Origin of the sequence: Gordonia sp. 852002-50816_SCH5313054-c, assembly GCF_001665925.1 — a bacterium.
Classification (GTDB): Bacteria; Actinomycetota; Actinomycetes; order Mycobacteriales; family Mycobacteriaceae; genus Gordonia; species Gordonia jacobaea.
Window position 1 is genome coordinate 172545 of the sequence record NZ_LZTE01000034.1, and the last position, 57502, is coordinate 230046.

Here is a 57502-nt window from a genome sequence, read left to right on the forward strand (position 1 = left end):
GCGAAGACGAACGCGACAGCGGCGAGCGCCCACCCGTTCACTCCGACGCCGCCGACGACGATCATCAGCGCAGCGCCGACGGCGGCACCCGACGACACTCCGACGACGCCGGGTTCGGCGAGGGGATTGGCCAGGACGCCCTGCATGAGACACCCGCCCGCACCGAGCGCGGCGCCGACGATGAGGCCCATGACAATCCGGGGGAAGCGAACGTTCCACAGTGTGTACTCACCGATGTCGGCCGGAAGCGGTCCGATCGACAGGTGGAGGTGGTGTGCGAGGCTGCCGAGGACTTCGACAGGCGACACGCTGACCTGCCCGACGGCCGCCGAGGTGATCACCACCAGAACGGTCAACACCAGGAGTGCCACGATCACGACGACGCCGGATACGCGGCCGCCGTGGGTGGTGAGGTGTCGCGATCGCGACGGTGAGGTCTGCAGGGTCATACGTAGATGGCCCGGGCGAGTGCGCCGAGCACCTTCCCTGTGTCGGGTCCGAACGAGAGCATCTCGGTCTCGTCCATCTGGACCACACGACGCGCTTTGCCCGCACTGGTCTGCGAGACACCGGGGAGCGCGAGGACGCCGTCGAGCCCGCCGACCGAGTCGGCGCCCTGGGTCATCACGAGGATCACATCGGGATTCGCGCTGAGCAGGGCTTCCGTGGTGACCTGGGTGAACCCGGGCTTGAGCCCCGACGCGGTTCCGGCGTCGGTGCCGCCGAGCGCTGCGATGAGATCATCGGCCCCCGATTGCGGTCCGGACATGAGCACCAGTCGTGGGCCGCGGATGTAGAGAAACGCCATGCGCGGATTGCCCGACGGATTGGGCACCGCTGCTCGGGCGTCGGTGATCTCCTTCTCGGTCCGTGTCACGAGTTGCTCGCCGGCCTGCCGAACACCGAGGGCTGCGGCAACGTCGCGGATGAGGGCCGGAGTGGTGGCAATCGTTCGAGTGGAGGTGAACGCCACCACCGGGATACCGGAGTTACGAATCTGATCGACGGCGCCGGGCGGCGTCGTGTCCTCGTCGACGAGCACCACCGTGGGGTTCAGCGCGAGCACCGCCTCGGCGCTGAGCGTGTGTCCGTTGGTCGTGACGAGGGGGAGCTTCGACGCTGACGGGAAGGTCGTCGACCTATCGCGGCCGACCACCCGAGAACCCAGACCAAGTGAGAACACGGTGTTGGAAAGCGTTCCGTTGCGATCGATCGCGATGATGCGGCTGGTGTCGGTGACCGTCACCGTGCCGTGTCCGACGGAGTCGACCGTCGCGGGCAGCGTGATGGTCGGTGTCGCGGTGACCGGCACGACGTCGGGGTCGGGAAGTGTCGCCGTCGACGGTCCGTTGCGCAGGTGTGCGGTCGCGGAAACCGAACTGCTCGTCGACTGTTGGATGGGTGCGGTGCTACAGCCCGCGACGAGCGCGACCAGCGCTCCCAGCAACACCGCGAGCACCCGTGAAGACCTCAATCGCCCGCGACCTCCCGCTTTCCCCGACATGCCATCTGTGCCACCTGGAGCAATGCGTCGGCTTAGTCTCACCTTAGTCGTCGCATCGGCTGCGACGTCCGAGGGATCTGGCTCTCATCCGGCTCTGGCCGTAGCAGATTGCTACACTGGGTTGAGGTTCGTGGTCAGGAGGAGTCATGACGAACGTTGCCGACAAGGTAACTCGATTCTCGTCGGAGCTTGTCGACGCCGCGGCGTCGGAGGGCCGACGCGAACAGCGCTCTGCGCGACAGCAACTCGAGCACTGGGTGCGGGTCGGTCGTGAGGTGTCCGACCAGCGGCAGGTCGCCCGACGTCGTGTCGAAGCCGCGCTCGCCGGACGGCTCCCGCTCGGTGATCTGTCGATCGAGGAGGGGGCGGTGTTCAACGCAGAGATCGCCGCATCCCTCGAAGAGTCGCTCGCCACAGGCAATCACGTCGCCGATCGTGCGGCTCGTGGTCTCGCGACGGTGGCACTCGACGACCAGGGACGCGTCGTGAAGCATCTGCCTGACGGTACGCAGATCGTTCTGTGAAGCGGCTCGACCTCGTCGTCGGGTCCAACGGTTCTGGTAAGACGACGTTCGTCGAGCAGCGCCTCGCGCCGCTACTGCCCGGCAGCGTATTCGTCAACGCCGACGTGATCGCCCGCGATCGCTGGCCCGAGGCTCCCGAGGCGCACTCCTACGAGGCAGCCCGCATCGCCTCGACGATCCGCGAGACGCTGATCGAGCAGGGCGAGTCCTTCGTCGCCGAGACCGTGTTCTCCCACCCGTCGAAGCTGCACCTGATCACCCGCGCGCGACGATCGGGCTACGTCGTGGTCCTCCACGTCGTGCTCGTACCCGTCGAACTCTCCGTGGCGCGTGTCGCCGAACGGGTCGTCGAAGGCGGGCATTTCGTGCCGGAGGACAAGATCCGCGGCAGGTATGCGCGTCTGTGGGCTCTGGTGTCCGCCGCGATCGGCATGGTCGATCACGCGACCGTGTACGACAACTCGGCTCCCGACGTCACGCGGATCGTCGCACGCTTCGTCGACGGCGACCACGCGGGCACGGCGCAGTGGCCGTCGTGGGCGCCCCACGAACTGATCGAGATCACGGAGCCTAGTCTGGAGGTATGACCGTGCGCACTGCTCTTCGACCAGGAAAGCCGACACCCATCCGTCAGGTGCCCGACTCCATTGAGCGCCCCGAATATGTGTGGAAGCCGACCGTCAACGAGGGCCACGAGCCGTGGGTGCAGAGCCCCGAGGTCATCGAGAAGGTGCGCGTGGCGTCGAAGATCGCCGCCAACGCGCTCGCCGAGGCCGGTAAGGCCGTGGCTCCCGGTGTGACCACCGACGAGCTCGACCGTATTGCACACGAGTACATGACCGACCACGGTGCATACCCATCGACGTTGGGCTACAAAGACTTTCCCAAGTCATGCTGCACGTCGCTCAACGAGGTCATCTGTCACGGAATCCCCGATTCGACGGTCATCGAAGACGGCGACATCGTGAACATCGACGTGACCGCATACATCGACGGCGCGCACGGTGACACCAATGCGACGTTCCTGGCGGGCGATGTCTCGCAGGAGGTGCGGGATCTGGTGGAGCGCACCAGGATCGCCACCGAACGAGCGATCAAGGCGGTCAAGCCAGGTCGCGAGCTCAACGTCATCGGACGGGTGATCGAGGCGTACGCGAACAGGTTCGGCTACACCGTGGTTCGCGATTTCACCGGGCATGGGATCGGCGAGACCTTCCACAACGGGCTCGTCGTGCTGCACTACGACCAGCCCAACGTCGAGACCGTGATCGAACCCGGCATGGTGTTCACGATCGAACCGATGATCAACCTCGGCGGGCTGCCCTGGGAGATGTGGGACGACGGCTGGACCGTTGTCACCGCAGACAAGAAGTGGACCGCGCAGTTCGAGCACACACTCGTCGTCACCGACGACGGCGCCGAGGTTCTGACGATCCCCGACGCGTAGCGATCACGCGCTGCGTGCCCCGCCTTCGACGTGGATGGTCTCCCCGGACACGAATCCCGCGGTGAGCAGCCATTCGGCAGCGTCGACGATGTCGTCGACGGCGCCGACGCGCCCGGAGAGGTTGCCGCCCGCGACACCGTCGAAGAACGCGCTTCGGTCGGCCTCGGGCATGGCGTCCCAGGTTCCGGAGTCGATGATTCCGGGCGAGATCGCGTTCACGCGAATGGGTTTCAGTTCGTTGGCCAGATGGCTGACCGCGAACGAGACCGCCCCGTTCGTGATGCCCATGACCGAGTAGCCCGGCGAAGGCTTCCACGCGGCGACGCCCGAGAACAGGGTGATCGATCCGCTCGGTGGCAGCTTCGGTGCGAAGTGCTTGGCCAGCAGCATCGGCCCGATCACTTTGGCGTCGAACGCCTTGACTGTCGCATCGTGGTCGAGTTCGGCAACGGGCACATTGTGGTGTGCCGCAGCGGTACTCACGATGTGGTCGACGGCCCCGAGTTCGGCAGCGGCCGCGGCGATCGACTGTTCGTCGGTGACGTCTATCGCGATCCCGCGCCCGTCACGGAGTCCGGCAGCCGCCTTCTCCGCGGAATCGATGTCGCGCGCGCCGATGATCACCGACGCTCCCGCGGCGTCGGCTCGGCGTGCGATCGCCAGTCCGAGGTTCTTGGCACCGCCGACGACGAGGACGGTGGTTCCGGACAGGTGTGCGCTCATGGCGTGGTCCCTTCAGATCGGTAAGCTGAACACCGACCACGGTATGGATTTGATACCGGTATCTTCAACGAAATCGTCGACGACCAGCGCAGATCGAGGCGTCTAGCGGTGCCGGGAGCGCGAACTGCGGTGAGAGGAAAGAGATGGCCAAGGCGTACGACGTGATGGCGGCGACGTGTCCGAGTCGGGTTGTGCTGCACCGGATCGGGGCGCGGTGGACGGTGTTCGTCATCACCGCGCTCTCCGACGGCCCGATGCGCTTCAGCGCGCTCAAGGCGCATATCGAGGGCATCACCCCGAAGGTGTTGACGGAGACGCTGCGGGCCCTGCACTATGACGGACTCGTCGACCGCCTCGACCTCGGTGGCCAGCCGCCGCACGTGGAGTACCAACTCACCGATCTCGGTCGGTCATTGTTGGTGCCGCTGGCCGCGGTGCGGGCGTGGGCGGAGGATCATGTACCCGACGTCGAGGACGCGCATCGACGCTTCGACGACGGCGATCTCGCTCCGACGCGTGCCGACGGAGCACCCCGATAGGGTGAGCCGGTGACGGACTTACGCGGAGCGCTCCTCGTCGGGGGTACGAGTTCTGACGCGGGTAAGAGCCTCGTCGTCGCCGGATTGTGTCGGGCACTCGTGCGCGAGGGTGTGCGGGTCGCGCCGTTCAAGGCGCAGAACATGTCCAACAATTCGGTCGTCACGCTCGATGGCGGTGAGATCGGTCGTGCGCAGGCGTTACAGGCCACAGCGTGCGGACTCCCGCCGTCGACACGATTCAACCCGGTGCTGCTGAAACCGGGCAGTGACCGACGTTCGCACGTCGTGGTCCGCGGCAGGCCTGCCGGCGATGTGGGTGCGCGGGACTACCTCACCCGCCGTGCGGAGCTGCGCGAGGTGGTCGCCGACGAACTCGCCTCTCTGCGTGCAGAATTCGACGTCGTCATCTGCGAAGGCGCAGGATCGGTCGCCGAGATCAACCTCCGCGCCTCCGACATCGCCAACATGGGTCTCGCGCGATCGGCAGACCTTCCGGTGATCCTCGTCTCCGATATCGACCGCGGCGGATCGCTCGCGCACCTGTTCGGCACCACCGCGATCCTCGAACCTGCCGACCAGGCGTTGGTCGCCGGGTACGTCATCAACAAGTTCCGTGGCGACCAGACGATCCTCGACCCGGGCCTGCACACCCTCGGCGCGCTGACCGGTCGCCCGACCCTCGGCGTGCTCCCGTATGTCGACGACCTGTGGATCGACGCCGAGGACTCGCTGGCCGCGCCGGTGGGGCGCCGTGTCGGCCCGCCGGAAGCCGCCGGTGCGTTCAGAACAGGCCAGGGCGCGTCCGAGCGGCTGTCGGTGGCAGCCATCCGGTTGCCACGTATCTCGAACTCCACCGACGTCGAGGCACTCGCCTGCGAGCCGGGTGTCGATGTCACCTGGGTCGCCGACCCGGCGTCGGTACGCGCCGCAGACCTGGTCGTCGTGCCGGGAACCCGCGCAACCGTGGCCGATCTCGCGTGGCTTCGTGAACGCGGCCTCGACGTCGCGTTGACCGAACGCGCGGCGCGGCACGGCGCGATCCTCGGTATCTGCGGCGGCTTCCAGATGTTGGGCAGACGGATCGTCGACTCGGTCGAATCCTCTGGTGGGGCCGTTGTCGACGGTCTCGGTCTGCTCGACGTCGACGTGCGATTCGAGCCGGAGAAGGTGCTGCGCACGACGACCGGCGTCGTCGACGGCGTCGAGGTCGCCGGGTACGAGATCCACCACGGTAGGGTCGTCGACTCGTCGGAAGCGTCGTGGATAGACGACGACGAGCAGGGTCCGGAGGGTGCCCGCCGGGACGCGATATGGGGCACGCACTGGCACGGACTGCTGGCGTCGAACGAGTTCAGGCGCCGTTACCTGCGTGAGGTCGCTGCCGTCGCGGGTAAACACTTTGAACCGGCAGGCGACACAGACGTCGCCGCGATCCGGGGCAGGCAACTCGATCTGATGGCAGACCTGGTGACAGCACACCTCGACATGGCCGCGATCTGCGACATCATCGGCAGCGGCGCACCGCGACGGGCGCCGACGATAGCCCACTACCTGGGCGAGAACCGGTGAGTGGTTGCCGACGCATCGGTGAGTAGTGAGATTTGCAACCTGTGACCCGGCTCAACCCGCTGATTCAGCGGCGATCCCGCCGCTAGGGTTGGTGGAGTGGAAACTGAGCGGCGCGAGATCACAGTCGGCGACCTGACCTTCGACGTTCGCGTCGGCGGTCCTGACCGCGGCCCCTGGGTGCTGCTGTTGCACGGGTTCCCGGTGAACAGCTCCTGCTACGACGACGTCGCCAACCGCCTGCACGAGTCCGGCCTGCGCACCATCCAGGTCGACCAGCGCGGCTACAGCCCGGGGGCGCGTCCCGAGGGGGTCGAGGCCTACCGGCTCGAGGCACTCGTCGACGACGCACTCGGCGTACTCGATGCGCTCGACGTGCCGTACGCGATTCTCGTCGGTCACGACTGGGGTGGAATCGTCGCCTGGCACCTCGCAGGTAAGCACCCCGACCGGTTCACCGGCCTGGTTGTGGCGAGCACGGGCCATCCGTCGGCGATGCGTGATGCGATCAAAGACCCGGACGCCGTCGACGATCAGCGCGAGAAGTCGGCGTACATCAAGGATTTCATCGCCGAGGGTGCCGAGGAGATGCTCCTGGCGCGCGACGGGGTGCTGCTGCGTCGCGCAGGTGTGACGGCCGAGGAATTGGCTCCGCTGCGCGAACCGGGGGCGTTGACGGCAGGACTCAACTGGTACCGCGCCAACTTCACCGGCGACGTCGCCGCGACCCTCTCGTGCCCACCGATCGAAATCCCCACCACCCTGGTGTGGAGCGACGGCGACACCGCGCTCGGTCGGGCGCAGGCCGAGGGGAGTGGGCGCTACGTCTACGGCGACTACCGGTTCTGTGAACTGTCCGGCATCGACCACTGGATTCCGCAGAAGGCCGCGAAGGAGTTGGCCAGCGAGATAGCGCTGCGCTCAGCGGTGTTCTGACAAACCTCGCTGCGCTCGGTGGTGTTCTGAGCGGGACGCTGCGCGCCAGGTGCGGGTCAGAACTCCAACCCGAGCAGAGCGTTCTCCAGAACCTCCGGCATGGCCGGGTGAATCCAGTACTGCCCGCGCGCCATCTCTTCGACGCCGAGGCCGAAGCTCATCGCCTGGATTGCAGGCTGAATCAGCGTCGGTGCCTGCGGGCCGATGATGTGGACTCCGAGTAGTCGGTGGGTCTCCCGGTCGGCGATGACCTTGCATGCGCCGGTCGTGTCCTCCATCGCCCAGCCGTAAGCGACGTCGCCGAACTCCTGCACCTTGACCGCGATGTTGTGGCCGCCGTCGCGCGCTTCGAACTCGGTCAAGCCCACCGCAGCGACCTGCGGGTGGGTGAACACCGCAGCGGGCACGACGTCGTGCTGGAAGGTGTCGAGATCTGTTGCGTCCCAACCCTTGAGCAGATTGTCGGCCACCACCCGCTCCTCGTGATTGGCCACGTGCTTGAGCTGGAACGGCGAACTCACGTCGCCGAGTGCCCACACTCCACGCGCACCGGTGCGGCCGTGGGAATCCACCTCGACGCGGCCGTCGTCGGTCAGGTCGAGGCCGATCGTGTCGATGCCGAGGCGGTCTCCGTTGGATACGCGCCCGGTCGCCACGAGAAGGACGTCGGCTTCGACGATCTCGTCGTCGCCGAGGGTGAGTCGGATCCCGCCGTCTGCAAGATTCTCGGCGGAGACCAGGTCGCGCTCGAGCCGAACGTCCCACTTGCCGCTCGCGATGTCGGTGAACCGCGTCGACAACTCGGTGTCGAGCTTGCGGAGCAGCCGCGGACCGCGCGCCAGAATCGTGACCTGTGTGCCGAGTGAGCCGAAGACGTGTGCGAATTCGGCTGCGATGTAACCACTTCCGAGGATGATCATGCGGCGCGGAAGGTCGGGGAGTCGCATCACGTCGTTGTTGGTGTGATAGGTCACGCCCGATTCGGCGATCCCTGCCGGTATCACCGGGCGCGAACCCGCTGCGATAACAACCTCGCGGGCGAGCACCAGAGCGTCGGCGGTGACGAGCCGGTAGAGCCCGTCGTCGTCGCGTCCGTCGAATTCGACGTGGGAGGCGTAGACGGTGATGTTCTCGCATTCGAGTTCGCGGTACTGCAGGCCGCCGGTCGAGATGGGATCGATCCGGCCGAACACCCTGTCGCGAATCGCGGGCCAGTCGACGCCGTCGACCCGGGAATGAACGCCGAAACGGTCACCGTCGGAGGCGATGTCGGCGACCTCGGCCGGATAGACGAACATCTTCGTCGGGATGCAGCCGACATTCAGGCAGGTCCCGCCGTAGATGCCCTCTTCGAAGATGGCGATCTGCTTGTCGGCGAAGCGGTCGTCGGGAATCGAGTTGCCGCTGCCGCTTCCGATGATCGCGAGATCGACTGTCTGCGTAGCGGATCGGGTGTCGGAAGTTGCGGTCATGATGCGCTCCTCGCTGGCGACGGGTCGACGACGGTGTCGAGCCACCGATCGACCTCGGAGTATGCCTGTGTGCGCGCCGACTCGACGGACAGGAATACGTCGTGGCGTGCACCGGCGATGGGCGCGATCGTGACGTGACCGCCAAGACTGCCGCTCCACCGCGCGATCTGCGTGACGTCGAGTACGACATCGGCCGCGTCGACCGCAGGCGAGTAACTCTTGGCGAACTTCGTTGCGTCCGAGCGCAACACGAGTGTCGGTACGCCCACATCGATGCCGTGATGGAGGTGGCGCTGGCCCGAGCGGACCGCGTTGAGGAATCCGAACGTGACCGGAAAGCCGCCGAGTGGCTTCTTCGTGAGGTCGTAGGCCCACTCTCCGTGGGAGTCGACATGCAGGCTCTCGCCGTAGGCCGCGGAGAGTTCGCGGGTGAGCGTCTCGAAGGGGCGCACGGCCGCAAGGCCTTTGACGACCATCGTCACCGGATACGAGCGCAGCACGGGCTTGCCCTGCAGGTCGAGCCACGGGCTGTTGAGCAGCAGCCCCGACACGCGCGCGTGGCGCTCCGGCGATGCGGTGCGTAGACGATCGAGCCACAGCGGGGTGATCAATCCACCCGTCGAGTGGGCGGCGATCAGTACCGGTGTGTCGGCGGTGAAGTCGTCGGCGATGGCATCGAGTGCGAGCCCGAGCTCGAGATCGTAGGCAGCCAGGTCGCGGACGAAGTGGGGCGTCTGCCCGTCGAGCAGCGAACGTCCACATTTGCGTAGATCCAGCGCGTAGAACGCGTACCCGCGGTCGTGGAAGTGATCGGCGAGGGGCTCGTGAAAGAAGTAGTCGGTGAATCCGTGGACGTAGAGCACCGCGCCATTGGTTGCGGCCGCCGGTGCGGTGGGTTTGCGAACCAGGGTTGCGGTGATCGGGTCCTCGCCATCCGGGTCGGGGCCGAGGTCGAAGGTCCGTACCTCGTAGTGGTCGAGGAAGCCGTCGGGTTGCCAACCGGAATCGCGGTCGGTGGGATCATCTTGCACCGAGGAGGTCGACTGCTGACTAGTCGACTCTGGGGACACAGTCACGATTTCCACTGTAAAGGCGCATCCGAGGTAGGCACGCAAGTGTCATCCGGCCCACACTTGGCGGAGGCGATTCGGGCGGCTACACACTCATGGGGAACAATGGTCGACGTGGACGAAGATTCGTCCTCCGCAACACAAGACAGTGTTGTCGAGTGGAGTCTGAAGTGGGGTCCGAGTTGTCTGAATCGGTGATCAAGACGGACGTTGCGCTCGTGGGTGCAGGCATCATGAGTGCCACCCTTGGTGCGCTGCTGCGGCAGGTGCAGCCTGATTGGACCATCAGCCTCTTCGAACGGCTCGATGCCGCGGCCGCGGAGAGCAGTGACCCGTGGAACAACGCGGGCACCGGCCATTCGGCGTTGTGCGAGCTCAACTACACACCGAAGACTGCGGATGGTGGCGTCGACACCACCAAGGCGATCGCCATCAATGAGCAGTTCCAGGTCTCTCGACAGTTCTGGGCCTACGCGGTCGACAACGACATCATCTCCCGCCCCTCGGAGTTCATCAATCCGATTCCGCACGTCAGCTTCACCCACGGTGACGCGGGCGTCGACTATCTCCGTAAGCGCTACGACGCGCTCTCGAAAGAAGTTCTCTTCGAGGGCATGGAGTACATCACCGATCCGAGCGAATTCAGTGCGCGCCTCCCGCTGATGTCGCAGGGACGTGACTTCTCCGACCCGGTCGCGTTGAACTGGTTCACCGAGGGCACCGACGTCGACTTCGGTTCGCTCACCCAGAAGCTCCTCAATTTCGTGGGCAAGGGTGGCGACATCTACTTCGGTCACTCCGTGACCAACCTGGACAAGCAGTCCGACGGAAGCTGGATCGTCAAGGTGCGCAACGTCCGTACCGGCGAGAAGTGGACCGTCCACGCCAAGTTCGTGTTCGTCGGCGCGGGCGGCGGTGCGCTGCACCTGCTGCAGAAGTCCGGCATCAAGGAAGCCAAGGGCTTCGGCGGATTCCCGGTCTCGGGCGAGTTCTTCCGCTGCAACAACCCCGAGCTCATCGAGGAGCACCACGCCAAGGTGTACGGCCAGGCTGCCGTCGGCGCGCCGCCGATGTCGGTGCCACACCTCGACACCCGTGTCATCAATCATCGCCAGGGCCTGCTGTTCGGTCCGTACGCCGGATGGTCGCCGAAGTTCCTCAAGAGCGGCAAGATGACGGACCTGCTGAGCACGGTCAAGCCCGGAAACGTGCTGCCCATGCTCTCCATCGCACCGCAGGAGTTCGGTCTGCTCAAGTACCTCATCGGCGAACTCGCCGCGAGTCCCGCCGACCGCGTCGACACCCTGCGTGAGTTCGTTCCCCGCGCCTTGGGCGAGGATTGGGAGCTCATCACCGCGGGTCAGCGCGTGCAGGTCATCCGTAAGAACAAAGACGGTGTCGGCGGAAAGCTCGAGTTCGGCACGGCGGTCGTCGCCGCCGGAGACGGCACACTCGCAGGCCTCCTCGGAGCGTCGCCCGGTGCGTCGACGGCAGTTCCGGCGATGCTCTCGGTTCTCGAACAGTGCTTCCCGGCCGACTTCGAGCGCTGGACGCCGAAGCTGACCGAGATGATTCCGTCGTTCGGTAAGAAGCTCTCCGACAACGCCGACCTGTTCCACCAGGTCTGGGATTGGACCAGCAACAGTCTCGAACTGCGTCGCAACACCGTCGACGCTCCGGCCGACGCCGACGTCGAGCCCGCGCCGGCAGGCTGAGTTGTGACGTGCGTGCTGTCGGTGTGATAGTCACGACACCATGACCTCTGGGCAGCTTCATCGCAGCTTCACAGCCGACCTCGACGTCGAGACGCTGTACAACATCCTGCGATTGCGGGTGGATGTGTTCGTCGTCGAGCAGTCCTGTCCGTACCCGGAGCTCGACGGTCGGGATCTCGAACCCGCCACCCGCCAGCTCTGGGTGTCCGACGACGAGGGGCGTGTGGTCGCGACGTTGCGGCTCCTCGAGGATTCCGGGGCGCCTGGTGACGGCGAGATGTATCGGATCGGGCGCGTGTGCACCGACCGGTCTCGCAGAGGCGAGGGCATGACCGCGCGTCTCATCGAGACAGCGCTCGCCGAGGTCGGTGAGCATCCGTGCCGTATCGAGGCGCAGAGCTATCTCATCGACATGTACGCGAAGTTCGGTTTCGTCGTCGACAGCGAGGAGTACCTCGAGGACGGCATCCCGCACGTCTCGATGATCCGACCTGCCAGAAGCACGCGCTCATGAGCGGCAGGCACGCTGTCGCCGCTCCGGCGAGCACCGCCGCCACACCCGCCCGGTATCCGTTCAGCGCGGTTGTCGGGCAGGAGCGGCTGAAGTTGGCGTTGATCCTGTGTGCGGTGTCGCCGGGTATCGGCGGTGTGCTGATCCGCGGCGAGAAGGGGACAGCGAAATCGACCATCGTGCGCGGACTCGGACCACTGATCGCCCATGAGGGCACGGCACACGAGGGTGTCAGCGCGTCGTCGGCGGGCAGAGTCGTCGAACTCCCCATCGGTGCCACCGAGGATCGCGTCGTCGGCTCGTTGGATCTGACGGCCGTACTGCGCGACGGCGAGGCGGTGTTCACGCCTGGCCTGCTTGCCCGTGCCGACGGGGGAGTGCTCTACATCGACGAGGTCAATCTCCTCGCCGACCACCTCGTCGACGTGCTGCTCGACGCCGCGGCCAGTGGGCGGGTGACCATCGAGCGCGACGGCGTCTCACATACCCAGGCCGCCGACTTCGTGCTCGTCGGAACGATGAATCCCGAAGAGGGAGAACTACGTCCGCAGCTGCTCGACCGTTTCGGGCTGGCCGTCGACGTCACCGCGGCGCGCGAGGTCGACGACCGCGTCGAGGTCATTCGACGCCGGATGGACTTCGACGCAGATCCCGATCGCTTCGTCGAACGCTATGCCGACGACGAACGGGCACTCTCGGACCGGATCGCCGCCGCTCGCGCAACCGTGGGAGACGTCGAGATCAGCGAGCGAGAACTACGACGCATCGCAGGCATCTGCGCACACCTCGACGTCGACGGGCTACGCGGCGATATCGTCGTCGCCCGCACCGCGGCCGCACACGCGGCACTGCGCGGAGCCACGTCGGTGACCGAGGAAGATGTGCGCGTCGGCGTCGAACTCGCTCTGCCACACCGTCGACGACGAGATCCCTTCGACGAGTCGGGCATGTCCGAGCAGCAACTCGACGACGCGCTTTCGGCAGGCGACGACGCCGCGGGCCCTCCGGAAGAGCCGGAGCCGGACCCGGACGGGCCCGACGGTGCTCCCGCGCCCGAGCAACGCGACGAGTCTTCCGCTGACTTCAATCCTGCTGACTCCGATCCCACTGTCCCGCAACCGGATTCCAGCGACGAGCCTGTCGAGCAGGACGTCTCCGGACAGTCGCAGCAACCGCCGCGCGGGCAGATGTTCGGAACCGCGGCGTCGAGTTCCGGTGTGCGCATGCGGCGCCTGCGGGCCGACGGGGTCGGTGACGGCGATCCGGGTAAGCGGTCACGCGCACGAAGCCGTCGCGGGCACACCGTGTCCGACACCGACTTCGCGCCGGGAGGTCTGGTCCACCTCTTCGGGACAGTGCTGCGCGCCGCACGGCGTTCGGTGGCCACCACTGAGATATCGACGACGCCCGAGCGGCTATCGGTTGCACCGGTCGATCTGCGTGGGGCACAACGCATCGGGCAGGAGGGCAACCTGGTGGTGTTCGTCGTCGACCTCAGCGGGTCGATGACGGCACGCAGGCGACTGAGCGCCGTGAGCCGCTTATGCGTTGACCTCCTGCGCGATTCGTACACACGGCGCGATCGGGTCGCGGTGATCGTCGCGCGCGGATCGCGTGCAGAACTCGCTGTGCCACCGACGAAATCGGTCGATATCGCCGTGCGGCGACTCGCCGACATCAGAACCGGTGGCCGAACCCCGTTGGCGGAGGGACTGATCGAGGCGCAACGGGTCATCGAGCGCGCCCGACGAGCCGATCCCCGACGTCGACCGCTGCTCGTGGTGCTGACCGACGGTCGGGCTACCGCGGGACCAGACGCCGCCGGGCGCGCATCGGTTGCGGCGCAGCGTATTCGGCGCAATGGCATCGACAGCGTCGTCGTCGACTGCGAGCAGGGCGTGGTTCGACTCGGACTCGCCGCGGATCTTGCCGTGCGCCTCGGGGCGCAGACGATGCGAATGGACGAGCTGTCGGTGGCGGCGTTGTCGGCCCCCGCGACCGACCGGCGTCAGTCGCGCACGTCGGCCGCCTGATCCGAGTCCGCGCGAGAATAGGGAGAGTTACTGTGCCGCAGGGTGTTCCGCAGACGGTCCCCGACGACGGGTTGACCACCCGGCAGCGTCGACAGCAGCCGGTACTGGCCGTGCACACCGGTGACGGCAAAGGAAAGTCGACGGCGGCGTTCGGGATGGCGATGCGCGCATGGAATGCGGGTTTGCGCGTGGCGGTCTTCCAGTTCGTCAAGAGCGCGAAATGGCGTGTGGGAGAAGAGTCGGCGATGGCCGCGCTCGGCGAGATCCACACCGAACAGGGCATCGGCGGGCCCGTCGAGTGGCACAAGATGGGCCAGGGATGGTCGTGGCTGCGCGCCAATGCCGACGTCGCCGACGATCACGCCGCAGCGGCGCGTGCGGGGTGGGCCGAGATCGCCCGTCGTCTCGCCGACGAGCAGCACGACTTCTACGTGCTCGACGAGTTCACCTACCCCCTCGACTGGGGATGGATCGACACCGACGACGTGGTGCGGACACTCGTCGACCGACCCGGCCGCCAACACGTGGTCATTACCGGACGTCGTGCTCCCGAGGCACTCATCGACGCCGCCGACCTGGTGACTGAGATGCGCAAGGTCGCGCATCCGATGGACGCGGGACGCAAGGGCCAGAAGGGAATCGAGTGGTGAGCCGCGTGGCGAGGGCGACATGACGTCGATCCCCACAGTCGTCGTGGCCGCGCCGTCGTCGGGTAGCGGCAAGACCACCGTGAGCACCGGGCTGATCGGTGCGCTACGCCGCGCCGGGCACCGGGTTGCGCCGTTCAAAGTCGGCCCCGACTACATCGATCCCGGCTATCACGCGGTCGCCGCGGGCCGTGTCGGTCGCAACCTCGACCCCAACCTGGTCGGAGCCGACCTGATCGGGCCGCTGTTCGCGGCCGGTAGTCTCGACGCCGACATCGCGGTGGTGGAAGGCGTCATGGGGCTCTTCGACGGCAGGATCACCGCCGACGACGTCGCCGACGCGGACCCGATCGGCACGGGCTCCACCGCGCACGTCGCAGCACTGCTGAACGCGCCGGTCGTTCTTGTCGTCGACGCCGCGGGTCACAGTCAGTCGCTCGCGGCGCTGCTGCACGGCTTCGTCGGCTACGAACCGTCGGTGCGGATCGCGGGTGTCGTGCTCAATCGGGTTGGTTCCCCGCGACACGAGGCGGTGCTGCGACAGGCGTGTGCGCGAGTCGGGATGCCCGTGCTCGGGGTGCTGCGTCGCGACTCGCGCCTTCAGGTGCCCTCTCGCCACCTGGGGCTGATTCCCGCCGCGGAGAGGTCGGTCGAGGCCGTCGAAGCTGTCGACGCGATGTCGGAAATGGTCGGCGCAGCACTGGATCTCGAGGCGATCGTCGCGCTCGCGGAATCGGGGGGCGCCACGCTGTCGGAGCCGTGGTCGGCGGCCGACGCCATCGTAGACGCGGGAATGGGCGCGCAATCCGCACGTCCCCACTCTGCTCGTCCCAACTCTGGTAGCCCTGTCGTCGCGATCGCTGCGGGTGCTGCGTTCACCTTCGGGTACGCCGAGCACGCGGAGCTGTTACGCGCGGCCGGTGCGGAGGTCGTCGAGTTCGATCCGTTGGTCGACCGCCTGCCCGAGCGCGCAGCGGGACTCGTCGTCGGAGGGGGATTCCCCGAGGAACACGCAGACAAGCTGGCGGCCAATCATGAACTGCGAGAAGACATCGCGACGCTGAACCGCGCGGGTGGTCCCATCCACGGGGAGTGCGCAGGCCTGCTGTACCTCACGCGAGAGCTCGACGGGCATCGCATGACCGGGGTGATCGATGCGGTCGGTCGGTTCGGTCCCTCGCTCACCCTCGGATATCGCGATGCCGTGGCGGTCACAGATTCGGTGCTCTATCGGCCGGGCGAACGAGTCACCGGGCACGAGTTCCACCGCAGCGTCGTCGAACTCGATACGGGGGCGCCTGCGTGGGCGTGGCGTGACCATCATGGCGCATCAGGAATGCACGGCGTGGCGACGTCGAATGTCCACGCGTCGTATCTGCACGTGCACCCGGCGGCGGTGCCGACATCGATTGCGCGGTTCGTGCGCGCGTGCGAGCCGAAGGAGACGTGATGGCGGAGAGCAAGGTTGCGCAGGTGCTCGACATCCTGCGTGAGCACGGCGTCGACGATCCGGCGATCCTGCGTGATCTCCTCGAGGCGGTGCTTGTCGTCGGGCAGGGACTCGACCTCGACGAAGCCCTCCAGCGGATCGTCGAAGTCGCTGTCGGAGTCGTCGATGCTCGCTACGGCGCGCTGGGTGTGCGCGGTCCCGACGGTGGGCTGTCGGAGTTCGTGTACACGGGGATCACTCCGGACGAGCGGTCTGCGATGGGGTCGCTGCCGGTCGGCAAGGGAGTGCTGGGGGTCCTGATCAACGACCCCCACATCCTGCGCATTCCGGACCTGGCGAAACACCCTGCGTCGGTGGGCTTTCCGGCGAACCATCCGCCGATGACGACATTCCTCGGTGCTCCGATCATCATCCGTGGCTCCAACTTCGGCCGCATCTACCTGACCGAGAAGCGTGGCGCCGACGAGTTCTCGCCGCTCGACGAAGCGCTGATCGCGGTGCTCGCGGTGGCCGCCGGGATCGCCGTCGACAATGCCCAGTTGTTCGAGAGCTCACGCACGAGGCAGCGGTGGATGCAGGTGCTGGTGCGCCGCGGCTCCGAGCCGCTCTCGGGAATCGCGTTGGAGGACACGCTGTCTCGGATGTGTACCGACGTGGCCGATCTGGTCGGCGCCTCCGACGTCCTCATCTTGAGCGACGAAACCGACAGCGGAGACGACATCGTGCTCAGCGGACACACGGGCGGGCCGATCGAGTTCGATCCCGCGGAGTTCTCGGCGCCGACGGGGACGGGGATGTCGATCGTGCCGATCGCCGATCTCTCGCCCGCCCTCGGCCGGCGGGGCGCTCGCTGGGCGACGGTGCAGCCGCTCGCGCGCGCCTCGGGGGCTTTCGGGTGGATCGTGATCACACATGTCGACGAGCCGGTGTGGGAGGCCGAGGAGGCCTCGGGCCTGGCCGGCGTCTCCGAAGTGGCGTCGTTGGCGATGGTGTACGCGGAGCAGCAGCAGGTCGCCCGCGACCTCGAGGTGCTCTCCGACCGTCACAGAATTGCCCGCGACCTGCACGACCACGTAATTCAGCGACTGTTCGCGATCGGCATGTCGATCCAGACGATGCTCGCGGCCGGCGGGAGCGGTGCGTCGGTACGATTCGACGACGCCGCGCGCGCCGAGCGGCTCGAACAGGTGATGACCGACCTCGACCGCACGATCGCGCAGATCCGCACCTCGATCTTCGACCTGCAGACCGTCCCCGGGCATCACGACACCGCGACGTTGCGGCGCCGCGTCCTCGACATCGTGTCCGAACTCTCGGTCCACGCGCCGATCGCGCCGAGTGTGCAATTCGACGGCCCGGTCGACACCGTTGTCCCCGACGCGCTGGGGCCACACATCGACGCCGTGCTGCGCGAGGGACTGTCGAATGCGCTGCGCCACGCGCACGCCGAGCACATCTCGGTGTCGGTGAGCGCCGACGACGTGCTGTCGGTCGAGATCACCGACGACGGGGTGGGTATCAGTACCGACGTCACCTACCGCGGTCTGGAGAACCTCACTCGCCGCGCAGAGGAATGCGACGGCACCTTCACCGTCGTCACCAATCCTCGTGTGGCGCCCGGCCGTTCGTCGGGGACGACGCTGACCTGGTCGGTGCCGCTCACCTAGCGGCTCAGGCCTTGCCGTCGCGGATCTTGGTGGCCATCACCGCGACCTGGGTGCGTCGCTGCATGTCGAGCTTGGCGAGGATACGTGAGACGTAATTCTTGATCGTCTTCTCCGCCAGGAACATTCGCTGAGCGATCTGGCGGTTCGTCAGCCCGTCGCCGATGAGGTTGAACACCTCGCGTTCCTGATGGGTGAGCTCCGCGAGAGGGTCGGACGGCTTGTTCTTGCCGTCGCGCAGCTTGGCGAGCAGTGCGGCGGTCGAACGGTCGTCGAGCAGCGAGCCGCCCCGTCCGACGGTGCGTACGGCCGCGATGAGGTTATGGCCGAGGATCTGCTTGAGCACGAAGCCGGACGCACCCGCGAGTACCGCGGCGAGGAGTGCGTCGTCGTCGGCGTAACTGGTGAGCATGAGGCATCGGATCTCGGGTTCGGCGGCACGCACGTCGCGGCACAATTCGACGCCGTTGCCGTCGGGGAGCCGGACGTCGAGGACCGCGACGTCGGGCTTGGCGGCGAGGATGCCCACGCGGCCCTCGCCGACCGACGCGGCCTCGCCGACCACCTCGATGTCGTCGGCCGTGCTGAGCAGGTCACGGAGACCTCGACGCACCAACTCGTGGTCGTCGACGAGGAAGACGCGCACCCTCGACTCGTCCGGCGCGGTGTCCGACGCCGTGGGATCTGACGCCGCGGGGGCCGGCTGACCTTCGGAATGCATGTACCGAAATTACCGCAGGTCGAAGTTGAGTTCGCGACGTCGGTCCCCATCCACTCGGGACTTTGGTCTCACTCACGCCCCCTGCGTCACACGCGAGAGTGAATATCTGTCGGTGGAGGTCGGTGGTCGGGCCGAGCGGAACCGGACGACGCACCGCTACGCGCGGCGTCGACGACGAGAGCGAGGAGAGACAGTGACGAGCCTCATCGGGCCAGGAATCAGCGACACCGGAATGACCGGTTCGGATCTCCTGCGGGAGTTGCTTCCCGTGTGCGAGACCGAGGTCGAGCGGCACATGAAGATGACCAAGGACTGGCATCCACACGACTACGTGCCCTGGGACGAGGGGCGTAACTTCGCTGCTCTCGGCGGCGTGGACTGGGATCCGGAGCAGTCGCAGCTCTCCGATGTCGCGAAGGCCGCGATGATCACCAACCTGCTCACCGAGGACAACCTGCCGTCGTATCACCGGGTGATCGCGGAGAACTTCTCCCTCGACGACGCCTGGGGCTTCTGGGTGGGGCGCTGGACCGCCGAGGAGATGCGTCACTCGACGGTGATGCGCGACTACCTCGTCGTGACCCGCGGCGTCGACCCGGTGGAACTCGAAGAGACCCGCATGGCGCACATGACGTCGGGTTTCAATCCGCTGCCCGAGGACGACGGCCAGCGTGACCACAGCTTCGACATGCTCTTCGCGGTCAGCTACGTCAGCTTCCAGGAACTCGCGACGCGCGTGAGCCACCGCAACACCGGCAAGGCATGCGGCGACCCGATCGCCGACCGCATGCTGCAGCGGGTCGCCGCCGACGAGAACCTGCACATGCTCTTCTACCGCAACGTCGTTGCGGGCGCCCTCGACCTGGTTCCCGATCAGGCGATGTGCGCCATCTACAGCATCGTGTCGAACTTCCAGATGCCCGGCGCGACGATGCCCAACTTCCGGCGCAATGCGGTGCTGATCGCCAAGGGCGGCATCTACGATCTGCCGCAACATCTTTCGGAGGTCGTCATGCCGGTCCTGCGCAAGTGGCGGATCTTCGAACGCGACGACTTCGGGCCGCTCGGTGAGATGTACCGGGAGAAACTGGCCGACTACCTCGAAGAGATGAACGTCAAGGTCGAGAAGTTCGAGCGCGCCCGCGAACGCGCACTCGAACGCGAGGCGAAGAAGGCGAGGGCAGGAGCGTGACCGTGATCGACAACAGGCTGGCACTGACGATCTCGCCCGCGGACGACGCCGGGGCACGGGATTGTGACGGGTGTTGCGGCGCGTGCGAGCGTGAGACCCCCGACCAGCGCGATGTCCCCGAAGGCTTCGACGAGGCGATCATGATGGCCGAGGCCGCCACGTTGCACAACCCGACCCGGTGGAATGAGATCCGCACCCACGCACCGGATTCCGCTGCAGGGGAGTACTGCTCGTCGATCCTCCTCGGCGCGTTGTTGCAGTCCGCGGCGCACCGGCTCGGGGTGCCCGCCGCCGACGTGTGGTCTTACGTCCGACGCGTCGGTGAGCTGCCGCTCTGAGTTGGTGAACCCGTGAATCGGTGATCCTCGACGATCGCGAGGGTGCGGTCCGCCTCTTGCGGGCCGACCCGTCGCGATCCGGACGCACGCGCGTCTCGTCGGTAGGATCAGCACCCATGTCAGACGATGCGTCCGCGGTACCCGGTGGCGATAAAGACAGTGGCAATAACGACAAGAGTGGCGACAACGTCCACTATCTCGCCGGGCTCGATCTGCACGGACGAAAGGTGGTTGTCGTCGGTGGTGGGTCGGTTGCGCAGCGTCGACTTCCGAATCTTGTGGCCGCCGGCGCGCGGGTAGAGGTCGTCGCGATTGATCCGACGCCCGCCGTCGAGTCGTTTCCCGGGGTCGTCGTGCACAAGCGTGCGTATGTCGACGGCGATCTCGACGGGGCGTGGTACGCGATGGCGTGTACCGACGATCCCGATGTGAACGCAGCGGTCGTCGCCGAGGCGGAGCGTCGACACACGTTCTGTGTGCGGGCCGACGAAGCGCGGTGGGGCAGTGCTGTCACCCCGGCGTCGGGGCGACACCGCGACGTGCAGTTCGGGGTGCTGGCGAGCGGCGACCACAGGTTGTCGGCGGCCTTGCGCGCCGCGATCTCGCGGGCACTGGCCGACGGCTCACTCGACGTCGACGAGCAGCCGCACCCGCCGGGGGTCGCGCTCGTCGGAGGTGGCCCGGGCGACCCCGACCTCATCACCGTGCGCGGACTCAAACTGCTGATGGCGGCCGACGTCGTCGTCGCGGATCGGTTGGCGCCGCCTGAGCTGTTGGCCTCGCTCGGTCCGCAGGTGGAGATCATCGATGCCGCCAAGGTGCCCTACGGGCGGGCGATGAAGCAGGAGGCCATCAACGACGTCCTCACTTCGAAAGCTAAGGAGGGCAAGTTCGTCGTGCGGTTCAAGGGTGGCGATCCGTATGTCTACGGTCGCGGCTTCGAGGAGCTGCAGGCATGCGTGGCCGCAGGGGTTCCGGTGACCGTGGTCCCCGGCATCACCAGCCCCATCTCCGTGCCGAGTTCTGCCGGCATCCCGGTCACGCATCGAGGCGTCACCCATGAGGTCGTGATCGCCTCGGGGCACGTCCGGCCCGGACACCCCGATTCGCTCATCGACTGGTCGGTGCTCGCACAGCTACGCGGAACGCTGGTGCTGATGATGGCCGTCGAACGTGTCGACGTCTTCGCCGACGCGCTCCTGGCAGGCGGCAAGCCCGGCGACACCCCGGTCGCGATGATCGAGAACGGATCGCTGCCGACCCAACGCCTCATCCGCACCGACCTCGCCCACGCCGGCGAGACCGCCGCGCGCGAAGGACTCAAGCCGCCCGCGATCGTCGTGATCGGCGCCGTCGCGGGATTCGACGATGCCGATGCCGTCGCGGCGTTCGGTGATCTCGACAGAGCTCGATCAGCGGGGGACGAGGCTCGATCAGCGGGGGACGAGGCTCGATCAGCGCGACGGTAGGGTGCCGGGCCGTCGACTGGGCGCTGCGTCGAGCCGAGTGGGCATACAACCTATCCGCCAACGAGAATTGGCACATACGCGCAGGGGCGCGGTAGCGTCGAAGCCTATGTCGTCGTCACCTGGGCAAGCACACCGGCTGGATTTCGCGGCCGGGGCGTCGGACACCAATCAGTACCGGCCGGTGTTCGGACTCGCGATCCTTGTGCTGTCCGGAATGCAGCTGCTGATGGTGCTCGACGGTACCGTCGCTGCGCTGGCGCTTCCGAAGATCCGCGAGTCGCTGCAACTCTCAGAGTCCGGCGCGAACTGGATCATCAGCAGCTACGTCCTGGCTTTCGGCGGGTTGATGCTCCTCGGTGGTCGACTCGGCGACACCTTCGGGCGCAAGCGCATGTTCGTGATCGGCGTCGCGGCCTTCACCGTGACCTCACTGCTGTGTGGCCTGGCCTGGGACGAGACGAGCCTGATCGTCGGACGTGCCCTGCAGGGTGCTTCGGCGGCCGTCGCAGCGCCGACCGCGATGGCCCTGGTAGCCACAACGTTCGCGCCGGGTAAACCGCGCAGTCAGGCGTTCGCGATCTACGCGGCGATGACCGGTATCGGTTCTGTCGCGGGTCTGATCCTCGGTGGTGTGCTGACCCAGGTCTCCTGGCGTCTTGTGTTCCTGATCAACGTTCCGATCGGCCTGCTCGTCGCTGTCGGCGCGTACTTCGTCCTGCGCGAATCCCAGGGTGTGCGATTGTCCCTCGACCTACCGGGAGCCGTGCTCGCGACGCTGGGATGCTCGCTGCTGGTGCTCGCGGTGAACGAGGGTCCGAGCGGTTGGGGCCGTCCGATCGTCATCGGCTCGTTCATTCTCGGCGGTCTTGCTCTTGTTGCGTTCGTCATAGTCGAGCGACGTGCCAGCAACCCGATCTTGCCGTTCGTTCTCTTCGACAACACGAGTCGCGTGGCCGCGCTGGTCGCCATCTTCTTCGCCAGCATGATCATGATGTGTATGGCGGTCTTCATCTCGCTGTACCTCCAGGGAATCCTGAAGTACAGCCCCGTTCAGAGTGGTCTCGCGGTCGTGCCGTTCGCGTTCGGCCTCGGGATCGCCGCTGCGATCGCGTCGAAGCTCGCGCTGCATGTCCAGCCGCGGTGGCTGGTGCTCTGCGGCGGCGCAATCATTCTGGCCGGTTGCCTGTACGCGGCGTCGATCGCGTCGAAGGCCCCCGCGTACTTCCCGAGCATCCTCATCCCTGTCGTGGTGATCGGCGTGGGTGTCGGTTTCGCTGTCATCCCGCTGACGCTCTCGGTTGTCGCGGGCGTCGGGCCGAATGAGATCGGGCCGCTCACAGCGCTCGCGCAGGTCGCCCAGAACCTCGGCGGTGCGATCGGGTTGGTCGCGGTCGGCGCGCTCGTGACGTCCCGCGCGTTGTCGCTCGGCGGCACCACTGCGCCCGTGGAAACGATGAACGCCACGCAACTCGCCGCGCAGGCCAACGGCTACGGATTGGCCTTCGCGTGCTGCGCGGGCATCGCGGTGATTGCCGCGGTCGTCGTGTTGTTCATGCGGTTCACCCCCGAGCAGGTGGCCGAGGGGCAGGCCGCGCAAGAAGCCGCGGACGCCGGACTCGACGCGGACATCGCGCAGAACACCCGCGACCACTGATCAGGTCTCAGGTGGAGTCCCAGAGACGCTGGTAGAAGCTCATTCGCTCCTCGTCGAAGTCGACGCCGTACGCCTCGACGAGCGGTCGTTCCCATCCGGGCCCGTAGTCCCACTCCGTACTCATGGCTGCGACGGCGATGTCGGCCCAGCGATCTGCGACGCCGAGACTGCCCAGATCGACGTACGCCGTCACCTGTCCGGGGTCTGACAGCAGGAAGTTGGGACAGCACGCGTCGCCGTGACACACGACCGCGCGGTCGATCGTGGGGGCATCTGTGGCCTCGAGTTGGACGTCGATGCCGCGCGACCGTGCGTCGGAAATGCGTTCGGCGGGCGACCACGTCCACGGACACGCGTCGGTGGGCAACGTGTCGTGTAGGCGGCGAAGACCTCGACCGACCGCTGGGACGGTGATCTCGGGGTGTTCGAGCCACGGTGTGAACACCGCCGAATCCCCCGGCGCTGCGGCCGTGAGCATCCACTCGGCGCTCTCGTCGTATCCGGCGTCGAGCACGGTGGGACACGCGACGAACCGCGCCGCCCACAAGAGTCGGTGAGCTTCGGCGCTCAGGGAGACCTCGTCTGTCGGTGGCTGCCATTTCAGGTACCGGGCGGACGGGCCTTCGCCGAGCTGATAGGTGACGCCACCGACATCGTTGAGCCAGACCGGCGTGATCGGATCGCCGCCGGAATGCGACAAGACGACGTCGGGAATTTCGTGCGCGGGGACGGCAGAGGTCATGGGGGTCGGTGTCAGTCGGTCAGGACGACGATCTCGTCGGGTCGGGGGATCTCCACGCGCTGCCCGGCGTCTGACAGCACGGCGGCGAGGGTGTTGATGTCACGGGCGTTTCGGCGCGTCCGTACCAGTTCGCGGGCCATCAACCCCTTGTAGTGCTTGTTGAAGTGGCTCACCACTTTTCGGGTGCCGTCGGGCGCCTCTGTCATCACCGTGGCGGTCACCGCGCCAGAGACGGGGCCCAACTGCTGGTAGATCCCGGAGCGCAGGTCGACGACGAAATCGTCCACGGCGTCGAGCGCGTTCGAGAGAGCTGGTTTCCACGCCGAGGTGAGTGTGCCGAAGCCGGGCAGTGTGGATCCGCCCGAGAGGCGGTACGCGGGAATCCGGTCGCCGGCCCGGATGACCCCGAACAGCGCCGACCCGATCGCGAGGCGGTCTGCCGCCTTCGTCTTGCCCGCGCGGGTCAGTGATCGGTGGTCGAGGGCGTCGTAGAGCACGCCGGTGTAGCGCTCGATGGCAGGGCGGGTGGGGGAGAGCCAGAGGTCGGCGTTGCGGTCGACCTCGGCGAGTTGTGTCTTGCCGAGGCCGAGTGCCTTGACGCTCGCGTCGAGATCACCAGCGAGGTCGACGACGGCGTCGGCGATCTGTTTGCGGACCGGATTGAGTTCGGTGAACGAGAGTGCGTCGAGGTCGAGTGGGGCGCCGGAACCCCCGTCGGACTTGGTTTCCGAGGGCGGGAGGATGACGAGCACGTCGAACACTGTATCCGGCCATGCGGACGGGACCGAAAACCGTGTGCGGTGGCCGACTAGACTGATCGACCGTGATCACACGGATGTCGACGCTGTTCCTGCGTACGCTGCGCGATGACCCGGCAGACGCCGAGGTTCCCAGCCACAAGCTGCTTGTTCGCGCTGGATATGTTCGGCGTGTCGCGCCGGGCGTGTACAGCTGGCTCCCCCTGGGACTGCGTGTGCTCAGGGCGGTCGAGAACATCGTGCGCGAGGAGATGAACTCGATTGGTGCGCAGGAGATCCTGCTGCCCGCGCTGCTACCGCGTGAACCGTACGAGACGACTGCCCGCTGGACCGAGTACGGCGACAACCTGTTTCGTGTGAAGGACCGCAAGGGCACCGACATGCTCCTCGGTCCGACGCACGAGGAGATCTTCGCGCAACTGGTCAAGAGTGAGTACTCGTCGTACAAGGATCTGCCGGTCATCCTCTATCAGATCCAGACCAAGTACCGCGACGAGGAACGTCCGCGCGCAGGCATCCTGCGTGGACGCGAATTCGTCATGAAGGACTCGTACTCGTTCGACCTCGACGACGACGGACTCAAGGCCTCCTACATCGCGCACCGTGACGCCTACCAGCGCATCTTCGCGCGGCTCGCGGTGCGATACGTCATCGTCGCCGCGACGTCCGGCGCGATGGGCGGCAGTGCCTCGGAGGAGTTCCTCGCCGAGAGCGAGGTCGGCGAGGACACGTTCGTGCGATGCGTGGAGTCGGGCTACGCGGCCAATGTGGAAGCCGTCGTCACTCCTGCGCCCGAATCGATTCCGTTCGACGGGCTCGCAGCCGCGCAGGTTCACGAGACCCCCGACACCACGACGATCGAGACGCTCGTGGCCTGGGCCAACGAGACCCTCGACGGGACGTTCGACGCCGCGGACACACTCAAGAACGTGATGGTCAAGGTCCGCGAACCCGGAGGCGAGTGGGAGTTGCTCGGCATCGGCGTTCCGGGTAATCGCGAGGTCGACTTCAAGCGGCTCGAGGCGTCGTTGGAGCCTGCCGAAGTCGAGCTGCTCACCGAGGCCGACTTCACGGCCAACGCGTTCCTGGTGAAGGGCTACATCGGGCCAAAAGCGCTGCAGGAGAACGGCGTTCGCTATCTCGTCGATCCGCGCGTCGTCGACGGCACTGCGTGGATCACGGGTGCCGACCAGCCCAACCGGCACGTCGTCGGACTCGTCGCCGGGCGCGACTTCACGCCGGACGGGACGATCGAGGCCGCCGAAATCCTCGACGGCGACCTCTCGCCGGACGGCAAGGGGCCGCTGGTGGCCGCGAAGGGCATCGAGATCGGTCACATCTTCCAGCTGGGGCAGAAGTACACCAACGCCTTCGAGGTGGATGTTCTCGGCGAAAGCGGAAAGCCGGTCCGCCTGACCATGGGGTCCTACGGCGTCGGCGTGTCACGCCTCGTCGCGGTGATTGCCGAGCAGCAGCACGACGACAAGGGATTGCGCTGGCCGGCAGAGGTCGCGCCCTACGACGTGCACCTGGTGATCGCCAACAAGGACGAGGCCGCGATCGGCGGCGCGACGTCGCTGGCCGAGGAACTCGACGCCGAGGGTCTCGACGTACTGCTCGACGACCGCAAGTCGTCGCCCGGCGTCAAGTTCAAGGACGCCGAACTGCTCGGCATGCCCATCGTCGTCGTGGTGGGCCGCGGCTACGCCAACGGCGTCGTCGAGGTCCGCGACCGCTTCACCGGCGAGAGCGCTGAGGTGCCGGTCGACAACGCGGTATCGGCGATCGTCGCTGCGGTGCGCGGGTAGCTTCCCGCGGCGGGCCCCTCGGACCTATTGCGGCTGGGGGTCTATTACGGCCGCTCGGACTACTGCGGCTGGCCCGGGAACGCGACGGTCACCGGCCGTTCGCCGAGCGCGGCACGCCAGGTGGCTGCTCGCTGCGCGCAGTCGGTGAGTTGGTCGACGGCGAGGCGGCGCGCTGATTCGGAGTCGGCTCGCTCGAGCGCGGAGCGATACGCCGTGGCGCAGTCATTTTCGGCAGCCAGCGCGGCGCGGGCGGCACTGGTGGGGTCGGTGACCTGCACCGGCAAGGTGTACCCGGGGGCCATGTCGGGTGGCGTCGCGCCCCCTGCCAAGATGGCGGCGTTCAGGGCGTCTCGCGCGGCGCGGTGGGCGGCGGTGTAGTCGGCGACAGTGGTGCGTCGAGTCGCGGACACGAAGGCCGTCGTGACTCCGTATGTGAAGATCGCGGCATTCTCGGCCTGCGTCGCCGCGGCCAGAGCGTCGGTCGTGGCGGTCATGCGAGCTGCACCTCCACGAGTGTTGCGATCGAAGCGCTGACCGACCCGGCCAGTCCTGCCGAGTAGCCCTTCAGTGAGATCGCGGCGTCGTGTGCTGTGCGGGTCGACGCACGCAGCGCCGAGCGCAGCTCGTCGAGCGTGCCCGCTGTCGACGACGACTCCGGTGTGGACGTCGACGACGCACCCGCACCGGTCGAGCCTGGGGTCGCGGATGCCGACGGTGCGGCAGACAACTGGTTGGCCGTGTCGGAGTCGAGGCGTTGGACTTCCTGCGAGAGTGCGGTCGCGTGGGCGTCGCGCTGCTCGGCGATCACTCCGAGCGCCGCGCTGTAGGTCGGAAGGCGAGGGGCGAGGGAACGTGCTGCCGCAGCGTCGGAGCGGGCGGCCTTGGCCAGGGGGAGCAGGGCGGTTGCGGTGATCTCATTGGGCGTCGGGCCGCTGTCGCATGCGCTCGATGCGCCGATCACGAGTGCTCCGGCACCGAGCGCGAGGCCGCCTCGCAAGACGGTGCGACGATCCACGGCGTCGAGTACATCGGTGGCTGCTGGCTTCACCCGACACATGATGCCAGCCCGACACACGGGCGCCGCATGGGCCGCGAGCGGTCCGGCGGCTTGAAGTAGCCTGCCGAGTCCGAGGCCGGTCGCAAGGTGGTCGGGAGAGGGTCGAATATCGACTAGAATGGGGTGCCGTCGGATGCGGCAGAGCAATCGTCTCAAAAGCCAACCGATGGCTACGGACGCAACTGACGACCGCAACTGAACACGCTGCGCGGCAAGCGAAGACGAGGAGTGAGGGGAGCAATGAGCATCGATACACGACAACTCCGCACACTCGTCGACACCTTTGTCGCCGACCGTGGATTCGACGTCGAAGACGTCTCGGTCACCCAGGGTGCGGACGGCGGCGCTGTCGTCGTGATCGTCGATCGGGACGGGGGAGGTTCTCTCGACGAGCTCGCCGACCTCAGTCGCGAACTGTCGGACGCGCTCGACGCCGATCCCGCCTACTCCGACATCGACACGCTCGAGGTCACCTCACCCGGCGTCGACAGGCCGCTCACGACCGAACGCCAGTGGCGTCGCGCTGCCGGACGCAAGGTGCTCATCGATCTCGTGGACGACGACGGGCCTGCCCGTGTCGCCGGCAGGGTCGGACCGCTACACGACGGCCAGGTCGACATCGTGAGCAACGACCGTGGGCGTTTCCGGGTCCGCGCCGTCGAGCTCGACGCGGTCACACGCGCCGTGGTCGACGTCGACTTCTCGCGGCCGGGAGTCGCCGAACTGCGATTGTGCGGCCTCGACGACGAACAGATCGCGCAACGTCGCGACACCGTCACCTCGTAGCGACTCGACAACGCAGCCGACGACACAACCCGGGGCGACGAAAACTGACTTCAGAACCGAACGACACAGCCGAAAAATTCCATAGCAGCCGACAAGTGAATAGGAGCGCCCAATGAACATCGACATCAATGCACTGCGCATGATCGAGGCCGACAAGGGAATCTCGATCGACACCGTCATCACCGCCATCGAGACCGCGTTGCTCACCGCATACCGCCACACCGACGGGTTCGCGCCGCACGCGCGCATCGACGTCAATCGCAAGAGCGGGGCGGTCCGGGTGATGGCCCAGGAGGTCGACGAGGACGGCACCGTCGTCCACGAGTACGACGACACCCCCGAGGGATTCGGCCGGATCGCGGCCACCACCGCCCGCCAGGTCATCCTCCAGCGTCTGCGTGACGCGGAGAACGAGAAGAACTTCGGCGATTTCGTCACCCACGAGGGCGAGATCGTCGGCGGCGTCGTCCAGCAGGACGCCCGCGCCAACGCACGCGGCATGATCGTCGTGCAGATCGGTAGCGACGCCAACAGTGCGGAGGGAGTCATCCCGCCCGCTGAGCAGGTGCCAGGGGAGAGCTACAAACACGGTGAGCGCATCAAGTGCTACGTCGTCGGGGTCTCGCGGGGCCCGCGTGGGCCGCAGATCACGCTGTCGCGAACGCATCCGAACCTGGTCCGCAAACTGTTCGCCCTCGAGGTCCCCGAGATCGAGGACGGATCGGTCGAGATCGTCGCCGTGGCGCGCGAGGCGGGTCACCGCTCCAAGATCGCCGTGCACACCGGTGTCAGCGGACTCAACGCCAAGGGCGCGTGCATCGGTCCGATGGGGCAGCGCGTGCGCAACGTGATGAGCGAGTTGTCCGGCGAGAAGGTCGACATCATCGACTACGACACCGATCCCGCCGTGTTCGTCGGCAACGCACTGTCGCCTGCGAAGGTCGTCTCGGTGGAGGTCGTCGACGCCGCACAGAAAGCCGCGCGTGTCGTGGTGCCCGACTATCAGCTCTCGCTCGCGATCGGTAAGGAAGGTCAGAACGCTCGCCTGGCCGCTCGACTGACGGGTTGGCGAATCGACATCCGTTCCGACGCCGACGACGCTCCCGGTGCACCCGCCGGACAGGCGGGCGGGCCGGGCACCGGACGCGCGTCATGAGGTCCGGTTGTCCAGTTCGGTGCTCGGCGCGCTAGACTGATCGATGGTCACGCGAATGCGGCCGGCCGCCCCCTGTGGACACGCTTCCGATGGTGGTGACCGGTCCGGTCCGCGGAACGATTCTTCCGAGAGTCATTCTCCGCAAGGTCCGATCCGTATGTGTCTGGGATGTCGGCAACGAGCCGGCATCGCAGATCTGGTCCGTGTCGTCGTCACCGGCGCGAGCGGCCCGAGGATCGCGGTCGACACCGCGAAGACCATGCCTGGGCGAGGTGCTTGGCTGCATCCGATGGCGGACTGCGTGTCCGCCGCGGTTCGACGCCATGCGTTTGCCCGGGCGCTGAGGAGTCCGGGACTGGTCGTAGACCAGTCCGACCTCAAAGAAGTGCTGTACACCCGCTCGGGAGACAGCACGGACGAGAGCGGCCCTAACGGGCCAGAACAGGTAGCAGAAGACATGAGCACACCGTGAAGTCACCACGATGAGCACGTATCGGACGTAATCCGAGGCCGTGGCGGGCAAGCCGCTCGGCCTCCAAGTGAGGAGAGCAGTGGCAGGCAAAGCCCGCGTGCATGAACTGGCCAAGGAACTTGGCGTGACGAGCAAGCAAGTGCTCGAACGTCTCAAAGAACAGGGCGAGTTCGTCAAATCCGCGTCGTCGACCGTCGAGGCCCCCGTGGCCCGCCGACTCCGCGAATCCTTCCCCGCAGCTAACGGGGGAGCAACCAAGAACGACTCCACGAAGTCGGCAGCACCCAAGCCGGGTGCCGCGGCTCGTGACAACTCTGCTGCGCCCAAGCCCGGCGCAGCTCGCCCCGGCCCCAAGCCGGGGGCTCCGAAACCTGCACCAGCACCGACGCCTGCTGCCGCACAGTCGGCACCGGCGCCCGCGCCTGCAGCCACCCCGGCACCTGCCGCCGCGCCCACCCCGGCGCCGGCACAGAAGCCGACGCCCGCGGCAGCTCAGGCTTCCGCGCCGGCGCCGACGAGTCCACGTCCCGGGCCCAAGCCCGGTCCGCGTGCGCCTCGCGTCGGAAACAATCCGTATTCGTCTGCTCCCGCACCAGCTCCGCGCCCGGCGGCACCACGTCCCGGACCCGGCCAGGGCGGACCCCGCCCGGGTGGCGGACGTCCGACACAGGGCCGACCAGGTCAGGGTGCAGGACGCCCCGGTCCCGGCGGCGCCGGAGCACGTCCCGCACCGGGTCAGGGCGGACCTCGCCCGAACCCGGGCAACATGCCCCCTCGCCCGAACCCGGGTGCCATGCCCAGTCGTGCGGCACGTCCCGACGCAGGCCGACCAGGCCGCGGCGGCGGACCAGGCGGTCGCGGTGGCGGCGGTGGCGGAGGCTATCGCGGTGGCGGCGGAGGCGCGCCCGGCGGAGCACCGGGAGGTCCTCCCGGAGGTTTCCGCGGACGCCCCGGTGGCGGCGGTCGCGGTCGTGGTGGCGCAGCCGGTGCGTTCGGACGTCCGGGTGGTGCACCCCGCAAGGGTCGCAAGTCCAAGCGTCAGAAGCGGCAAGAGTACGACTCGATGCAGGCTCCGGCCGTCGGTGGCGTCAGGCTGCCGCGCGGCAACGGTGAGACGATCCGTCTCGCCCGCGGCGCCTCGCTGTCCGACTTCGCCGACAAGATCGACGCCAACCCGGCATCGCTGGTCCAGGCGCTGTTCAACCTCGGCGAGATGGTCACGGCGACCGAGTCGGTCAACGACGAGACGCTGGAGCTGCTCGGCTCCGAGATGAACTACAACGTCCAGGTCGTCAGCCCGGAGGACGAAGACCGCGAGCTCCTCGAGAGCTTCGATCTCTCCTACGGTGAGGACGAGGGCGGCGAAGAGGATCTCGAACAGCGTCCGCCGGTGGTCACCGTCATGGGTCACGTCGACCACGGCAAGACCCGCCTGCTCGACACCATCCGTAAGGAGAACGTGCGCGAGGGCGAGGCCGGTGGCATCACCCAGCACATCGGTGCCTACCAGGTGAATACGCACCTCAACGGCGACGATCGACTGATCACGTTCATCGATACCCCGGGTCACGAGGCGTTCACCGCCATGCGTGCCCGCGGTGCCAAGTCGACCGACATCGCGATCCTCGTGGTCGCCGCCGACGACGGCGTCATGCCGCAGACGGTGGAGGCCGTGAACCACGCGCAGGCAGCAGATGTGCCGATCGTGGTCGCGGTCAACAAGATCGACAAGGAAGGCGCCGATCCGTCGAAGATCCGCGGCCAGCTCACCGAATACGGGCTGATCCCCGAGGAGTACGGCGGCGACACGATGTTCGTCGACATCTCGGCCAAGCAGGGCACCAACATCGAGCAGTTGCTCGAAGCGGTGCTGCTGACTGCCGACGCGTCGCTCGATCTGCGTGCCAACCCCGACATGGACGCTCAGGGTGTCGCCATCGAGGCGCACCTCGACCGCGGTCGCGGACCTGTGGCGACAGTGCTGGTCCAGCGCGGAACGCTGCGAGTCGGCGACTCCGTGGTGGCAGGCGATGCCTACGGTCGTGTGCGACGCATGGTCGACGAGCACGGCGACGACGTCAACGAGGCTCTGCCTTCGCGACCCGTCCAGGTCATCGGCTTCACGTCGGTGCCGGGTGCAGGTGACAACCTGCTCGTCGTCGAAGAAGATCGCACCGCCCGGCAGATCGCCGACCGGCGCAACGCGCGCAAGCGCAATGCGTTGGCCGCACGTAGCCGCAAGCGGATCAGCCTCGAGGACCTCGATTCGGCGCTGAAGGAAACCAGCCAGCTGAACCTGATCCTCAAGGGCGACAACGCAGGTACCGTCGAAGCGCTCGAAGAGGCGCTGCTCGGTATCGACATGGGCGATGAGGTGTCGCTGCGCGTCATCGACCGTGGTGTCGGTGGCGTGACGGAGACCAACGTCAACCTGGCTGCGGCGTCGGATGCGATCATCATCGGCTTCAACGTCCGTGCGGAGGGCAAGGCCACAGAGCTCGCCAACCGCGAGGGCGTCGACATCCGGTACTACTCGGTGATCTACCAGGCCATCGACGAGATCGAGAGCGCGCTCAAGGGCATGCTCAAGCCGATCTACGAAGAGGTGGAACTCGGCCGCGCCGAGATCCGCGCCATCTTCAAGAGCTCGAAGGTCGGCAACATCGCCGGTTGCCTGGTGCAGTCCGGTCTCATCCGCCGCAACGCGAAGGCTCGTCTGCTGCGCGACAACGTGGTGGTCGCCGAGAATCTCACGATCTCGTCGCTGCGACGCGAGAAGGACGACGTCACCGAGGTTCGCGAAGGCTACGAATGTGGTCTCACGCTGACGTACAGCGACATCAAGGTCGACGACGTCATCGAGAGCTACGAGTTGCAGGAGAAGCCGCGCGACTGACGCGCGGATCGTCGAACACGCTCCCCTTCCGGGGCCTGAGGGCACTAGGTGCTCGACGGCCCCGGAAGGGGAGTACGTTCCTCATTCACAGTGCGTGGTTCGATTCTCAGTGGTTCGATTCTCGCTGGTTCGATTCTGGAGGAAGGACATCCCATGGCTGACCCGGCACGGGCACAGCGAATGGCCAAGCGGATCTCGTCGATCGTGGCGTCGTCGATCGCCCACGACATCAAGGACCCGCGGCTGGCCCACGTCACGATCACCGATACCAAGGTGACCAACGACCTGCACGACGCGACGGTCTTCTACACCGTCATGGGCGAATCGATCGACGCCGAACCCGACTACGAGGCCGCTGCCGCGGGACTCGCCAAGGCGACCGGGATTCTCCGCTCGAAGGTCGGCGCCGGAACAGGCGTGCGCTTCACCCCGACATTGAGTTTTGTCCTCGACACCGTTCCCGACGCCGCGCGGCACATGGAAGAACTCGTGGCACGCGCACGTGCCAACGACGAGCTCGTCGCGCGTCAGGCGAAGGAAGCGCAACCCGCCGGTGACGCGGATCCGTATCGAAGCAAGGACGAAGACAGCGAGGACGGTTCACGCGGGTGACCACTGCCTCCACTGCGGCGATCGCAGATGCCCTCGGTGGGGCATCGGCGGTGACGATTCTCTGCCATGTGCGACCCGACGCAGACACCATCGGTAGTGGACTCGCGCTGGGGCTGGCGTTGAAGACACGCGGCCTCGACGTCGAGGTGTCCTATCCCGGTCCCGAGAGCCTGCCCGTTGCCCTGCGCGACCTGCCGGGGGCGCGGGATCTGCTCGTCGAACCCGATGTACTCAAAGGCCACGACGTGACGGTGTCGGTCGACGCCGCCGGACCTGATCGGCTCGGCGAACTGGCCGCAGTCTTCGAGCGTGCGGTCACATCGGTCGTCGTCGATCATCACATGTCCAACGGGGGTTTCGGTGACCTCGACTTCGTCGACCCCGACGCCGACTGCACCGCGGTGCTCGTCCTGCGACTCATCGACGAACTCGACGTTCCGCTGAACGCCGACATCGCGACGTGCCTGTACGCGGGTCTCGCGACAGATACGGGATCGTTCAAATGGGCGCGCCCCGACTCGTTTCGGGTCGCGGCGCGACTGCTCGACAGCGGAGTCGACGGTCGACGGTGGAGTCGGGCGCTGTTCGACACCCACCCCTTCTCGTGGCTGTCCATGGTGGCCGGGGTGTTGGCTTCGGCGACGTTCGTCCCGGAAGCAGCCGACGGTGCGGGACTCGTCTACGCCGTCGTCGATCACGACGCGATGGTCGGCATGAGCTGGGAAGAGTCCGAGAGCATCATCGATATCGTGCGAACCACGGCAGGCGCCGAGATCGCGGCGGTGTTCAAGGAGATCGAACCGACGAGTTGGACGGTCTCGTTGCGGTCGAAGGCCTCGGTCGATCTGGTTCCGATCGCACGCGCGCTCGGCGGCGGCGGACATCGACACGCCTCCGGGTACAGCGATACCGGGAGCGCGTCTGAGGTCGTCGACCGGCTGGTGGGGTTGCTCTGACCGAGCCCGCCCGACAGGCCGACGCCCAGGCGAGCGCCCCGGACACGGGGATACGCCGCATCGCCGTGTTGTCGGTGTCGGCGCTCGCGGTGCTGACCGCGCCGCCGCTGTATCTACTCCTCGACCTCGCCGTCGTGGGACGCCTCGGCGGCGACGAACTGGCCGCGCTCGGCGTCGGCGCTCTGGTGCTCTCCGTGATCAGCACCCAGCTCACCTTTCTCTCGTACGGGACAACCGCGCGGTCGGCTCGGCGCTTCGGCGCGGGCGATCGCGTGGGCGCGGTGGGAGAGGGCGTGCAGGCGACGTGGCTCGCGCTCGGCGTCGGTGCGGTGATCGTCGCCGTGATCTATCCGCTCGCGCCGTGGGTGATGCGACTCATAGTCGGCACGTCGGGTCCGGATTCGAGTCACGTTGCGGCGGAAGCGACGTCGTGGTTGCGAATCGCATGCTTCGGCGTGCCGCTCATTCTTGTGTCGATGGCGGGCAACGGCTGGATGCGTGGCGTCCAGGAGACCCGTCGACCGGTCGTGTACGTCGTGATCGGGTTGTCGATCGGGGCGGTTCTGCTGGTTGGGCTGGTTCACGGGCTGTGGTTCTTCCCGCGGCTCGGCTTGCAGGGAAGTGCAGTTGCCAACGTCGTCGGACAGTCGATCACCGGTCTGCTGTTCGCGGTGCGACTCCTCCGTGAGGTGCTTCCCGACGGCGGGCGGCGCGCGCTACGTCCTCGATGGGCCGTGATCAGAGCGCAACTCGTGATGGCGCGCGACCTCGTTGCGCGCAGCCTCTCGTTCCAGGTGTGCTTCCTCTCGGCGGCTGCCGTTGCCGCACGTTTCGGGGTGGCCGCTGTCGCTGCTCATCAGTTGACACTTCAACTGTGGGAGTTCATGTCGCTGTTCCTCGACTCGGTGGCCATCGCGGCCCAGGCGTTGGTCGGTGCCGCGCTCGGGGCGGGTGCGGTCACGGCGGCGCAGAACGTGGCCCGCCGGGTGACCGTCGTCTCGGTGGTGGCTGCGTCGGCAATGGCAGGCGTCTTTGCCCTCGGCGCCGGTGTGCTGCCGCGGCTGTTCACCAGCGATGCCCGTGTGCTTGACGCCATCGGCACGCCCTGGTGGTTCTTTGTCGCCATGCTGCCGATCGCGGGTGTCGTGTTCGCGCTCGACGGCGTGCTCCTGGGCAGCGGTGACGCTGCCTACCTGAGGACTGCGACGTTGGTGGCAGCGCTCGTCGGATTCTTACCGCTGATCTGGCTGTCGTTGGCGTTCGACTGGGGGTTGGCCGGCATCTGGACCGGCCTCGTGGTGTTCATGGTGATTCGCATGCTGACCGTCGTGTGGCGGATTCGGTCGGGCCGGTGGCAGCGGGTCGGACACGAGCGCGGTTGATCGACGGCACCAATGTCGATGCGTCGCGCGGCGTCCACTCAGTAGCCGGGCTGTGGGTACGCAGGTCGCGGTCTGCTCTGAGTGCGTCCGCGTCGGATGGCGAGGCCGATTCCGTCGCAGGCCCAGACACTGAGGATGCCGAGCACACAAAAGCCTATGAATACGACGCCGTCGAGAAGCGACGCAGTTATGTACGACTTCGGATAGTGGATTGCCTGCTCGATCCATCCCCCCGCCGCGCTGAGCGCGAGCGCCGGGATGATGCCGATCAACGCGAAGGCAGTTCTTCTGCGTGCGAGTGACCACCCCACCACGACGCCAAGAATGACGAGTCCGTTATTGGCGCTGTACCACCATTCGAATTCGGCGTAGGTCCAGCCCGAGTAGAGGCGTGGGCCGGAGATAGCCCACAGTGCGTCGAGTACACGTTGCAATCCCAGGAGCACCAAGGCGGCGCCGGGACCGAGGATTCGTTGCGGAGTGGATCGGGCCCACACGGCGAGGACGCCCATGTATAGCAGGGCTGCCAACGTCCAGACGCTGAATCTCCACCAATCGTGCAACCCGAACTCACTCAGAGCGATTTGGAGCGCGCAGCTCACAACAAAGAAGAATCCGCCGATCGCTGCGCTGACCAGGGCTTGTGCCCACCACGGGCCGCGGTCGCCGAGAGGTGTGCGGGCGGGGCGGCGTGGCGGGTACATCGGGTACGGGGGCTGGTAGGAATGACCAGGTGGTTGTGCAATAGGCGGCTGGGGTTGGCTCGGATACACGTGCGCATCCTGACACAAGGTGGAACGCAACATCGAGTGGGTCACCGGTGATTCATTCGGTTGAAAACAGTGGCGCCGCGGCCATCTGGCACGATGGATCCTCGTGGCTACACTCTGGGCGATCAGCGATCTTCACGTCGCGCACCGCGGCAACGAGAGCATCGTCGACCAGATTCGACCGTCGGCTCCCGACGACTGGCTGATCGTCGCGGGCGACGTGTCCGAACGTACCGACGACATCATCGACACCCTGCGTCGACTCAAGGCTCGATTCGACACGGTGATCTGGGTGCCGGGCAACCACGAGCTCTACACCACCGCCAAGGACCCGCTGCAGATCTTCGGTGTCGCGCGCTACGACTACCTCGTCCAGGCGTGCCGCGACATCGGGGTGGTCACGCCGGAAGACATCTACCCGCTGTTCGACGCGGGCGATGGCAGCGAACCCGTCCGCGTCGTGCCGATGTTTCTGCTCTACGACTACACGTTCCGCCCGGAGGGCACCTCGACGGCGCTGCAGGCGCTCGCTGTCGCACGGGAACGCAACGTGGTGGCGACAGACGAGTTCTTGCTGTCCGCCGAGCCGTACCCGACCCGGGACGCGTGGGGGAGGGCGCGCATCGAGTCGACGCGCAAGCGTCTCGAGGCACTCGACCCGGCAGAGAAGACCATCCTGATCAATCACTGGCCGCTGCGGCGCGAACCGACCGACGCGCTGTTCTACCCCGAATTCGCACTGTGGTGCGGCAGTGAACTCACCGCCGACTGGCACACGCGGTTCAACGCCACATGCAGCGTCTACGGACATCTGCACATCCCGCGCACCACCTGGTACGACGACGTGCGGTTCGAGGAGGTGTCGGTCGGATACCCGCGCGAGTGGAAGCGACGCGGCCTACCCGAACCGCTGCTACGTCAGATCGCACCCGATCCCGGTGTGCGCGAACAGGATCTACCCGATCACGGCGCGCGCTTCAACCTGCCGCCGGATTACGCCGAGCGTGCCCGCGAGTTCGCCGAACGCGTGGCGCAGCGTCGAGCACAGCGAAGCTCGGGTCAGACGAGCTCAGGTCAGGAGGGCGACAAGTGATCGAACGACTCCTCCCACCTGGCGTCGCCTCCGCCGAATCCTTCGGCGACCCACCGGGTCTCGAGCCGATGCCCGCCGAGGAATCGCTGATCTCGCGCGCCGTCGAGAAGCGTCGTCGTGAATTCATCACGGCGCGTCACTGCGCCCGTCAGGCGCTCGGACAGCTCGGGATCGAGCCGACGCCGATCATGCGCGGCGACAAGGGAATGCCGTTGTGGCCGAACCAGATCGTGGGCAGCCTGACGCACTGCGACGGATATCGTGCCGCCATCGTCGCGTACGCGATGGGCGTCAGGACACTGGGAATCGACGCCGAGCCGCACGACGTGCTGCCCGACGGCGTGCTCGAGCACACCAGCATTCCTGCCGAACGTAACGTCATCGCACAGCGGCCGTCGGGGCTGCACTGGGATCGACTTCTGTTCTGCGCCAAGGAGACAACCTACAAGGCATGGTTTCCGCTGACCCAACGCTGGCTCGGCTTCGAGGATGCCCACATCACGTTCGAGCAGACCGCGGAGAATATGGGGACCTTCCGCTCCCGAATCCTGATCGACGGCTCGGTCATCGACGGGGGAACACCGATCACCGAGTTCTCCGGGCGCTGGCTGGTCGACGACGGCTACATCACCACGACGATCGTGATGAGCTGACGTGGCCGACTCATCGATCGAGAACGCCGGATTGGTCATCGTCGACAAGAATGAGGGCATCACGAGTCACGACGTCGTCTCTCGTTGCCGAAAGCTGTTCAACACCAGACGAGTTGGCCATGCGGGCACACTCGACCCGATGGCGACCGGAGTGCTCGTGGTCGGCGTCGAGCGGGCGACAAAACTGCTCGGATTGCTCGCACTGACCACCAAGTCGTACACCGCGACCATCCGCCTGGGCGCCGCAACCGACAGCGACGACCGTATGGGCGAGGTCATCTCGAGCGCCGACGCGTCGTCGATCACCGACGAGCAGATCGCGGCAACGGTCGCGACACTCACCGGCGACATCGAGCAGGTGCCTGCCAAGGTCAGCGCGATCAAGGTCGACGGCAGGCGCGCGCACGCGCTGGCACGGACCGGCGAGGAGTTCGAGCTCGCCGCGAGGCCGGTCACCGTCTCGCGATTCGACGTGTTGGCTCGACGCGACGAGGGGGAGTTCGTCGACCTCGACGTCGTCGTCGACTGTTCCGCAGGAACCTACATCCGCTCTCTCGCACGCGATCTCGGCGCGGCACTCGGAGTCGGGGGACACCTGACCGCGCTGCGTCGAACCGCGGTCGGCCCGTTCACATTGGAACACGCACGGACCCTCGAGCAGTTGGCTGAGCGTCCCGAGCTCAGTCTCACGATCGACGAGGCCGCCCTGATCTCCTTCCCGCACCGCGATATCGACGACGACGAGGCCGAATCCATTAGTCAGGGACGGTGGTTGACGCCGATCGGGCGCAAGGGCATCTACGTGGTTGTCGACCCCGCCGGGCAGGCCATCGCGCTGGTGCAGGAAAAGGGGCGTCGGGCGAGTTCTGTGATGGTCGTGCGGCCGGCAACGCTGCGATAGCGACGCGTGGCTTGACGCGCTCCTGACAGTGCGTCGTGTTCAGTGCTCGGCGACGAGGAAGATCGCGCGAGCGGCGATGTCGCCGAGCACGATCGGCTCGGCGCCGTCGATCGAGATCGAGATCGTGCCGGCGAACGGGCGTTTCTCGGAGACGTGGACCACGCAGTCCAGAGCGACTCCGAGTTGGTCGAAGTAGCGGAGCACCTCGGGATCGGTATCGGAGATTCGTGCGATTCTGCCGCCCTCACCCGTGTCGAGATCGGCGAGTGAGAACGCCTCCGGTGCGGGTATCGAGCCGTCGACACGCGGGATGGGGTCGCCGTGCGGGTCGCGGTCCGGATGACCGAGTTTCGTGTCGAGGCGCGCCATGAAGCGGTCGGACATCGCGTGCTCGAGGACCTCGGCCTCGTCGTGCACCTCATCCCACCCGTAGCCGAGTTCGCGGACGAGGAATGTCTCGATCAAACGGTGGCGTCGCACCATCAGCACCGCGGCCGCCCGACCCTCGTCGGTGAGGGTGACTGCGCCGTACCGCTCGTGTGAGACGAGGCCCTGATCGGCGAGTTTGCGGATGGCCTCCGACGCCGTCGACGCCGATACGCCCATCTTGTCGGCGAGCATCTTGGTGGTCACCTTGACCTCGGCCCACTCCTGGCTGGTCCAGATGACCTTGAGGTAGTCCTGGGTGACCGTCGACAACTCGGCCACGGACGTATCGGGACCGGCAGCTCGGGTTTGAGGCATGAAACGAGCTTAGCCCCGCCTACCTACGCCGAAGCTCCGTGGCCGACCCAACCCGGCGCCATCGCGGCATGGACAACTGTCATTGGTGTGGTGGCATGCCGCGATTCACTGTGTGGACGTGCGTGATTCACGATGCGCGTTCGGATCGGCATCGGGCGGGCGCGGGTGCTGGTTCACCGGCGTCGGTCGCCGTAGGCTTGTCGGCGTGTTGCGATGGCGAGGTCTGGACGAGGTGCCCGCGGATTGGGGCAGGTGTGTGGTCACCATCGGTGTGTTCGACGGCGTCCACCGGGGGCACGCGCAGTTGATCCACGCCGCGACCTCCGCGGCGGCCGAGCGTGGCATCCCGTCGGTGTTGATGACGTTCGACCCGCACCCCGCCGAGGTGGTCCGCCCCGGAACGCACCCACCACAGTTGACGACGCTGACTCGTCGGGCCGAGTTGGCCGAGGAGTTGGGAATCGACGTCTTCTGCGTGATGCCGTTCACCCCCGAGCTGGCGTCGCGTTCTCCGAAGGACTTCGCGCACAACGTTCTCGTCGAGAGCCTGCATGCCGCCGAAGTGGTGGTCGGTGCCAATTTCACCTTCGGGAAGAAGGCCGCGGGCAACGTCGAGAAGCTCACAGAGCTCGGTCAGCGCTTCGGGTTCGAGGTGCAGGCCATCTCGCTGTTCGGCGAGCACGCGGTGACCTACTCGTCGACCTACATCCGCTCGTGCGTTGCTGCGGGCGACGTCGAGCGCGCGGCAGAAGCCCTCGGACGGCCCCACCGCGTCGAGGGAGTGGTGGTTCGCGGTGACGGACGTGGACGCGAATTGGGTTATCCCACAGCCAATGTCGCACCGCCGATGTACGCGGCCATTCCGGCTGACGGGGTGTACGCCGCGTGGTTCACGGTTCTTGGACCCGGACCGGTTGTGGGCCAGGTGATTCCGGGGGAGAGCTACCAGGCGGCTGTGTCGGTGGGTACCAACCCGACGTTCTCCGGGCGTACGCGGACTGTCGAGGCATTCGTCCTCGACACCACGGCCGACCTCTACGGTCAGCACGTCGCCGTCGACTTCGTCGACAGAATCCGCGGCATGGAGAACTTCGACAGCATCGACGATCTGCTGACCGCGATGAGCGGAGACGTCGACAAGACCCGAGGCATTCTCGCCGCGACCCAGAGCGGCTCGTAGGACCCAGGGCGCTTTGGCGCGATTTGGGCTGGGACCTGCGCGGTTGGTAGCCTGACATGTCGGTGCCGCTGCAGTCCGCGGTGGCGCACCGAATCAGCGTTGACGATCCCGGGTGGGATTGCCGCTGGTCACAGATGACGCGGGACTGAAACAACAGGAGTATCTCCATGGCATTGACTGCCGAGCAGAAGAAAGAAATCCTCACCGAGTACGGCCTCCACGAGACCGACACCGGCTCGCCCGAGGCTCAGGTCGCGCTGCTGACCAAGCGCATCACCGACCTCACCGAGCACCTCAAGGAGCACAAGCACGATCACCACAGCCGTCGTGGTCTGCTGCTGCTCGTCGGCCGTCGTCGCCGCCTGCTCAAGTACGTCGCCAAGGTCGACATCGCACGCTACCGCTCGCTGATCGAGCGCCTCGGCCTGCGTCGCTGAGCGACCCCGAGCTGCGGTCGCTGAGCGACCCTGGGTTCCGTCGCTGAGCGACACACGAACTGAACGGACCGGTCATCTCCCACGTGGAGGTGGCCGGTTCGTCGTTTCCCGGCCTCGTCGTTTCCTGGTCTCAGGGGCAGCGATGATAGGCTGATAAGCGGAACGTTGCAGATTTGTGTGCTCACACACATGTCGCAGAGTCAGATCGGTCCTCGGTAGTGGCCGCCGGAATCGCCAGATGATTCCGGCCGCTTCGATCGAAGGCCGTCTGAGCACCCACGGGTCGCACTAGGGCGGCCCTGGCATGCAGTGGCCATTTCGCGCGATGTTCTGGGCCGGTAGTGGCGCTACGCGCGCCCCGGTGCGCGAGTTCATTCGCGCAGTTCATCGGGAGCGCACGTCAGTCTGTCGCTCCTGGTCCCAATCCGCATATTCGGGTCGCTATGGGCGGCCACCACCACGGTCGCGTCGAATGCGACCGGCACGAAGGGATTCATAGCCCACATGACAGATGTCACCACCACTGAGGTCGTCGAGGAGTTCGACGACGCGATCACCGAGGCAACGGCCGTCATCGACAACGGCAGCTTCGGCACCCGCACCATCCGGTTCGAGACCGGACGTCTCGCCCTGCAGGCAGCCGGTTCGGTAACCGCCTACCTCGATGACGAGACCATGCTGCTGTCGACGACAGCGGCGTCGAAGCATCCCAAGGAGCACTTCGACTTCTTCCCCCTCACCGTCGACGTCGAAGAGCGTATGTACGCCGCGGGACGCATTCCCGGGTCGTTCTTCCGCCGTGAGGGCCGTCCGTCGACCGATGCCATCCTGACCTGCCGTCTGATCGACCGTCCGCTTCGTCCGTCGTTCGTCGACGGCCTGCGCAACGAGATCCAGGTCGTCGTCACCGTCCTGAGCCTCGACCCCAAGGATCTGTACGACGTCGTCGCGATCAACGCGGCATCGGCGTCGACCCAGCTCGCGGGCCTGCCGTTCTCCGGTCCTGTCGGTGGCGTGCGTGTCGCGCTCATCCCGACCGAGGAGAACAAGGCCGGCCAGTGGGTGGCGTTCCCGACCGTCGAGCAGCTCGAAGGCGCAGTCTTCGACATGGTCGTCGCCGGCCGCATCGTCGGAGAAGGCGATGACGCCGACGTCGCGATCATGATGGTCGAGGCCGAGGCAACCGACAACGTCATCGACATCGTGGCAGGCGGCGCGCAGGCGCCGACCGAGGCCATCGTCGCCGAGGGCCTCGAGGCTGCCAAGCCGTTCATCGCTCGTCTCTGTGAGGCGCAGAAGTCGCTCGCAGCGGCCGCTGCCAAGGAGACCGCTGAGTTCCCGCTCTTCCCGGCCTACGAGTCCGAGGTCTACGACGCCGTCTCGGCTGCTGCCACCGAGCGTCTCTCGCAGATCCTCACCATCCCGGGCAAGCAGGAGCGCGACGAGAAGACCGACGAACTCAAGGCCGACATCCTCGCCTCGCTCGGCGAGCAGTTCGAGGGTCGTGAGAAGGAGATCGGTGCGGCATACCGCTCGGTCACCAAGAAGCTCGTGCGTCAGCGCATCCTGACCGACCACTTCCGTATCGACGGTCGTGGCATCACCGATATCCGGTCGCTCTCGGCCGAGGTCGCCGTGATCCCGCGCGCCCACGGTTCGGCACTGTTCGAGCGCGGCGAGACCCAGATCCTCGGTGTCACCACACTCGACATGGTCAAGATGGCGCAGCAGATCGACTCGCTCGGACCCGAGACGTCGAAGCGCTACATGCACCACTACAACTTCCCGCCGTACTCGACCGGTGAGACCGGTCGCGTCGGATCGCCCAAGCGTCGCGAGATCGGCCACGGCGCGCTCGCCGAGCGTGCCCTCGTGCCGGTGATCCCGAGCGTCGAGGACTTCCCGTACGCGATTCGTCAGGTGTCGGAAGCGTTGAGCTCCAACGGTTCCACCTCGATGGGTTCGGTCTGTGCGTCGACCATGTCGCTGCTCAATGCCGGTGTGCCGCTGCGCGCTCCGGTCGCGGGTATCGCGATGGGCCTCGTGTCCGACACTGTCGACGGCGAGACCCGCTACGTCGCGCTCACCGACATCCTCGGTGCCGAAGATGCCTTCGGCGACATGGACTTCAAAGTCGCGGGCACCAAGGACTTCGTCACGGCGCTTCAGCTCGACACCAAGCTCGACGGCATCCCGTCGAAGGTGCTGGCCGGCGCATTGAGCCAGGCCAAGGACGCGCGCCTGACCATCCTTGACGTCATGGCCGAGGCCATCGACGAGCCCGACGAGATGAGCCCGTACGCCCCGCGGATCACCACCATCAAGATCCCGATGGACAAGATCGGCGAGCTGATCGGCCCCAAGGGCAAGACGATCAACGGCATCACCGAGGACACCGGCGCCAACATCTCGATCGAGGACGACGGCACCGTGTTCATCGGTGCTGCCGACGGCGTCTCGGCGCAGGCCGCGATCGACAAGGTCAACGCTATCGCCAACCCGCAGCTGCCCAAGGTGGGCGAGCGCTTCCTTGGCACCGCGGTGAAGACCACCGCCTTCGGCGCGTTCGTGTCGCTGCTGCCGGGCCGCGACGGTCTGGTGCACATCAGCAAGCTCGGTAAGGGCAAGCGCATCAACAAGGTTGAGGATGTCGTGAAGGTCGGCGACAAGCTTCAGGTCGAGATCGCCGACATCGACGAGCGCGGCAAGATCAGCCTCGTCCCGGTCGACGACAGCGACAAGTCCGGCAGCGATGCGGAGCAGTCCGAAGACAAGGCTTCGGCAGACGCCTGATCTGCTGACGCCGCGGCGCTCGCCGCGAGAACTCGACGGCCCGTCGTCCACAATGGAGTGGACGACGGGCCGCCGTCGTCGGTGACGACATGGTGACGAGGATGTTCGGTGAGGGGAGTGGCGATGGCGGAAGATGAGCGGGGCGGTGAGGCTGCCGGAGTCGTCGCGGACAAGCTCACCGTCGCACACCGGCGTGAGCCCGCCGGATCGGTCGACCACACCGTCGAGAGCCTCATCCGCTCAGCCCCGGTTGTCGGCACGGCCGACATGTCGGTGCGGGAAGCGGCGCAACTGATGACCGAGCGCAATCGCGACCACGTGCTGATCCCGTTGCGCGACGGCGGTTTCGGAGTGCTCACCGACGCGATCCTCCGTGAGCGAGTTGTCGCGGCGGGCGCATCGCTCGATACCCCGGTGACCGCGCTGACGCAGCGTCGCGCAACCGTGGTCGCGCCGCACGTCGCGGCCACCGACGCGCTCACCACGATCCTTGAGAACGACCTGACGGCACTGCCCGTCGTCGACGCAGGCGGAGTGGTGCACGGCGTTGTCGCGCCGTCGGACTTCGTGGCGGCACCCGGAGGGCCGAGTGTTGCTCTGCGCGAGCAGATCTCACGTGCGCGCGACGTCGTCGAATTGCAGGAGCGTGCGTCTCGGGTGCCGTACCTGATCGCCGACCTGGTCCGTCGCGAGCAACCAGCACACTCGGTTACCACGATGGCGTCTCTTGTCGTCGATGCAGTGGTCCGTCGTGCACTCGAACTCGTCCTGGCCTCACATCCGGAGTTGGACCCGACCAAGTTGACGTGGATGTCGTTGGGCAGCAACGCTCGTCGGGAGACCGTGTTGAGTTCCGACATCGACTCGGCCGTCTCGTTCTCCGACGACGTCAGCGACGAGCAGGTGCAGGCTTATCGGGTGGCCTTCGGAGAGGTCGACGCTGTGCTCCGCGGAGCGGGCATGGCCGTCGATGACAACGGCGCGATCGCCTCGATGCCGTTGTTCTCGCGCACTCACGCGCGGTGGCGCGCTGCCGCGGAACGGTGGCTCGCCGAGCCGTTGGAGAACAAGGGCATGATTCTCACGTCGTTGTTGATCGACGCCCGCCCCATCTGGGGCGATGAAGGGCTCCCGGCGGTCGGCGAGGTGTTCGCCGACCTTCGACGACACCGAGGAACGCTGAATCTCCTGCTGGCAGAAGCTCTTGCCACCAGAGCGAAGATGCGGTCGATGCGTGATGTTCTGACTCGTCGCGGCGATGACTTCGACATCAAGCAACATGCGATCGGTCCCCTGGTGAACTTCGCCCGCTGGGCGGCGTTGTCGGTGGGGTCGCCGCAACTCGACACACGCGGTCGGTTACGCGCCGCGTCGGGAACCGAGTTGTTGTCCGACGACCAGGCCGACACCTTGATCGAGGTCTTCGAGATCTTGCAGCGAATCCGCCTCAATTACCAAGTCGCACAGTTTGATCGGGGTGAGGAGGTGAGTGACGTGCTGGACATGAAACGGTTGTCTCCGCTCGACCGCAGCATGGTCGCGCAGGCCGTACGCGAGATCGCCGGGGTGCAGCGCCGGGCCGCCAACCGCGCGCACTATCTGCCGGTAGGTTCGGCGTAATGAATTCTGTGAGAAGGGGTCGCGCGCGGTGTGTTTGATTCTGTTCGCCGTCGACGCCGCCCCGGGATACGAGTTTCTCCTGGCCGCCAATCGTGACGAGATCTACTCGCGACCGACCGACGGCATTCACCGGTGGGCCGACGCCCCGATCATCGGTGGTCGTGATCTGACGGCCGGCGGCACGTGGATGGGTGTGTCGACGACGTCGCCACGACGCATGGCGGCGGTGACGAATGTGCGCATCGGCGAGCCGAAAGTGCTGCCGGACAAACGATCACGCGGCGACCTGCCCGTCGACTTCCTCGTCGGTGAGGCCACCCCGCGGGAAGCGGCGGAGCATCTTTTGCGACACGCCGACGAATACGCGCCGGTCAACCTGCTGGTGGCCGACGGCGTCGACGTCTGGTGGGCGACGAATGCGCCCGTGCCCGAGGCGAGGGCCGTGGCGCCCGGCTGGCACGGATTGTCGAATGGCGTGCTCGACAGCGACTGGCCCAAGGTGACCGATGGTGTTCGACGGTTCCAGCACGTCGCGGCCGAGCCGGGCGCGCTGCCGGACGACTACCTTGCGATGCTCGACGATCGGCGCCTGGCCGACCCCGCGCGACTGCCGGACACGGGCATCGACCCCGAGCGTGAACACGAGCTCTCAGCGATGTTCGTCGACATGGACGGCTACGGCACCCGCGCCTCGTCGGTGCTGCGCATGGGACGCGACGGCCGCGGCGACCTGACCGAACGTCGTTTCCACGAGGGAAAGGCCGCCGCGACCACGGTGCTGTCCTGGTGATCTCCGCAGTGACTGGTCGCCGCCGGCTGGTTTCCGCTATCGACACGGGTCGTCGTGCTGCACCCCGAGTGTGCGCATCGCAGCCGCCGTCCGGTTATGTTGCTCAGGTGATTCGCGCTGCAGTCGACGTTCTACCCATTGCACTCGGCCTACTGATGGCGTCGGCGCCAATGGTGATGGTCAGCATGGCGCTGGTGATCAGACGGTCGGTGGGGGCTGGTTGGAGCTTTCTGCTCGGTTGGATTCTCGGGCTCGTAATCGTCTGCGGGGTGGTGGTCGCTGTCGCCGACCTGGTGTCCCTCGCCGGTGAGACGGGGACCGTCGGCGGCGTGGTCGGCGTCGTTGTGGGCGTCATCCTCCTCGGCCTCGGCGTGTGGAAGTGGTATGGCGAGTGGCGGAACCCGAACAAGGGCGACGTGCCGTCGTGGTACGAGTCGATCGAGCGTATGCGCGGGTCAACGGTCTTTGCCTTCGGTATCGGTATGGCGGCGCTGAACCCCAAAACCTCTTCCTCGCTGTCGCGGCCAGTGTCGCCGTCGCCGAGGCGACGGACAACATCGGCGCTCAGGCCGTCGGAATCGTCGTGTTCGTCGTCGTCGGCAGTATCGGAGTGGCCGCACCCACCGTGGCAACGCAGTTGGCAGGGGACCGCGCGGGAGCGACGCTGGCGCGGGTCGACGAGGTGATCACGCGGTACAACGCAGTGATCGTCGGTGCCGTGCTCATCATCCTGGGCGCCGTCGTGACGACCAACGGGATCGATGCCCTGCTCGCGTCCTGAGTTGCAGGCACGCACGACAACCGCCGGGCCCGAGGCGATCTCGGGTCCGGCGGTTTCGCGATGGAGGTCGTGGTCAGCTGGTGGCGAACGGATTCTGCTCGGCGGGGATGTCGAGCGCTGCGCCGACCTCGGCATTGAACAACGTGCCCGCGTGGGTGCTCAGGCCGCCTGCGAGTGCGGCATTGTCTGCCAAGGCCTTCTCCCAGCCCTTGTCGGCGAGCTGCAGCACGTAGGGGAGCGTGGCACCGGTGAGTGCCTGCGTCGACGTACGGGCAACGGTGCCGGGCATATTCGCGACGCAGTAGAACACGGTGTCATGCACGGTGAAGGTCGGGTCGTCGTGGGTGGTGGGACGCGAATCCTCGAAGCAGCCGCCCTGATCGATGGCGATGTCGACGAGCACCGCACCCGACTTCATCTGCGCGACAAGGCTGTTGGGGACGAGCACAGGCGCCTTCGCGCCAGGGACGAGGACCGCGCCGATCACCAGGTCGGCCTGCTTGACCGCGTCGGCGAGTGCCAGCGACGTCGAGTAGCGGGTGTGGACGCGGCCGCCGAAGCGTGCGTCGACCGCGCGCAGTTTGGCGATGTCGAGGTCGAAGACGGTGACCTGTGCGCCCATGCCCATGGCGATGGTCGCGGCGTTGACGCCGCTGACGCCGGCACCGATGACGACGACGTCGGCGGGCTCGGTACCGGGGACGCCGCCCATCAGCACGCCGCGGCCGCCTTCGGAACGCATGAGGTGGTAGGCGCCCACCTGAGGAGCGAGTCGGCCTGCGACCTCGCTCATCGGGGCGAGCAGGGGAAGCGAACCGTCGGCGGCGCGGACCGTCTCGTAGGCGATCGACGTGGTGCCAGACGCGAGCAGCGCGTCGGTGCACGGGCGGCTGGCCGCAAGGTGCAGGTAGGTGAAGATCGTCTGGCCCTCGCGCATGAGTCCGTATTCGGCCTCGATGGGCTCTTTGACCTTGAGGAGCAGGTCGGCCTGCTCCCAGACCGCGGCGGCGGTGTCGAGGATCTGTGCGCCGGCGGCCTTGAAGTCGGTGTCGTCGATGGCGGAACCGAGGCCTGCACCTGCCTCGATGATCACGTCGTGGCCGCGTTTGGTCAGCTCGGCGACGCCTGCAGGCGTGATGGCGACGCGGTATTCGTTGTTCTTGATTTCGGTGGGGATGCCGATACGCATCGGGTGCTCCTCGGAAGTGTTGGGGTGTGGTCATGTGCTGCGCGGCGGAGGCGCTGCTCTGCGCTGAACACCTTCAAGCGTGAAGGAACGTCGAATGGTGCACAATATTGATGAGGAAAGTTCTGTAGATTGCGGTTCAAGGTGAAGAATCGTCAGATCGAGGAGTTGTGATGGCCGCCACGCCGAAGGATGTTCGGGCAGTCGAGCTCGACGCGACCGATCGTGAACTACTGCGCGTCCTGCAACTCGATGCGCGTATCCCCAACAGTGAGCTTGCGGCACGAGTGGGGATCGCGGCGTCGACAGCACACGGACGCCTCCGACGGCTCGTCGACGCCGGTGTGATCCGCGGATTCTTCGCCGACGTCGATCCGGCCGCGGTCGGACGGCCATTGCGGGCAATGGTCGCCGTGAGCTTGCAGTCGGATGCGCGTGGGCAGATCCGCCAGTTCGTCGGCGAGATCGCACAGCGAGATGAAGTGATCGACGTCTTCTTTCTCGCGGGTGCCGACGACTACCTGCTGCACGTCGCGACCGCCGACACCGAGGCATTGCGCACGTTCGTCGAGATGCTCAATGCCAGACGCGAAGTCGCAGGTACCACGACGTCGCTGGTCTTCGACCACCAGCGCGGCGATGCGCCGATCTACTGAGGGTCGGCACGAAAGTGCCGCCCACTAGACTCGGACAGGAATGTTCGACCGAGCACGCGAGGAGAGGGAGCACCGATGAGTGACGAGATCAGAGTGGGCGTGTTCGGCAGTGGGGGCAAGGTCGGGCAGGCCATGGTCGACGCTGTCGAGGCCGCCGAGGATCTCGTCTTCACCACGGGCGTCGACAAGGGCGACGATCCCGCTGCCTTCGTCGACACGGACACCTCCGTCGTCATCGACTTCACGCATCCGAGCGTGGTCATGGACAACCTGAAGTTCTTGATAGAGAACGGAATTCACGCGGTCGTCGGTACGACCGGGTTCACCGCGGAACGTCTTGCGCAGGTGCGCGAGTGGTTGTCCGATGCGCCGGGCGTCGGAGTGCTGATCGCACCCAACTTTGCGATCGGAGCCGTCCTGTCGATGCGTTTCGCGCAGCAGGCGGCGCGCTTCTTCGACTCCGTTGAGGTCATCGAGCTGCACCATCCGCATAAGGCCGACGCGCCGTCCGGCACCGCGTATCGCACGGCGGCGCTGATCGCTGAGTCGCGTGCCCAGGCGGGCGTCGGGCCGAGCCCCGATGCCACGACCGAGGAACTCCCCGGCGCGCGGGGAGCAGTTGTCGACGGCGTGCGCGTGCACTCCGTCCGACTCGCCGGTCTCGTCGCGCACCAGGAGGTCCTCCTCGGTACACAGGGCGAGACACTGACCATCCGTCACGACTCGATCGATCGCAGTTCGTTCGCGCCGGGCGTGCTACTCGGCGTTCGCCAGATCGGCACCCGCCCGGGCCTGACCGTCGGACTCGACGAACTGATGGACCTGTAACTGCCGATGTCTGCCGAGCCGAACAAGAAGCACAAGAAGGATCCGACGCAGCGCGACGCCCGCCCGATCGTGTGGATGATCGGGTTTCTCGTTGTCGCCATGATCGTCTACTTCGTGCTGCTCGGCAGGACCGGTGTGCAACTCATCGCGCACGGCGGCGTCGTGGCGGTGGGGCTCGGCATCGGTGTGTTGATCCTGCCGTTCCTCGGTGCGTGGCTGATCTGGTCGACGCTGCGTGCGGGTATCGAACATCAGAAACTGGCGCGGATCATGGCGCAGGAGGGGCGTGAACTCAACGTCTCCGACCTGCCGCGTCGAGCGTCGGGTCGCATCGAACGCGAGGCCGCGGACGAACTCTTCGCACAGGTCAAGCAGGAGTGGGAAGCGAACCCCTCCGATTGGCACAACACGTATCGGATCGCGCGCGCCTACGACTACGCGGGAGATCGCTCCCGAGCCAGAGAGATGATGAAGCGTGCTGTGGCCCAGTTCCATGGACGTGACGAGCGGCCCAGCACATGAGTGACGCTGTCCGTGCGCTGCTGGATGCGGAGCAGCTCTGGGTTGACGCGCTCGCGCAGGTCGGTCCGGCTGCGCTCGATCGCCGCAGTGGCGCCGATGGCTGGACCAACCGCGACCTCATCAATCACGTCACCGGCGGTGGCCATCGATACGCGATGCTGCTCGCGGGTGCGAGTGCCGGCGATGTCGAGACGACCAGGGACTCCGACTACATCGTCGACGATCCGGTTGGTGAGTTCTGGTGCTACGAAACCATGCTGCGCGAGTCCGCAGCGGCCGCTGACCTCAGCGCTGCCGTGGATCATCGGGCCGGGCAGCGCTCGGGTGACGACCTGCTGATCATGCGCGCCATGGATCTCGCGCTGCACACCCACGACCTCTGCGTCGGTATCGGAATCAGGTGGGAGCCGTCGGACGATCTCGTCGAGTACCTTCTCAGCGACGCGTCGCCTCTCATTGAAGAACTCAGGGGCTTGGGCCTTTTCGGCGCTGCTCTCGAGTGCGCCGACACCGACTCGGCGAGCGCGGCCGATCGGCTCCTGGCGTTTTCCGGACGGGCACGATGACCTCGGGGAGCAGATCATGAGTCGCCTGCTGATCATCCATCACACGCCGTCGCCGCATTGCCAGGCGATGTTCGAGGCGGTGGTGTCCGGCGCGACCGACCCCGAGATCGAGGGGGTCGACGTCGTGCGCCGGGCCGCGCTGTCGGTATCGACGAGCGACTTCCTCGACGCCGACGGCTACGTCCTTGGCAGCCCGGCGAACCTCGGGTCGATCTCGGGCGCACTCAAGCACGCCTTCGACTGCTCCTACTACCAGATCCTCGACTCGACGCGCGGTCGCCCGTTCGGCCTCTACCTTCACGGCAACGAGGGAACGGAAGGCGCGGTGAACGCTGTCGACCGGATCACCGCGGGGCTTGGTTGGGAGAAGGCCGCGGAGTACGTGATCGCGTCGAACAAGCCGGACAAGGCGGTCCTCGAGGCGTGCTGGGAGTTGGGCGCGACCGTGGCCGCGGGTCTCTCGGACTAGGCTCCCCGGGCAGATCGACATCACAGACGCGGCTCGAATTGGCAAACGCGGCCGGTACACCAGCCGCGTCTGCCGACTCGAGCCGCGTGTGGAACGTCGAGTTTCGACAAGCGGCACCACCGCCCAGTTTGTGCCGACTTTGCCGTGATCTACGACGAATCTGCGCAACTGCTGGAAGACTTGCGCAGTCAATCGTCGGTGAGTGCGGAGGGCGTCAATCGTGAGAGGTTCAGGCTCGTCGTGGCAGGCAGTGGCTTCGTGGCAGGCAGTGGCTTCGTGACGGGAGTACCGGCGTGATCGCCACCGCCGTTGGAGATGTGTTGCCGATCGCGGTGACGGTCGCGATCAGTCCGGTCGCGATCATCTCGGGTGTCGTGCTCCTGTTGTCCGAACACGGCCGCGCCAAAGCGGTTCTCTTTGCTGTGGGGTGGATCATCAGTCTGCTCGTCGTGACGGGCATCGCGGTCGCGGTGACGGACGTGGCAGAAGAGGATTCACCCGCCGCCACGGATGACGGAGTCAAGATCTTCACCCTGATTCTCGGGGTGATCTTCCTTGGACTCGCAGTGGTTGCCTGGCGAAAGCGACCCGCACCAGGTGAGCCGGCGAGCGAAGCGAAACTGCTGGCCAGGGTGACGGCGATGTCGGGGCTGTCGGTGTTGGGGCTCGGACTCATCGAGGCGGTGGCAATCGTGAAGAACGTGCCACTCAGTTTCGGCGCGGGGGCGCGCATAGCCGAGGACACCGGGAACCGGTCAGAGGCGTGGATAGTGCTGGTGATCTTTGTCCTCATCGCCAGTCTCGGCATCCTGCTTCCGCTGCTCATTGCGATAGTGGGAGGTCACCGGCTCGATCCGGCGCTGAACAACTTCAGGGAGTGGCTCGAGGCAAACATCTCGCCGATCACCATCATTACGTGTCTCGTCGTCGGCGTGTACTTCATCGGCAAAGGTCTCGCAGTGTTCTCATGAGGGCGGTTCTCACGAGGGCTGGTCATTCCGCGGACTGGTCATTCCGTGGGTTGCGCTTCGTCGACGGTGTCGGTCAGTTCGGCGATGATCTGCGCCTGCCGGACCAGGAACAAACGTTCGTCGAGCTTCTTGCGACGCATCCAGGTGGTGACCTCGGTATTGCACTTGCTGGCGTTGCACGAGCGGCAGCACGGCACCACGTTGCTCAGGGTGTAGCGACCACCACGGGAGATCGCCAACATGCAATCGCGTTGTAGCGCAACACCATCGGCGTGGCAGTACGCGCATCCGCCCCACGCCTCCTGAAGTGCTTCCCACTGGAGTGGAGTCAGGTCGTGTGACTTCGACGCGACTCGTGACCTGCGACGTCGTGCGTAGCGGTTGGCGCGGGTACGCGGGCGGGGAGGCACGCGTCGAGCCTAGTCTGTTGTCACCACACATCACACGAGCCACACGCAACCCACAAGGGGTGTCGCAGGGGCAGGGGGCAGGTGCGGCGGCCCTAGACTGGCAGTCGTGAGTACGGCCATCCGCGACCTCAGCTCGACAGAGACGATTCCGACGCCATATGAAGACCTGCTGCGTCTGGTGATGGACACCGGCACGCCCAAGGCCGATCGCACCGGGACCGGAACGCGCAGTCTGTTCGGGCATCAGCTCCGCTACGACCTCGCTCAGGGTTTCCCACTGATCACCACCAAGAAGGTGCATCTGAAGTCGATCATCTACGAATTGCTGTGGTTTCTGCGCGGCGACTCGAACGTGCGATGGCTTCAGGACAGGGGCGTGACGATCTGGGACGAGTGGGCCGACGAGAACGGCGAACTCGGCCCTGTCTACGGCGTCCAATGGAGAAGCTGGCCGACGCCGTCGGGCGAGCACATCGACCAGATTTCCGCGGCGCTCGAGATGCTCAAGACCAATCCCGACTCGCGACGCAACATCGTGTCCGCGTGGAACGTGGGGGAGATCCCTCAGATGGCGCTACCGCCGTGTCACGCGTTCTTCCAGTTCTATGTGGCCGACGGCAAGCTGTCGTGTCAGCTCTATCAGCGCAGTGCTGATCTGTTCCTCGGAGTGCCGTTCAACATCGCGTCGTACGCGTTGCTCACGCACATGATGGCGCAGCAAGCTGGTCTCGACGTCGGGGAGTTCGTCTGGACCGGCGGCGACTGCCACATCTACGACAACCACGTCGACCAGGTCAACCGGCAACTCTCGCGTGAGCCGTATCCGTATCCGACGCTTCGGCTGACTCCGCGCGAGTCGATCTTCGACTACGAGTTCGACGACGTCGAGATCGTCGACTATCAGTCACACCCAGGCATCAAGGCGCCGGTCGCGGTCTGATTCGAGAAGTCTCCGTTCGTGTCCTCCGAACGGAGGGTTTCTTGCGGCCTGATTTTCAGTACCGATGGTATCGAAGTGTGATGTGTGTTACATCACGACGTGCCGAGCGGAGATCTGATGGGCCTAACCGCACTCTGCCGGTCTCGTTGATCGGGCGCACCGTGCGACCAACGGGCTGACTATCGAAGTCGGGTCGGGAGCGGTAGGCCCGATCGGTTGGTAACTACATATGGGATCGATTCTGCGTGTCTGCGCCGCGACGGCGTCGGCGATCGGTGGCGTCATCGGAGCTGTCTGGGCGGCTGCCGCCATGACGGTGGCGAACGCGGCGACCGTCACGGCACTCATCATGGGTGGTACCTGGAATCCGTTGGTGGACTTCGGTCCTCAAGCGCAAACCGACGAGTTCGTCGACACCTATCTCAATCTCATCGCGTCGAACTACCTCGCGCAGGCCAGTGGTGTGAACGCGGCCGACCTCAACAAGGTCGCCGTGTACACGCCGGAGGAGTTCGCGCCGTTCACCGCGGGCGACCTGAGTTCGATCGTTCGGTCGCGCTCGGAGTGGCGAATCTGAGCGCCTGCATATCGGGTGCCACTGCGTGTCCGCGCAATCTCTCGTTCGGCACGCCCGCAGCGGGCGATCAGCTCGTCGTGTTCAGATACTCGCAGAGCACCAGGATCGCGGCGATCACCAAGCGATCGCTGATCGACTACTACTCGAGCGTCGGCTGGGCGTCGGCCCCCGACGTCTCTTTCGTTCTGGCCGCAGACGTGAACAGGCCCAACGGGGGAATCCTCGCGAGGTTCGCTGGATTGTCGATTCCGTTCCTCGGCATCAGCATGGACGGCGCGGCGCCGACAAACAGTTGCGTCGACGGCCAATGCTATTTCCGCACAACCGATATCAGCTTCCAGTACGACGGCTTCTCGGACTTCCCGTCACACCCTCTCAACGTGATCGCCGACCTGAACGCGGTTCTCGGCATCGCCTATCAGCACGGCCTCTATCCATTTGAATCACCGTTGGGCGCACCGGGAACCGTCGATCAGGGCGAGTACGGCGACACGCACTACTACATGATTCCGGCAGAGGTCCTGCCGATCCTCGTTCCACTGGTGGGCGTGCTACCCGCGACGTGGATCACCGCACTGGACATGCCACTGCGGACCATCATCGAGATGGGTTACAACCGAGAGCTCAGCCCCGGGGAACCGCTTGCGGCGCAGTGGTTCCGGTTCTCGCCGGTGCGTGACGCCATCACCGTCGCGATCGCGCTTGCGACAGGGATCGACGACGCCGTCGCGCAGAAGACCGGAGATCCGTCCAACCGGCCGCTCGGCACAACGGCAATCAGCGGACCGTTCGGGGTGCCGGAGTTCAGCTTCCGTGACTGGTTCGACGCCGCCCAGCCCGGCAGTTCAGCGGGTTCCTCGCGCGGTTTGAGCGTCGAGTTGTCGGCGACTTCTGCCGCCGCTGACACACCGACGGCTCCCGCCGTGGCCGGGGCGCGATCCGCGGTGGTGAACGATCCGATCTCGACGCCGTCCGGTCAGCGCGGAACAGATGCGATGGCGCCGCAGGGCGTCGAATCCGGCGGGGCGTCGGCGAAGGCGACACCACCGACTGATCAGTCGGATTCGGACCCATCCGCAGCCTCGACGACGCCCCCGCAGGTGACGAAGCCCAATGCCCAACCGCAGGTGCACCCGGAGGGCGAAGCGAAACGCCCCGCGACGGTAGGTGACCCGGCAGGCGGTGGCAGTCGACCGGGCGACGACGCGCCGGGTGCCGCCGCCACGGGAACGACACAGTCTGGTGGTGTCACGGATGCCGGGAACAGTGCAGGACAGGATGATTCGACGAAGGGTGACCGGGACGGGTCCGCGCTGGGAGAGCCTGTCGGACCCCGGCGGTAGTCTCTGTCCATGGCCACTGGCATCACACTCATCTGGGCGCAGGATCGTGTCGGCGCCATCGGGCGTCAGAACACGATCCCGTGGCGCGTCCCCGAGGACATGCGCCGGTTCCGCGAACTGACAGGCACCGACCCGGTCGTGATGGGACGAAAGACGTGGGAGTCGCTGCCCGAGCGATTCCGCCCGCTGCCGGAACGTCGCAACGTCGTGGTCACCCGGAACATTGAGTACGTCGCGCCAGGGGCAGAGATCGCGGGCTCGCTGCGCGAAGCGCTGGATCGGATCGTCGGCGCCGTCACGGTGATGGGTGGCGGCGCGATCTACGAGGCCGCGATGGAACACGCCACGCGCTTGCACGTCACCGAGATCGATCTGCTTGTCGAGGGAGCCGACGCGTTTGCGCCCGAGATCGACCCGCACGGATGGGAGGTCGCGGAGGCCACGTCGTGGGAGACGTCGTCTGGCGGGCTTCGCTATCGCTTCGTCGACTACTCGCGTCACCGCACGGCGTCGGATGTGCGTCGAGGAGCTTGATCATCTCCGCGATGGCACCTCCCGAGCTCTCGGCCGCGCAGGCGGCCCGAATCGCCCTCACCGCACAGGGATTCGGTCCTCGACCTTCCGCGGGAACCGTGACGCGCAGGCAGGTGTCGCGGATCGTCGAACGCACGCGACTGATCCAGATGGATTCGGTGAACATCGCGGTGCGAGCGCATTATCTGCCGTTGTTCTCGCGGCTCGGCTCCTACGACCGAACCCTGCTCGACCGCGCCGCGTGGCATCCCGGGCGGGCCACCCGGATGCTCGTCGAATATTGGGCGCACGAGGCCGCACTGATCCCGGTCGACGACTGGCCGTTGTTCGGCTGGCGGATGGAGGAGTATCGGGACGGACGGTATCGCCACACGCGAGAACTCATGCGCGACAACCGGGTTCTCGCGGCGGATATCCGGGCGCTCATCGGCGAGATCGGACCGTCGACGCCGCGTCTGATCGAGAGTCATCTCGGGATCGAGCGCGAACCCAGCGCACCCGGCGGCTGGTGGAACCGCGGCGATGTGAAGCATCTGTGTGAGGCGATGTTCGCCTCCGGTGAATTGTCGGCTGTGCGAGACGCGAACTTCGGACGCCACTACGACCTCACCGACCGCGTCGTCGGCGAGGTCGCACAGCGTCGCATCGAGAGGGTCGATGCGCACAGGCAGTTGGTGACCAATGCTGCTGCGGCGCTTGGCGTCGCGACAGTCGCCGACCTCGCCGACTACTACCGGCTCAAGCCTGCCGAGGTTCGCGATGTCGTCGCTGAGTTGGTGGAAGACGCAGCGCTGCAACAGGTGTCGGTGCGTGGCTGGAAAGACGCCGCGTTTATGCACGCCGACACCGTGATTCCGCGTCGCATCGCCGCTGCGGACGGGCGGTCGACGCTGCTCTCGCCCTTTGATCCGCTGGTCTTCTTTCGTCCGCGCGCCGAA

57 protein-coding genes and 1 pseudogene (2 of these 58 only partly in view) are annotated in these 57502 nt (G+C 66.4%); 44 read left to right on the forward strand and 14 right to left on the reverse strand.

Annotated features, from left to right (window positions below; genetic code table 11):
• A protein-coding gene (locus A5788_RS06815) for a FecCD family ABC transporter permease (RefSeq protein WP_064869867.1) crosses the window boundary here: on the reverse strand, positions 1-449 show its beginning. Its footprint begins 631 nt before the window's first position; only the first 449 of its 1080 coding nucleotides appear in the window; the start codon lies at positions 447-449; the stop codon falls past the left edge of the window.
• Complete coding sequence (locus A5788_RS06820) at positions 446-1459, reverse strand: heme/hemin ABC transporter substrate-binding protein (RefSeq protein WP_442902886.1); 1014 nt, start codon at positions 1457-1459, stop codon at positions 446-448. Before A5788_RS06820 ends, A5788_RS06815 begins: the two co-directional genes overlap by 4 nt.
• Positions 1460-1650: 191 nt before the next feature.
• Here A5788_RS06820 and A5788_RS06825 point away from each other — a divergent pair, with 191 nt between their 5' ends.
• Genes A5788_RS06825 through map form a run of 3 tightly spaced genes read left to right on the forward strand, consistent with a single transcriptional unit; the run spans position 1651 to position 3475 of the window.
• A complete protein-coding gene (locus A5788_RS06825; protein ID WP_049697102.1) occupies positions 1651-2028 on the forward strand; it encodes a TA system antitoxin ParD family protein in 378 nt (125 codons plus the stop codon).
• Complete coding sequence (locus tag A5788_RS06830) at positions 2025-2615, forward strand: zeta toxin family protein (RefSeq protein WP_064869869.1); 591 nt, start codon at positions 2025-2027, stop codon at positions 2613-2615. Before A5788_RS06825 ends, A5788_RS06830 begins: the two co-directional genes overlap by 4 nt.
• Positions 2612-3475, forward strand: coding sequence for a type I methionyl aminopeptidase (map, locus tag A5788_RS06835; RefSeq protein ID WP_064869870.1), 864 nt, complete (start codon positions 2612-2614; stop codon positions 3473-3475). The genes A5788_RS06830 and map overlap by 4 nt, the downstream gene beginning before the upstream one ends.
• Positions 3476-3478: 3 nt before the next feature.
• Here map and A5788_RS06840 read toward each other — a convergent pair whose 3' ends face one another.
• Positions 3479-4198, reverse strand: a complete 720-nt coding sequence (locus A5788_RS06840) for an SDR family oxidoreductase (protein WP_064869871.1) — start codon at positions 4196-4198, stop codon at positions 3479-3481.
• Positions 4199-4341: 143 nt separating this feature from the next.
• On the opposite strand from A5788_RS06840, the gene A5788_RS06845 reads away from it, so the two are divergent.
• The 3 genes from A5788_RS06845 to A5788_RS06855 all read left to right on the forward strand — a co-directional run bounded on the left by A5788_RS06845 (position 4342) and on the right by A5788_RS06855 (position 7239).
• Entirely contained in the window at positions 4342-4737 is a 396-nt protein-coding gene (locus A5788_RS06845; RefSeq protein ID WP_049697106.1) for a winged helix-turn-helix transcriptional regulator, read from the forward strand.
• A 9-nt stretch (positions 4738-4746) separates the two neighbouring features.
• The gene (locus A5788_RS06850; protein WP_064869872.1) at positions 4747-6306 is read left to right on the forward strand and encodes a cobyric acid synthase; all 1560 of its coding nucleotides are present in this window, start codon (positions 4747-4749) and stop codon (positions 6304-6306) included.
• A 96-nt stretch (positions 6307-6402) separates the two neighbouring features.
• Positions 6403-7239: an alpha/beta fold hydrolase gene (locus A5788_RS06855; protein WP_082937949.1), complete on the forward strand. Its 837-nt coding sequence runs from the start codon at positions 6403-6405 to the stop codon at positions 7237-7239.
• Positions 7240-7295: 56 nt separating this feature from the next.
• Here the strand turns inward: A5788_RS06855 and A5788_RS06860 are convergent, their stop codons facing one another.
• Entirely contained in the window at positions 7296-8711 is a 1416-nt protein-coding gene (locus A5788_RS06860) for a mycothione reductase (RefSeq protein ID WP_064869873.1), read from the reverse strand.
• Positions 8708-9742 (reverse strand): alpha/beta hydrolase, encoded by a 1035-nt coding sequence (locus A5788_RS06865; protein ID WP_064869874.1) that lies wholly within the window; start codon positions 9740-9742, stop codon positions 8708-8710. The genes A5788_RS06860 and A5788_RS06865 overlap by 4 nt, the downstream gene beginning before the upstream one ends.
• Positions 9743-9963: 221 nt before the next feature.
• Here A5788_RS06865 and mqo point away from each other — a divergent pair, with 221 nt between their 5' ends.
• From mqo to A5788_RS06895, 6 genes are read left to right on the forward strand one after another with little or no spacing between them, the layout of a single operon-like run.
• The gene (gene mqo, locus A5788_RS06870; RefSeq protein ID WP_049697463.1) at positions 9964-11496 is read left to right on the forward strand and encodes a malate dehydrogenase (quinone); all 1533 of its coding nucleotides are present in this window, start codon (positions 9964-9966) and stop codon (positions 11494-11496) included.
• Positions 11497-11536: 40 nt separating this feature from the next.
• Positions 11537-12010, forward strand: a complete 474-nt coding sequence (locus tag A5788_RS06875; RefSeq protein WP_064869875.1) for a GNAT family N-acetyltransferase — start codon at positions 11537-11539, stop codon at positions 12008-12010.
• The gene (locus A5788_RS06880) at positions 12007-14040 is read left to right on the forward strand and encodes a VWA domain-containing protein (protein ID WP_064869876.1); all 2034 of its coding nucleotides are present in this window, start codon (positions 12007-12009) and stop codon (positions 14038-14040) included. The genes A5788_RS06875 and A5788_RS06880 overlap by 4 nt, the downstream gene beginning before the upstream one ends.
• A gap of 32 nt (positions 14041-14072) precedes the next feature.
• Positions 14073-14690 (forward strand): cob(I)yrinic acid a,c-diamide adenosyltransferase, encoded by a 618-nt coding sequence (gene cobO / locus A5788_RS06885; RefSeq protein ID WP_064869877.1) that lies wholly within the window; start codon positions 14073-14075, stop codon positions 14688-14690.
• Between the two features lie 19 nt (positions 14691-14709).
• Complete coding sequence (locus tag A5788_RS06890) at positions 14710-16137, forward strand: cobyrinate a,c-diamide synthase (protein ID WP_064869878.1); 1428 nt, start codon at positions 14710-14712, stop codon at positions 16135-16137.
• The gene (locus tag A5788_RS06895; RefSeq protein WP_064869917.1) at positions 16137-17804 is read left to right on the forward strand and encodes a GAF domain-containing sensor histidine kinase; all 1668 of its coding nucleotides are present in this window, start codon (positions 16137-16139) and stop codon (positions 17802-17804) included. The genes A5788_RS06890 and A5788_RS06895 overlap by 1 nt, the downstream gene beginning before the upstream one ends.
• A gap of 4 nt (positions 17805-17808) precedes the next feature.
• On the opposite strand, the gene A5788_RS06900 is transcribed toward A5788_RS06895, so the two are convergent.
• On the reverse strand, positions 17809-18522 hold the full coding sequence (locus A5788_RS06900) for a response regulator (RefSeq protein WP_049697114.1): 714 nt from the start codon (positions 18520-18522) through the stop codon (positions 17809-17811).
• Between the two features lie 193 nt (positions 18523-18715).
• Here A5788_RS06900 and A5788_RS06905 point away from each other — a divergent pair, with 193 nt between their 5' ends.
• The 4 genes from A5788_RS06905 (at position 18716) to A5788_RS06920 (ending at position 23175) form a co-directional block, all read left to right on the forward strand.
• The gene (locus A5788_RS06905) at positions 18716-19714 is read left to right on the forward strand and encodes an acyl-ACP desaturase (RefSeq protein ID WP_064869879.1); all 999 of its coding nucleotides are present in this window, start codon (positions 18716-18718) and stop codon (positions 19712-19714) included.
• Positions 19711-20052, forward strand: coding sequence for a hypothetical protein (locus tag A5788_RS06910; RefSeq protein WP_082937950.1), 342 nt, complete (start codon positions 19711-19713; stop codon positions 20050-20052). Before A5788_RS06905 ends, A5788_RS06910 begins: the two co-directional genes overlap by 4 nt.
• Positions 20053-20168: 116 nt before the next feature.
• Complete coding sequence (cobA, locus tag A5788_RS06915; RefSeq protein ID WP_064869918.1) at positions 20169-21521, forward strand: uroporphyrinogen-III C-methyltransferase; 1353 nt, start codon at positions 20169-20171, stop codon at positions 21519-21521.
• A 106-nt stretch (positions 21522-21627) separates the two neighbouring features.
• The gene (locus A5788_RS06920; RefSeq protein WP_064869880.1) at positions 21628-23175 is read left to right on the forward strand and encodes an MFS transporter; all 1548 of its coding nucleotides are present in this window, start codon (positions 21628-21630) and stop codon (positions 23173-23175) included.
• Positions 23176-23182: 7 nt separating this feature from the next.
• On the opposite strand, the gene A5788_RS06925 is transcribed toward A5788_RS06920, so the two are convergent.
• Both A5788_RS06925 and yaaA read right to left on the reverse strand, forming a co-directional pair.
• Positions 23183-23917: an aminoglycoside 3'-phosphotransferase gene (locus A5788_RS06925; RefSeq protein WP_064869881.1), complete on the reverse strand. Its 735-nt coding sequence runs from the start codon at positions 23915-23917 to the stop codon at positions 23183-23185.
• An 11-nt stretch (positions 23918-23928) separates the two neighbouring features.
• Positions 23929-24669 carry a peroxide stress protein YaaA gene (yaaA, locus tag A5788_RS06930; protein WP_064869919.1) on the reverse strand — a complete coding sequence of 247 codons (741 nt, stop codon included), beginning with the start codon at positions 24667-24669 and terminating at the stop codon, positions 23929-23931.
• An 83-nt stretch (positions 24670-24752) separates the two neighbouring features.
• On the opposite strand from yaaA, the gene A5788_RS06935 reads away from it, so the two are divergent.
• Positions 24753-26483: a proline--tRNA ligase gene (locus tag A5788_RS06935; RefSeq protein ID WP_064869882.1), complete on the forward strand. Its 1731-nt coding sequence runs from the start codon at positions 24753-24755 to the stop codon at positions 26481-26483.
• A gap of 59 nt (positions 26484-26542) precedes the next feature.
• Here the strand turns inward: A5788_RS06935 and A5788_RS06940 are convergent, their stop codons facing one another.
• Both A5788_RS06940 and A5788_RS06945 read right to left on the reverse strand, forming a co-directional pair.
• Positions 26543-26977, reverse strand: a complete 435-nt coding sequence (locus tag A5788_RS06940) for a ferritin-like domain-containing protein (RefSeq protein ID WP_064869883.1) — start codon at positions 26975-26977, stop codon at positions 26543-26545.
• A complete protein-coding gene (locus A5788_RS06945) occupies positions 26974-27540 on the reverse strand; it encodes a hypothetical protein (protein WP_049697121.1) in 567 nt (188 codons plus the stop codon). Before A5788_RS06945 ends, A5788_RS06940 begins: the two co-directional genes overlap by 4 nt.
• 240 nt (positions 27541-27780) lie before the next feature.
• On the opposite strand from A5788_RS06945, the gene rimP reads away from it, so the two are divergent.
• The 7 genes from rimP (at position 27781) to A5788_RS06980 (ending at position 35800) form a co-directional block, all read left to right on the forward strand.
• Positions 27781-28326 carry a ribosome maturation factor RimP gene (gene rimP / locus A5788_RS06950; protein ID WP_064869884.1) on the forward strand — a complete coding sequence of 182 codons (546 nt, stop codon included), beginning with the start codon at positions 27781-27783 and terminating at the stop codon, positions 28324-28326.
• A gap of 112 nt (positions 28327-28438) precedes the next feature.
• Positions 28439-29482, forward strand: a complete 1044-nt coding sequence (gene nusA / locus A5788_RS06955; protein WP_064869885.1) for a transcription termination factor NusA — start codon at positions 28439-28441, stop codon at positions 29480-29482.
• A gap of 157 nt (positions 29483-29639) precedes the next feature.
• Positions 29640-29954: a YlxR family protein gene (locus tag A5788_RS23450; protein ID WP_197494512.1), complete on the forward strand. Its 315-nt coding sequence runs from the start codon at positions 29640-29642 to the stop codon at positions 29952-29954.
• Between the two features lie 79 nt (positions 29955-30033).
• Positions 30034-32850 (forward strand): translation initiation factor IF-2, encoded by a 2817-nt coding sequence (infB, locus tag A5788_RS06965; protein ID WP_064869887.1) that lies wholly within the window; start codon positions 30034-30036, stop codon positions 32848-32850.
• Between the two features lie 153 nt (positions 32851-33003).
• Positions 33004-33462 (forward strand): 30S ribosome-binding factor RbfA, encoded by a 459-nt coding sequence (gene rbfA / locus A5788_RS06970; RefSeq protein ID WP_064869920.1) that lies wholly within the window; start codon positions 33004-33006, stop codon positions 33460-33462.
• Positions 33459-34418 carry a DHH family phosphoesterase gene (locus A5788_RS06975; RefSeq protein WP_064869888.1) on the forward strand — a complete coding sequence of 320 codons (960 nt, stop codon included), beginning with the start codon at positions 33459-33461 and terminating at the stop codon, positions 34416-34418. Before rbfA ends, A5788_RS06975 begins: the two co-directional genes overlap by 4 nt.
• A gap of 59 nt (positions 34419-34477) precedes the next feature.
• Positions 34478-35800, forward strand: a complete 1323-nt coding sequence (locus tag A5788_RS06980) for an MATE family efflux transporter (protein WP_442902887.1) — start codon at positions 34478-34480, stop codon at positions 35798-35800.
• A gap of 38 nt (positions 35801-35838) precedes the next feature.
• Here A5788_RS06980 and A5788_RS06985 read toward each other — a convergent pair whose 3' ends face one another.
• Positions 35839-36330: a hypothetical protein gene (locus A5788_RS06985; protein WP_141630825.1), complete on the reverse strand. Its 492-nt coding sequence runs from the start codon at positions 36328-36330 to the stop codon at positions 35839-35841.
• A gap of 346 nt (positions 36331-36676) precedes the next feature.
• Here A5788_RS06985 and A5788_RS06990 point away from each other — a divergent pair, with 346 nt between their 5' ends.
• Genes A5788_RS06990 through truB form a run of 3 tightly spaced genes read left to right on the forward strand, consistent with a single transcriptional unit; the run spans position 36677 to position 39217 of the window.
• Positions 36677-37663 (forward strand): metallophosphoesterase family protein, encoded by a 987-nt coding sequence (locus A5788_RS06990; RefSeq protein ID WP_005204458.1) that lies wholly within the window; start codon positions 36677-36679, stop codon positions 37661-37663.
• Positions 37660-38316 carry a 4'-phosphopantetheinyl transferase family protein gene (locus A5788_RS06995; RefSeq protein WP_064869890.1) on the forward strand — a complete coding sequence of 219 codons (657 nt, stop codon included), beginning with the start codon at positions 37660-37662 and terminating at the stop codon, positions 38314-38316. Before A5788_RS06990 ends, A5788_RS06995 begins: the two co-directional genes overlap by 4 nt.
• A 1-nt stretch (position 38317) precedes the next feature.
• Positions 38318-39217 (forward strand): tRNA pseudouridine(55) synthase TruB, encoded by a 900-nt coding sequence (gene truB, locus A5788_RS07000; protein WP_005204463.1) that lies wholly within the window; start codon positions 38318-38320, stop codon positions 39215-39217.
• Positions 39218-39256: 39 nt separating this feature from the next.
• Here the strand turns inward: truB and A5788_RS07005 are convergent, their stop codons facing one another.
• Positions 39257-39961, reverse strand: coding sequence for a metal-dependent transcriptional regulator (locus tag A5788_RS07005; protein ID WP_005204465.1), 705 nt, complete (start codon positions 39959-39961; stop codon positions 39257-39259).
• A 205-nt stretch (positions 39962-40166) separates the two neighbouring features.
• On the opposite strand from A5788_RS07005, the gene A5788_RS07010 reads away from it, so the two are divergent.
• The 6 genes and pseudogenes from A5788_RS07010 (at position 40167) to A5788_RS24265 (ending at position 47562) form a co-directional block, all read left to right on the forward strand.
• Entirely contained in the window at positions 40167-41141 is a 975-nt protein-coding gene (locus tag A5788_RS07010) for a bifunctional riboflavin kinase/FAD synthetase (RefSeq protein WP_039855079.1), read from the forward strand.
• A 167-nt stretch (positions 41142-41308) separates the two neighbouring features.
• Entirely contained in the window at positions 41309-41578 is a 270-nt protein-coding gene (gene rpsO / locus A5788_RS07015; protein ID WP_005204469.1) for a 30S ribosomal protein S15, read from the forward strand.
• 504 nt (positions 41579-42082) lie between these two features.
• Positions 42083-44371, forward strand: a complete 2289-nt coding sequence (locus A5788_RS07020; protein ID WP_005204471.1) for a polyribonucleotide nucleotidyltransferase — start codon at positions 42083-42085, stop codon at positions 44369-44371.
• A 123-nt stretch (positions 44372-44494) separates the two neighbouring features.
• Positions 44495-45991 (forward strand): putative nucleotidyltransferase substrate binding domain-containing protein, encoded by a 1497-nt coding sequence (locus A5788_RS07025; protein ID WP_064866817.1) that lies wholly within the window; start codon positions 44495-44497, stop codon positions 45989-45991.
• 28 nt (positions 45992-46019) lie between these two features.
• Positions 46020-46781 (forward strand): NRDE family protein, encoded by a 762-nt coding sequence (locus A5788_RS07030; protein WP_005204474.1) that lies wholly within the window; start codon positions 46020-46022, stop codon positions 46779-46781.
• Positions 46782-46966: 185 nt separating this feature from the next.
• Positions 46967-47562, forward strand: a pseudogene (locus tag A5788_RS24265) (GAP family protein).
• A 73-nt stretch (positions 47563-47635) separates the two neighbouring features.
• On the opposite strand, the gene ald reads toward A5788_RS24265, so the two are convergent.
• Entirely contained in the window at positions 47636-48751 is a 1116-nt protein-coding gene (gene ald / locus A5788_RS07040; RefSeq protein ID WP_005204479.1) for an alanine dehydrogenase, read from the reverse strand.
• 170 nt (positions 48752-48921) lie between these two features.
• On the opposite strand from ald, the gene A5788_RS07045 reads away from it, so the two are divergent.
• From A5788_RS07045 to A5788_RS07070, 6 genes are all read left to right on the forward strand, one after another.
• Complete coding sequence (locus A5788_RS07045) at positions 48922-49404, forward strand: Lrp/AsnC family transcriptional regulator (protein WP_005204483.1); 483 nt, start codon at positions 48922-48924, stop codon at positions 49402-49404.
• A gap of 75 nt (positions 49405-49479) precedes the next feature.
• The gene (dapB, locus tag A5788_RS07050; protein ID WP_005204484.1) at positions 49480-50232 is read left to right on the forward strand and encodes a 4-hydroxy-tetrahydrodipicolinate reductase; all 753 of its coding nucleotides are present in this window, start codon (positions 49480-49482) and stop codon (positions 50230-50232) included.
• Positions 50233-50238: 6 nt separating this feature from the next.
• Positions 50239-50754 carry a hypothetical protein gene (locus A5788_RS07055; RefSeq protein ID WP_005204486.1) on the forward strand — a complete coding sequence of 172 codons (516 nt, stop codon included), beginning with the start codon at positions 50239-50241 and terminating at the stop codon, positions 50752-50754.
• Positions 50751-51320 (forward strand): maleylpyruvate isomerase N-terminal domain-containing protein, encoded by a 570-nt coding sequence (locus A5788_RS07060; protein ID WP_064866813.1) that lies wholly within the window; start codon positions 50751-50753, stop codon positions 51318-51320. The genes A5788_RS07055 and A5788_RS07060 overlap by 4 nt, the downstream gene beginning before the upstream one ends.
• A 16-nt stretch (positions 51321-51336) precedes the next feature.
• The gene (locus tag A5788_RS07065) at positions 51337-51789 is read left to right on the forward strand and encodes a flavodoxin family protein (protein ID WP_005204489.1); all 453 of its coding nucleotides are present in this window, start codon (positions 51337-51339) and stop codon (positions 51787-51789) included.
• Positions 51790-52082: 293 nt separating this feature from the next.
• Positions 52083-52760: a GAP family protein gene (locus tag A5788_RS07070; protein WP_005204491.1), complete on the forward strand. Its 678-nt coding sequence runs from the start codon at positions 52083-52085 to the stop codon at positions 52758-52760.
• Between the two features lie 38 nt (positions 52761-52798).
• On the opposite strand, the gene A5788_RS07075 is transcribed toward A5788_RS07070, so the two are convergent.
• The gene (locus tag A5788_RS07075) at positions 52799-53170 is read right to left on the reverse strand and encodes an HNH endonuclease (protein WP_039855063.1); all 372 of its coding nucleotides are present in this window, start codon (positions 53168-53170) and stop codon (positions 52799-52801) included.
• Between the two features lie 106 nt (positions 53171-53276).
• On the opposite strand from A5788_RS07075, the gene A5788_RS07080 reads away from it, so the two are divergent.
• The 5 genes from A5788_RS07080 to A5788_RS07095 form a co-directional block, all read left to right on the forward strand.
• Positions 53277-54110 (forward strand): thymidylate synthase, encoded by an 834-nt coding sequence (locus tag A5788_RS07080; protein WP_005204498.1) that lies wholly within the window; start codon positions 53277-53279, stop codon positions 54108-54110.
• Between the two features lie 229 nt (positions 54111-54339).
• On the forward strand, positions 54340-54687 hold the full coding sequence (locus A5788_RS24270; RefSeq protein ID WP_231894179.1) for a hypothetical protein: 348 nt from the start codon (positions 54340-54342) through the stop codon (positions 54685-54687).
• Positions 54675-56030, forward strand: coding sequence for a PE-PPE domain-containing protein (locus A5788_RS07085; RefSeq protein WP_231894180.1), 1356 nt, complete (start codon positions 54675-54677; stop codon positions 56028-56030). The genes A5788_RS24270 and A5788_RS07085 overlap by 13 nt, the downstream gene beginning before the upstream one ends.
• Positions 56031-56039: 9 nt before the next feature.
• Positions 56040-56564: a dihydrofolate reductase gene (locus A5788_RS07090; protein ID WP_064866811.1), complete on the forward strand. Its 525-nt coding sequence runs from the start codon at positions 56040-56042 to the stop codon at positions 56562-56564.
• A gap of 11 nt (positions 56565-56575) precedes the next feature.
• Positions 56576-57502 carry the 5' portion of a winged helix-turn-helix domain-containing protein gene (locus A5788_RS07095; protein WP_064869891.1) on the forward strand. Its footprint extends 318 nt past the window's final position, so 927 of the gene's 1245 nt are visible here — the first part of the coding sequence; it begins with the start codon at positions 56576-56578; its stop codon lies beyond the right edge, outside the window.

Excerpts from the sequence above, each read along its gene's own strand:
- A5788_RS06825 (WP_049697102.1), top strand. The coding sequence starts at position 1,651 with ATGACGAACGTTGCCGACAAGGTAACTCGATTCTCGTCGGAGCTTGTC.
- map (WP_064869870.1), top strand. The coding sequence starts at position 2,612 with ATGACCGTGCGCACTGCTCTTCGACCAGGAAAGCCGACACCCATCCGT.
- A5788_RS06840 (WP_064869871.1), bottom strand. The coding sequence starts at position 4,198 with ATGAGCGCACACCTGTCCGGAACCACCGTCCTCGTCGTCGGCGGTGCC.
- A5788_RS06845 (WP_049697106.1), top strand. The coding sequence starts at position 4,342 with ATGGCCAAGGCGTACGACGTGATGGCGGCGACGTGTCCGAGTCGGGTT.
- A5788_RS06860 (WP_064869873.1), bottom strand. The coding sequence starts at position 8,711 with ATGACCGCAACTTCCGACACCCGATCCGCTACGCAGACAGTCGATCTC.
- A5788_RS06875 (WP_064869875.1), top strand. The coding sequence starts at position 11,537 with ATGACCTCTGGGCAGCTTCATCGCAGCTTCACAGCCGACCTCGACGTC.
- A5788_RS06880 (WP_064869876.1), top strand. The coding sequence starts at position 12,007 with ATGAGCGGCAGGCACGCTGTCGCCGCTCCGGCGAGCACCGCCGCCACA.
- A5788_RS06890 (WP_064869878.1), top strand. The coding sequence starts at position 14,710 with ATGACGTCGATCCCCACAGTCGTCGTGGCCGCGCCGTCGTCGGGTAGC.
- A5788_RS06895 (WP_064869917.1), top strand. The coding sequence starts at position 16,137 with ATGGCGGAGAGCAAGGTTGCGCAGGTGCTCGACATCCTGCGTGAGCAC.
- A5788_RS06900 (WP_049697114.1), bottom strand. The coding sequence starts at position 18,522 with ATGCATTCCGAAGGTCAGCCGGCCCCCGCGGCGTCAGATCCCACGGCG.
- cobA (WP_064869918.1), top strand. The coding sequence starts at position 20,169 with ATGTCAGACGATGCGTCCGCGGTACCCGGTGGCGATAAAGACAGTGGC.
- A5788_RS06920 (WP_064869880.1), top strand. The coding sequence starts at position 21,628 with ATGTCGTCGTCACCTGGGCAAGCACACCGGCTGGATTTCGCGGCCGGG.
- A5788_RS06925 (WP_064869881.1), bottom strand. The coding sequence starts at position 23,917 with ATGACCTCTGCCGTCCCCGCGCACGAAATTCCCGACGTCGTCTTGTCG.
- A5788_RS06935 (WP_064869882.1), top strand. The coding sequence starts at position 24,753 with ATGTCGACGCTGTTCCTGCGTACGCTGCGCGATGACCCGGCAGACGCC.
- A5788_RS06940 (WP_064869883.1), bottom strand. The coding sequence starts at position 26,977 with ATGACCGCCACGACCGACGCTCTGGCCGCGGCGACGCAGGCCGAGAAT.
- A5788_RS06945 (WP_049697121.1), bottom strand. The coding sequence starts at position 27,540 with ATGTGTCGGGTGAAGCCAGCAGCCACCGATGTACTCGACGCCGTGGAT.
- rimP (WP_064869884.1), top strand. The coding sequence starts at position 27,781 with ATGAGCATCGATACACGACAACTCCGCACACTCGTCGACACCTTTGTC.
- nusA (WP_064869885.1), top strand. The coding sequence starts at position 28,439 with ATGAACATCGACATCAATGCACTGCGCATGATCGAGGCCGACAAGGGA.
- A5788_RS23450 (WP_197494512.1), top strand. The coding sequence starts at position 29,640 with ATGTGTCTGGGATGTCGGCAACGAGCCGGCATCGCAGATCTGGTCCGT.
- rbfA (WP_064869920.1), top strand. The coding sequence starts at position 33,004 with ATGGCTGACCCGGCACGGGCACAGCGAATGGCCAAGCGGATCTCGTCG.
- A5788_RS07005 (WP_005204465.1), bottom strand. The coding sequence starts at position 39,961 with ATGCCTCAAACCCGAGCTGCCGGTCCCGATACGTCCGTGGCCGAGTTG.
- rpsO (WP_005204469.1), top strand. The coding sequence starts at position 41,309 with ATGGCATTGACTGCCGAGCAGAAGAAAGAAATCCTCACCGAGTACGGC.
- A5788_RS07020 (WP_005204471.1), top strand. The coding sequence starts at position 42,083 with ATGACAGATGTCACCACCACTGAGGTCGTCGAGGAGTTCGACGACGCG.
- A5788_RS07025 (WP_064866817.1), top strand. The coding sequence starts at position 44,495 with ATGGCGGAAGATGAGCGGGGCGGTGAGGCTGCCGGAGTCGTCGCGGAC.
- ald (WP_005204479.1), bottom strand. The coding sequence starts at position 48,751 with ATGCGTATCGGCATCCCCACCGAAATCAAGAACAACGAATACCGCGTC.
- A5788_RS07045 (WP_005204483.1), top strand. The coding sequence starts at position 48,922 with ATGGCCGCCACGCCGAAGGATGTTCGGGCAGTCGAGCTCGACGCGACC.
- dapB (WP_005204484.1), top strand. The coding sequence starts at position 49,480 with ATGAGTGACGAGATCAGAGTGGGCGTGTTCGGCAGTGGGGGCAAGGTC.
- A5788_RS07055 (WP_005204486.1), top strand. The coding sequence starts at position 50,239 with ATGTCTGCCGAGCCGAACAAGAAGCACAAGAAGGATCCGACGCAGCGC.
- A5788_RS07060 (WP_064866813.1), top strand. The coding sequence starts at position 50,751 with ATGAGTGACGCTGTCCGTGCGCTGCTGGATGCGGAGCAGCTCTGGGTT.
- A5788_RS07065 (WP_005204489.1), top strand. The coding sequence starts at position 51,337 with ATGAGTCGCCTGCTGATCATCCATCACACGCCGTCGCCGCATTGCCAG.
- A5788_RS24270 (WP_231894179.1), top strand. The coding sequence starts at position 54,340 with ATGGGATCGATTCTGCGTGTCTGCGCCGCGACGGCGTCGGCGATCGGT.
- A5788_RS07090 (WP_064866811.1), top strand. The coding sequence starts at position 56,040 with ATGGCCACTGGCATCACACTCATCTGGGCGCAGGATCGTGTCGGCGCC.